The organism is Leptolyngbya sp. PCC 6406 (assembly GCF_000332095.2).
Taxonomy (GTDB): domain Bacteria; phylum Cyanobacteriota; class Cyanobacteriia; order Phormidesmidales; family Phormidesmidaceae; genus PCC-6406.
The window spans coordinates 1-56,110 of sequence record NZ_KI913951.1; the positions used below are offsets into that span (position 1 = coordinate 1).

The 56,110-nt window shown below is 50.7% G+C and carries 59 protein-coding genes and 2 pseudogenes (1 of these 61 cut by a window edge); 29 read left to right on the forward strand and 32 right to left on the reverse strand.

Translation table 11 applies throughout. The features are described from left to right. The first annotated feature begins 480 nt into the window (after positions 1-480). The 3 genes from LEP6406_RS33660 (at position 481) to LEP6406_RS0225465 (ending at position 1,528) form a co-directional block, all read left to right on the forward strand. The gene (locus LEP6406_RS33660; protein ID WP_008308762.1) at positions 481-621 is read left to right on the forward strand and encodes a hypothetical protein; all 141 of its coding nucleotides are present in this window, start codon (positions 481-483) and stop codon (positions 619-621) included. Positions 622-714: 93 nt separating this feature from the next. Further along, complete coding sequence (locus tag LEP6406_RS35775; protein WP_225886725.1) at positions 715-885, forward strand: LPD29 domain-containing protein; 171 nt, start codon at positions 715-717, stop codon at positions 883-885. A 109-nt stretch (positions 886-994) separates the two neighbouring features. Next, positions 995-1,528, forward strand: coding sequence for a hypothetical protein (locus LEP6406_RS0225465; RefSeq protein WP_008308759.1), 534 nt, complete (start codon positions 995-997; stop codon positions 1,526-1,528). Positions 1,529-1,694: 166 nt separating this feature from the next. Here the strand turns inward: LEP6406_RS0225465 and LEP6406_RS29765 are convergent, their stop codons facing one another. From LEP6406_RS29765 to LEP6406_RS0225505, 9 genes are all read right to left on the reverse strand, one after another. Beyond that, positions 1,695-2,261 carry a hypothetical protein gene (locus LEP6406_RS29765; protein WP_155834884.1) on the reverse strand — a complete coding sequence of 189 codons (567 nt, stop codon included), beginning with the start codon at positions 2,259-2,261 and terminating at the stop codon, positions 1,695-1,697. Beyond that, the gene (locus tag LEP6406_RS0225475) at positions 2,258-2,812 is read right to left on the reverse strand and encodes a GNAT family N-acetyltransferase (RefSeq protein ID WP_225886724.1); all 555 of its coding nucleotides are present in this window, start codon (positions 2,810-2,812) and stop codon (positions 2,258-2,260) included. Before LEP6406_RS0225475 ends, LEP6406_RS29765 begins: the two co-directional genes overlap by 4 nt. Positions 2,813-3,302: 490 nt before the next feature. Beyond that, complete coding sequence (locus LEP6406_RS0225480; RefSeq protein WP_008308751.1) at positions 3,303-3,728, reverse strand: VOC family protein; 426 nt, start codon at positions 3,726-3,728, stop codon at positions 3,303-3,305. 14 nt (positions 3,729-3,742) lie between these two features. Further along, positions 3,743-4,129, reverse strand: coding sequence for a VOC family protein (locus LEP6406_RS0225485; RefSeq protein ID WP_008308748.1), 387 nt, complete (start codon positions 4,127-4,129; stop codon positions 3,743-3,745). Between the two features lie 36 nt (positions 4,130-4,165). Next, a complete protein-coding gene (locus LEP6406_RS0225490) occupies positions 4,166-4,627 on the reverse strand; it encodes a VOC family protein (RefSeq protein ID WP_027269448.1) in 462 nt (153 codons plus the stop codon). A gap of 219 nt (positions 4,628-4,846) precedes the next feature. Continuing rightward, positions 4,847-5,764 (reverse strand): macrolide 2'-phosphotransferase, encoded by a 918-nt coding sequence (locus LEP6406_RS0225495; RefSeq protein WP_008308743.1) that lies wholly within the window; start codon positions 5,762-5,764, stop codon positions 4,847-4,849. A gap of 48 nt (positions 5,765-5,812) precedes the next feature. Further along, the gene (locus tag LEP6406_RS0225500; RefSeq protein WP_008308740.1) at positions 5,813-6,397 is read right to left on the reverse strand and encodes an ASCH domain-containing protein; all 585 of its coding nucleotides are present in this window, start codon (positions 6,395-6,397) and stop codon (positions 5,813-5,815) included. An 11-nt stretch (positions 6,398-6,408) separates the two neighbouring features. Then, a complete protein-coding gene (locus LEP6406_RS33240; protein WP_008308739.1) occupies positions 6,409-6,666 on the reverse strand; it encodes a hypothetical protein in 258 nt (85 codons plus the stop codon). 8 nt (positions 6,667-6,674) lie between these two features. Next, complete coding sequence (locus tag LEP6406_RS0225505) at positions 6,675-7,169, reverse strand: MarR family transcriptional regulator (RefSeq protein ID WP_008308738.1); 495 nt, start codon at positions 7,167-7,169, stop codon at positions 6,675-6,677. A 117-nt stretch (positions 7,170-7,286) separates the two neighbouring features. Between LEP6406_RS0225505 and LEP6406_RS0225510 the strand changes: the two genes are divergently transcribed. The 3 genes from LEP6406_RS0225510 to LEP6406_RS0225520 all read left to right on the forward strand — a co-directional run bounded on the left by LEP6406_RS0225510 (position 7,287) and on the right by LEP6406_RS0225520 (position 8,749). Next, positions 7,287-7,841: a hypothetical protein gene (locus tag LEP6406_RS0225510; protein WP_008308736.1), complete on the forward strand. Its 555-nt coding sequence runs from the start codon at positions 7,287-7,289 to the stop codon at positions 7,839-7,841. After that, entirely contained in the window at positions 7,841-8,332 is a 492-nt protein-coding gene (locus LEP6406_RS0225515; protein ID WP_008308735.1) for an anthrone oxygenase family protein, read from the forward strand. Before LEP6406_RS0225510 ends, LEP6406_RS0225515 begins: the two co-directional genes overlap by 1 nt. A gap of 210 nt (positions 8,333-8,542) precedes the next feature. After that, positions 8,543-8,749 (forward strand): hypothetical protein, encoded by a 207-nt coding sequence (locus LEP6406_RS0225520; RefSeq protein ID WP_008308732.1) that lies wholly within the window; start codon positions 8,543-8,545, stop codon positions 8,747-8,749. Between the two features lie 195 nt (positions 8,750-8,944). Here the strand turns inward: LEP6406_RS0225520 and LEP6406_RS0225525 are convergent, their stop codons facing one another. The 3 genes from LEP6406_RS0225525 to LEP6406_RS31740 form a co-directional block, all read right to left on the reverse strand. Next, positions 8,945-9,955, reverse strand: coding sequence for a formylglycine-generating enzyme family protein (locus LEP6406_RS0225525; protein WP_008308730.1), 1,011 nt, complete (start codon positions 9,953-9,955; stop codon positions 8,945-8,947). 101 nt (positions 9,956-10,056) lie between these two features. Then, positions 10,057-10,965, reverse strand: coding sequence for a formylglycine-generating enzyme family protein (locus LEP6406_RS31735; RefSeq protein WP_008308728.1), 909 nt, complete (start codon positions 10,963-10,965; stop codon positions 10,057-10,059). A gap of 110 nt (positions 10,966-11,075) precedes the next feature. Beyond that, positions 11,076-11,309 carry a Uma2 family endonuclease gene (locus LEP6406_RS31740; RefSeq protein WP_409978154.1) on the reverse strand — a complete coding sequence of 78 codons (234 nt, stop codon included), beginning with the start codon at positions 11,307-11,309 and terminating at the stop codon, positions 11,076-11,078. Positions 11,310-11,510: 201 nt separating this feature from the next. On the opposite strand from LEP6406_RS31740, the gene LEP6406_RS0225540 reads away from it, so the two are divergent. Then, positions 11,511-12,866 carry an IS110 family RNA-guided transposase gene (locus tag LEP6406_RS0225540; protein ID WP_008307734.1) on the forward strand — a complete coding sequence of 452 codons (1,356 nt, stop codon included), beginning with the start codon at positions 11,511-11,513 and terminating at the stop codon, positions 12,864-12,866. Here the strand turns inward: LEP6406_RS0225540 and LEP6406_RS29775 are convergent. The 6 genes from LEP6406_RS29775 to LEP6406_RS33465 all read right to left on the reverse strand — a co-directional run bounded on the left by LEP6406_RS29775 (position 12,838) and on the right by LEP6406_RS33465 (position 21,048). After that, positions 12,838-13,257 (reverse strand): Uma2 family endonuclease, encoded by a 420-nt coding sequence (locus LEP6406_RS29775; RefSeq protein WP_008307735.1) that lies wholly within the window; start codon positions 13,255-13,257, stop codon positions 12,838-12,840. The genes LEP6406_RS0225540 and LEP6406_RS29775 overlap by 29 nt on opposite strands. A gap of 249 nt (positions 13,258-13,506) precedes the next feature. Further along, entirely contained in the window at positions 13,507-16,461 is a 2,955-nt protein-coding gene (locus LEP6406_RS35000) for a formylglycine-generating enzyme family protein (protein WP_008307738.1), read from the reverse strand. Beyond that, positions 16,461-17,654: an AAA family ATPase gene (locus tag LEP6406_RS0225555; RefSeq protein WP_008307740.1), complete on the reverse strand. Its 1,194-nt coding sequence runs from the start codon at positions 17,652-17,654 to the stop codon at positions 16,461-16,463. Before LEP6406_RS0225555 ends, LEP6406_RS35000 begins: the two co-directional genes overlap by 1 nt. A gap of 23 nt (positions 17,655-17,677) precedes the next feature. Further along, complete coding sequence (locus LEP6406_RS30740) at positions 17,678-19,465, reverse strand: VMAP-C domain-containing protein (protein WP_008307741.1); 1,788 nt, start codon at positions 19,463-19,465, stop codon at positions 17,678-17,680. Further along, positions 19,452-20,687, reverse strand: coding sequence for an ISL3 family transposase (locus tag LEP6406_RS0225565; protein ID WP_027268755.1), 1,236 nt, complete (start codon positions 20,685-20,687; stop codon positions 19,452-19,454). The genes LEP6406_RS30740 and LEP6406_RS0225565 overlap by 14 nt, the downstream gene beginning before the upstream one ends. Positions 20,688-20,799: 112 nt before the next feature. Next, positions 20,800-21,048, reverse strand: a complete 249-nt coding sequence (locus LEP6406_RS33465; protein WP_008308993.1) for a nucleoside phosphorylase-I family protein — start codon at positions 21,046-21,048, stop codon at positions 20,800-20,802. A gap of 142 nt (positions 21,049-21,190) precedes the next feature. Between LEP6406_RS33465 and LEP6406_RS0225575 the strand changes: the two genes are divergently transcribed. Continuing rightward, positions 21,191-21,745: a hypothetical protein gene (locus tag LEP6406_RS0225575; RefSeq protein ID WP_008308995.1), complete on the forward strand. Its 555-nt coding sequence runs from the start codon at positions 21,191-21,193 to the stop codon at positions 21,743-21,745. 177 nt (positions 21,746-21,922) lie between these two features. Here the strand turns inward: LEP6406_RS0225575 and LEP6406_RS0225580 are convergent, their stop codons facing one another. Together LEP6406_RS0225580 and LEP6406_RS0225585 are read right to left on the reverse strand one after the other, a co-directional pair. Further along, positions 21,923-22,702: a formylglycine-generating enzyme family protein gene (locus LEP6406_RS0225580; protein WP_008308998.1), complete on the reverse strand. Its 780-nt coding sequence runs from the start codon at positions 22,700-22,702 to the stop codon at positions 21,923-21,925. A 153-nt stretch (positions 22,703-22,855) separates the two neighbouring features. Continuing rightward, positions 22,856-23,242, reverse strand: coding sequence for a hypothetical protein (locus tag LEP6406_RS0225585; protein ID WP_008309000.1), 387 nt, complete (start codon positions 23,240-23,242; stop codon positions 22,856-22,858). Between the two features lie 171 nt (positions 23,243-23,413). Between LEP6406_RS0225585 and LEP6406_RS0225590 the strand changes: the two genes are divergently transcribed. The 3 genes from LEP6406_RS0225590 (at position 23,414) to LEP6406_RS33250 (ending at position 26,080) form a co-directional block, all read left to right on the forward strand. Beyond that, the gene (locus LEP6406_RS0225590) at positions 23,414-25,489 is read left to right on the forward strand and encodes a protelomerase family protein (protein WP_008309002.1); all 2,076 of its coding nucleotides are present in this window, start codon (positions 23,414-23,416) and stop codon (positions 25,487-25,489) included. Between the two features lie 10 nt (positions 25,490-25,499). Then, positions 25,500-25,814, forward strand: coding sequence for a HigA family addiction module antitoxin (locus LEP6406_RS0225595; RefSeq protein ID WP_008309004.1), 315 nt, complete (start codon positions 25,500-25,502; stop codon positions 25,812-25,814). 128 nt (positions 25,815-25,942) lie between these two features. Further along, positions 25,943-26,080 (forward strand): hypothetical protein, encoded by a 138-nt coding sequence (locus LEP6406_RS33250; protein WP_008309007.1) that lies wholly within the window; start codon positions 25,943-25,945, stop codon positions 26,078-26,080. 296 nt (positions 26,081-26,376) lie between these two features. Here LEP6406_RS33250 and LEP6406_RS32465 read toward each other — a convergent pair whose 3' ends face one another. Then, entirely contained in the window at positions 26,377-26,535 is a 159-nt protein-coding gene (locus LEP6406_RS32465) for a transposase (protein WP_008309010.1), read from the reverse strand. 252 nt (positions 26,536-26,787) lie between these two features. Between LEP6406_RS32465 and LEP6406_RS0225610 the strand changes: the two genes are divergently transcribed. The 3 genes from LEP6406_RS0225610 (at position 26,788) to LEP6406_RS29800 (ending at position 31,700) form a co-directional block, all read left to right on the forward strand. Continuing rightward, positions 26,788-28,191 carry an ABC transporter substrate-binding protein gene (locus LEP6406_RS0225610; protein ID WP_008309011.1) on the forward strand — a complete coding sequence of 468 codons (1,404 nt, stop codon included), beginning with the start codon at positions 26,788-26,790 and terminating at the stop codon, positions 28,189-28,191. A gap of 137 nt (positions 28,192-28,328) precedes the next feature. After that, complete coding sequence (locus LEP6406_RS29795) at positions 28,329-29,855, forward strand: GUN4 domain-containing protein (protein ID WP_008309012.1); 1,527 nt, start codon at positions 28,329-28,331, stop codon at positions 29,853-29,855. Between the two features lie 18 nt (positions 29,856-29,873). Further along, entirely contained in the window at positions 29,874-31,700 is a 1,827-nt protein-coding gene (locus LEP6406_RS29800; protein ID WP_008309013.1) for a dynamin family protein, read from the forward strand. Positions 31,701-31,728: 28 nt separating this feature from the next. Here LEP6406_RS29800 and LEP6406_RS35780 read toward each other — a convergent pair whose 3' ends face one another. Further along, a complete protein-coding gene (locus tag LEP6406_RS35780) occupies positions 31,729-31,884 on the reverse strand; it encodes a zinc-ribbon domain-containing protein (RefSeq protein ID WP_081748181.1) in 156 nt (51 codons plus the stop codon). Positions 31,885-32,061: 177 nt separating this feature from the next. On the opposite strand from LEP6406_RS35780, the gene LEP6406_RS33255 reads away from it, so the two are divergent. The 6 genes and pseudogenes from LEP6406_RS33255 (at position 32,062) to LEP6406_RS0225645 (ending at position 36,861) form a co-directional block, all read left to right on the forward strand. Continuing rightward, complete coding sequence (locus tag LEP6406_RS33255; protein ID WP_008309014.1) at positions 32,062-32,259, forward strand: hypothetical protein; 198 nt, start codon at positions 32,062-32,064, stop codon at positions 32,257-32,259. Continuing rightward, positions 32,250-32,435 carry a transposase family protein gene (locus tag LEP6406_RS0225630; RefSeq protein WP_162160922.1) on the forward strand — a complete coding sequence of 62 codons (186 nt, stop codon included), beginning with the start codon at positions 32,250-32,252 and terminating at the stop codon, positions 32,433-32,435. Before LEP6406_RS33255 ends, LEP6406_RS0225630 begins: the two co-directional genes overlap by 10 nt. A 126-nt stretch (positions 32,436-32,561) precedes the next feature. Further along, entirely contained in the window at positions 32,562-32,807 is a 246-nt protein-coding gene (locus tag LEP6406_RS33260) for a hypothetical protein (protein ID WP_008309017.1), read from the forward strand. 5 nt (positions 32,808-32,812) lie between these two features. After that, positions 32,813-34,270: an IS66 family transposase gene (tnpC, locus tag LEP6406_RS0225635; protein WP_008315340.1), complete on the forward strand. Its 1,458-nt coding sequence runs from the start codon at positions 32,813-32,815 to the stop codon at positions 34,268-34,270. Positions 34,271-34,346: 76 nt separating this feature from the next. Further along, positions 34,347-36,188, forward strand: a pseudogene (locus LEP6406_RS29805) (dynamin family protein); the annotation flags it as partial. 253 nt (positions 36,189-36,441) lie between these two features. Continuing rightward, positions 36,442-36,861, forward strand: coding sequence for a Pepco domain-containing protein (locus LEP6406_RS0225645; RefSeq protein ID WP_008310665.1), 420 nt, complete (start codon positions 36,442-36,444; stop codon positions 36,859-36,861). A 122-nt stretch (positions 36,862-36,983) separates the two neighbouring features. Here the strand turns inward: LEP6406_RS0225645 and LEP6406_RS0225650 are convergent, their stop codons facing one another. Both LEP6406_RS0225650 and LEP6406_RS0225655 read right to left on the reverse strand, forming a co-directional pair. Then, on the reverse strand, positions 36,984-38,015 hold the full coding sequence (locus LEP6406_RS0225650) for a PDDEXK nuclease domain-containing protein (protein ID WP_008310668.1): 1,032 nt from the start codon (positions 38,013-38,015) through the stop codon (positions 36,984-36,986). A gap of 209 nt (positions 38,016-38,224) precedes the next feature. Next, complete coding sequence (locus LEP6406_RS0225655) at positions 38,225-41,575, reverse strand: DUF3854 domain-containing protein (RefSeq protein WP_008310670.1); 3,351 nt, start codon at positions 41,573-41,575, stop codon at positions 38,225-38,227. Positions 41,576-42,219: 644 nt separating this feature from the next. Between LEP6406_RS0225655 and LEP6406_RS0225660 the strand changes: the two genes are divergently transcribed. Continuing rightward, positions 42,220-42,813 (forward strand): helix-turn-helix domain-containing protein, encoded by a 594-nt coding sequence (locus tag LEP6406_RS0225660; protein ID WP_008310672.1) that lies wholly within the window; start codon positions 42,220-42,222, stop codon positions 42,811-42,813. 187 nt (positions 42,814-43,000) lie between these two features. Further along, positions 43,001-43,177: a hypothetical protein gene (locus LEP6406_RS0225665; protein WP_008310675.1), complete on the forward strand. Its 177-nt coding sequence runs from the start codon at positions 43,001-43,003 to the stop codon at positions 43,175-43,177. 95 nt (positions 43,178-43,272) lie between these two features. Here the strand turns inward: LEP6406_RS0225665 and LEP6406_RS35550 are convergent. From LEP6406_RS35550 to LEP6406_RS0225675, 4 genes and pseudogenes are all read right to left on the reverse strand, one after another. Continuing rightward, positions 43,273-43,392, reverse strand: a pseudogene (locus LEP6406_RS35550) (DUF3368 domain-containing protein); the annotation flags it as partial. A gap of 22 nt (positions 43,393-43,414) precedes the next feature. Then, a complete protein-coding gene (locus LEP6406_RS0225670; protein ID WP_008310677.1) occupies positions 43,415-43,660 on the reverse strand; it encodes a UPF0175 family protein in 246 nt (81 codons plus the stop codon). 107 nt (positions 43,661-43,767) lie between these two features. After that, positions 43,768-43,914: a DUF5615 family PIN-like protein gene (locus tag LEP6406_RS35785; protein ID WP_162160923.1), complete on the reverse strand. Its 147-nt coding sequence runs from the start codon at positions 43,912-43,914 to the stop codon at positions 43,768-43,770. Next, the gene (locus LEP6406_RS0225675; protein ID WP_008310679.1) at positions 43,911-44,144 is read right to left on the reverse strand and encodes a DUF433 domain-containing protein; all 234 of its coding nucleotides are present in this window, start codon (positions 44,142-44,144) and stop codon (positions 43,911-43,913) included. The genes LEP6406_RS35785 and LEP6406_RS0225675 overlap by 4 nt, the downstream gene beginning before the upstream one ends. Before the next feature lie 328 nt (positions 44,145-44,472). Between LEP6406_RS0225675 and LEP6406_RS29810 the strand changes: the two genes are divergently transcribed. Both LEP6406_RS29810 and LEP6406_RS30745 read left to right on the forward strand, forming a co-directional pair. Beyond that, positions 44,473-45,033, forward strand: a complete 561-nt coding sequence (locus LEP6406_RS29810; protein WP_071992362.1) for a hypothetical protein — start codon at positions 44,473-44,475, stop codon at positions 45,031-45,033. A gap of 60 nt (positions 45,034-45,093) precedes the next feature. Next, positions 45,094-46,971, forward strand: coding sequence for a pentapeptide repeat-containing protein (locus tag LEP6406_RS30745; protein WP_008310682.1), 1,878 nt, complete (start codon positions 45,094-45,096; stop codon positions 46,969-46,971). Positions 46,972-47,211: 240 nt separating this feature from the next. On the opposite strand, the gene LEP6406_RS0225690 is transcribed toward LEP6406_RS30745, so the two are convergent. After that, entirely contained in the window at positions 47,212-48,105 is an 894-nt protein-coding gene (locus tag LEP6406_RS0225690) for a hypothetical protein (protein ID WP_155834885.1), read from the reverse strand. 664 nt (positions 48,106-48,769) lie between these two features. Here LEP6406_RS0225690 and LEP6406_RS0225695 point away from each other — a divergent pair. The 3 genes from LEP6406_RS0225695 to LEP6406_RS0225705 are packed head-to-tail and all read left to right on the forward strand — an operon-like array spanning position 48,770 to position 50,997. Next, entirely contained in the window at positions 48,770-49,111 is a 342-nt protein-coding gene (locus tag LEP6406_RS0225695) for a YciI family protein (RefSeq protein WP_008310688.1), read from the forward strand. 11 nt (positions 49,112-49,122) lie between these two features. Next, positions 49,123-49,740 carry a glutathione S-transferase family protein gene (locus LEP6406_RS0225700; RefSeq protein ID WP_008310689.1) on the forward strand — a complete coding sequence of 206 codons (618 nt, stop codon included), beginning with the start codon at positions 49,123-49,125 and terminating at the stop codon, positions 49,738-49,740. A gap of 6 nt (positions 49,741-49,746) precedes the next feature. Then, the gene (locus tag LEP6406_RS0225705; RefSeq protein WP_008310691.1) at positions 49,747-50,997 is read left to right on the forward strand and encodes an RNA polymerase sigma factor; all 1,251 of its coding nucleotides are present in this window, start codon (positions 49,747-49,749) and stop codon (positions 50,995-50,997) included. On the opposite strand, the gene LEP6406_RS0225710 is transcribed toward LEP6406_RS0225705, so the two are convergent. After that, complete coding sequence (locus LEP6406_RS0225710; RefSeq protein WP_155834886.1) at positions 50,994-51,254, reverse strand: hypothetical protein; 261 nt, start codon at positions 51,252-51,254, stop codon at positions 50,994-50,996. The genes LEP6406_RS0225705 and LEP6406_RS0225710 overlap by 4 nt on opposite strands. On the opposite strand from LEP6406_RS0225710, the gene LEP6406_RS0225715 reads away from it, so the two are divergent. Next, a complete protein-coding gene (locus tag LEP6406_RS0225715) occupies positions 51,248-51,484 on the forward strand; it encodes a hypothetical protein (protein WP_027269457.1) in 237 nt (78 codons plus the stop codon). The genes LEP6406_RS0225710 and LEP6406_RS0225715 overlap by 7 nt on opposite strands. A gap of 7 nt (positions 51,485-51,491) precedes the next feature. On the opposite strand, the gene LEP6406_RS0225720 is transcribed toward LEP6406_RS0225715, so the two are convergent. Both LEP6406_RS0225720 and LEP6406_RS0225725 read right to left on the reverse strand, forming a co-directional pair. Next, positions 51,492-53,102, reverse strand: a complete 1,611-nt coding sequence (locus LEP6406_RS0225720; RefSeq protein ID WP_027269458.1) for an IS1634 family transposase — start codon at positions 53,100-53,102, stop codon at positions 51,492-51,494. A gap of 583 nt (positions 53,103-53,685) precedes the next feature. Beyond that, positions 53,686-55,557, reverse strand: a complete 1,872-nt coding sequence (locus LEP6406_RS0225725) for a restriction endonuclease (protein WP_008311683.1) — start codon at positions 55,555-55,557, stop codon at positions 53,686-53,688. A 316-nt stretch (positions 55,558-55,873) separates the two neighbouring features. On the opposite strand from LEP6406_RS0225725, the gene LEP6406_RS0225730 reads away from it, so the two are divergent. Beyond that, positions 55,874-56,110: the 5' portion of a hypothetical protein gene (locus tag LEP6406_RS0225730; protein ID WP_008311685.1), read on the forward strand. The gene runs 21 nt beyond the window's last position; only the first 237 of its 258 coding nucleotides appear in the window; its start codon is at positions 55,874-55,876; the stop codon falls past the right edge of the window.

Sequence of the window (56,110 nt, forward strand, 5' to 3'; positions counted from 1 at the left end):
ATACTATTCTTGTCCTTGCTTGTCTACCCTTCCTTTTCTGTGTACTTTCTTAACTATTTGAATATCTTATCTTTCCTGTTTATTTTTGTTTCTTGTCGTGTAGAAAAGATAGGAATGGGCGGGGATCGCTGTTGTTATTGTTGGGGTGGAAAAGTTTCTGTATGCTGAAAGCCTTGCTATGCATGGGTTTCAGCCTTTTTGATCGATGACTGGATTTTTGCGTTCTTGACTTTTGGCATTCTTCCTTTCCTGGAATGCTGGGGATCATCTCAAAATGATAATGATAGATAGTATATTCTTATTCATTTAACTTTACTGTTGTTTTTGTTCATCCTTGTCTTGACGTTTTGAGTCTTTGTTATTAGGTGTTTTTGTTGTTTTATGGGCATTTCAGCTTTTCTTTTTATCTTGATTATATGGTTTGCTATCTTGACTATTAGATAAGGATTTGTTAGAATGTAGTCAAGAAAGGATGTTGGGATGATTGGGTTTGATCGCATCGAGATTCAACGGCACTTGGAGGCGGGGTTGGATATTCGTGTTCAAGATCTCGTTCGGATGCAGCCGGTAAAGCCGCCAGAAGCGGTCTGGTGCGATGGCAGGCTCATCAGCATTGAATGACCCTTGGCGTCTCTAGGAAGCGTTTGATGGCTCTACATCTCTTCTCTCTCTTCCGATTTGCAGTTGTTTAGGTTTCTCTTTATGGCACGTCGAATGCTCTCGTCTGTGGCTCAGCAGGCTAAGGCTTTAAGACAACAATTGAAGGCTGTTTTCCCGCTTTGCCAGTTCAGGGTGAGGTCGTCTAACTACAGCTTGGGTTCTTCTATTCGGGTGTGCTGGATCGATGGCCCTATGGTCTCTGAGGTGGAGGTGATCGCTAATTAGGTATGTATCTGTCCGACGTGATGAAGGGTCGGGAGAAATCCTCTCTGGGGGGAATCGCTATGTCCACTGTGATAGACGGTTCTCGATCTCGGTCTTTGAGTCGGCGGTGATGACGGTTTGTCGGGATTGGGGGGTGGTGCCTGTGCCTCCAGTGGTCTGTGGGCAATCGGAGTATTCCTCGCCTCATATTCCCCATGAGGCTAATCCTCAATGTGTTGGCGGGGGTGTGAAGGATCTTCAGTGGTTGGTGATGGATGTTCTCGCTGAAACGTCTTTCTATCCGGTTCAGGTGGCTAATGAGGTTAGCGTTGGCGATCGCGGGGGCGTAGCTGCTCTAGAGGAGCATCGCTCTGGTGCTGGTGAGGCGGTGGGGGGTGTTTTGAAGCTGGGGTCGCATTGGAATGCGGCGGCGACTCATCCTACGGTGGCTGACCTGCAATCCGTGGAGGTGGTGGAGAATCACGCCAAGAATGGCTTTGAACTCTTTTTTCCGGGTAAGCCGGATCTGGCTACTCGGCAATTGCTCAGGGCTTGTGGCTTTCGACCTAGCAAGAAAAAGGCAGGGGTGCGCTACGGAAGGTGGTTCTGGTACGCCAAGCGAACAGAAGGGACTTACGAGTTTGTTATGGGACTTACTGGGTAGGAAAGTAAAGAAAGATAAGATAAGTAAGGGTGGTCGTCGGATGAGCGGTGTGTCGAAAGCGCGAAGGCGATTGCAGCCTTTCTAGAGGAGCCCGGTAGGGTACCTCAAAAGGTGCATCGTTCTGGATAGGGTTGCCGCTAATGCTGCTCAACGACATGTATTCAGATCAGACTGAACTGGTTTGAACCGAGTGAAGTCGCTCTAATTGACTGACACCGGCATAAATTTCTTGAGCCGCGATCGCGGCCAGTTGTTGCCAATCGTCGGTCGTGAAAACCTGACGGAACCAACTAATGGTTTGAGCCCGAACTGAGGCTTGCTCTGAGGGGATTTTCTGCTCGATTTCGCTCAAGAGGGCGTGCAGCCAAACCGATTGCTCTTCGGTCGCGCTTTGCAGATGATGTCGCACGATCTGACGGGCCTGAGTGTACGTTTTTTCAAAGCTCAACCCCATCTGCCAGGTGGACATCCACTGATGCAACTCAGCAAACAAAACCGATTGCAGTCGTACCTGCTGGAGCTGGTCTGGGGTTACCGTCGGGGTGCTCATGGCATACTCTCGCAAGAGTAGACCCGCTTCCACATAACCCCCGCACTCTTTTTCAATTTGGGCGGTCTCTTCGAGCCAGGTCGGATCTTGGCAAAGGTCCATGATATTGCCGGTCTCAGCCAATTGTTTTGCTAATCGGTCTTCATCCATTGGGTCATTGCTCCTGAGAGGAGAATTACTCATCCGGCGATCGCTCCGTACTCAAAGTATACTAAGCCCTCTTTTTCGAGGTCAGCGTCGTAGTCCGGCATCTGTAAACGACGATAAAAGCCTTCCGCTCCGGGCAATGCATGCAAGCCTACGCGGCCACCGTACCCCAGGGCGAGACTCCGGCGACGGGCGAACATCAACAACAACCGCCCCACACCGTAGTAAAACGGAGGGCGCTCTAAGGCAAAGCGATTCCAAGGAGCCGAGGACAAGGCTTCCACGTACACGAGAGGAAACCGCTCTGGTAAATGCGAGCGATGCCATTGCGTTTCCATAAATATCAGTCCTTGAGTCAAAAAATCGGCTTCTAAGGCATACGCTTCGTAACGGGCCTCGCGCTGGGATTGACGCAGCTTATAGTCCCACATCCAGGCGGCATCCGGCTGGTCGGTCGCCACCAGCATCGACTTCCAAAGGGTTTGGAAGTCGCGCCAATGGCGTTCTTGCATTGCGCAGATGCAGCCTTCCACGGGCTGACCGTCTCCACTCAGCAAGGTAATCGTTTCGTCCAAAGGTCTCGACACCAGTCATCTTCGCTATTGAGTATAGGTGTTCTACTCAAGGTTGAGAGTGAGAAACCGATTTGGGAGCAGGCGATGTTCCTCCGGAACGGCTTCGCCAACGTGAGTCTGGTTGGGTTTGTCGTGTGATTGAAGGTTTAGAGAACGACAAATAAAACAGGTAGCGGATGGCGGCAGTGGAGACTTACCGCGATCGCTCCAGGAGGCGTTACTGAGGGCTGCTGAGGCGGATTTAAGGGCCGCACGGCAGTACGGGGAAGTGAGCATTGCTCAGACGCACCGGGGGCTTCTCAATCTCAGTTATAAGTGGGAACCAGAGTCTATCTGTTGCAGCGTTTCGATGGCAGTGGGGTGGTGGTGGCTCATGGCCCGAAACGGGTTGTCTTACAGGCTCTCATTCACAGCTATGTTCTGGTGGTTGAGGCATCGGTCTGGACTCCCTAATTCAGGCCCAATGCCTGAGCCCGGAGCAGTAACGGCAGGTCGTGCAGCGCTATGTGGAGGGGTTGAGATACTGAGCCTGAATCAGGGCCATATCCCAGTAGGCAGCTTCGATCTTGTGGCCATCGAGATCGCGCACGAAACAGCCGTAGTAGGGTTCACCATAGTCGGGGCGGGGGCCTGGTGGCCCTTCGTCTTGGGCACCAGCCACTAAGGCCACTTCGTAAAAGGCATGAACCGCTTCTTTGGTAGGGGCGATGAACCCCACATGGGTGCCGTTGCCTACGGTGGCGGGTTGGCCATTGATGGGAGTCTGAATCCAGAACTCCGGCAGTTGCTTGCCGTAGGCGATCGCCCCTGGTTCTCGCATGATGCACTGGTAGCCAAGGGTAGGCAGGATGAGATCGTAAAAGGCTACTGCCCGCTCAAAGTCATTGGTGCCTAGGGAGAGGTGGGAAATAATGCTGGTATTTTCCATAGTTGATTTACCGTTTACTCAACTTTGGTGGCAATCCACCAGGTGGTGCCGCCCGGATCGCTTACACCCCCTCGTTTATCGTCATCATCTTTCTTTGTCGGAGCTTGTACTGAAGTTGCCCCCCACTCAAGGGCTTTTTGGTAAGTGGCATCAACATCCGGCACATAGATGTGGACATGGGCAGGACGAGCAGGCCAGTCTTCAACCTGATCCCCTAGCATGATCACCCCATCGTCCAGACGCACTTCAGCATGGATCACCTGGCCCTGGGGATTGCAGAAGCGGCGCAGTTCGGTGGCCAAAAAGACATCGGTGAGGAACTGAATAGTGCGATCGGCACCGTCCACCACCAAATAAGGGGACATGGTGGGATAGTTGTCAGGTTTATACTCAGAAGCCATGGTGATAATAAATTGCTGAATCAGCAGGAAACTCCATTAAGCCATTAGGGTCTGAAACCGCTGTTCAATCTCGTCCATGGATAGATCTTCCCGGTGAGAAGCAATCATCCACAGATGGCCAAAGGGATCTTGGACTTTGCCACTGCGATCGCCATAGAACTGGTCACTGACGGGCCGTAGCAGCGTTGCCCCTGCGGCGACAGCTTGGGCAACGACGGCATCCACATTCTCTACATACAGGTGGATGATCACAGTGGAGCCCTTGAGGCTTTGGGGGCTAGTATTCTCGCTGGGATATTCATCCGCAAGCATGATTTTGGCAGCACCGATTGTTAACTCAGCATGGGCAATTTTTCCGTCTGCCTCACTCAGGCGCGAAAGCTCTGTAGCGCCGAAGGCTTTTTGGTAAAACTCAATTGCCTCGGCAGCATTGTGTAAGGCCAGCATGGGGATGGCGGCCTCATAGCCAGCAGGGATTGGAGATAGTTGAGTACTCATATTCCTCTCTTATGGCGGCAGGTGGGCGGCGGTTTAGGCTTGCCCATGACGATAATATAGTACAAGTAAACTATTTAATCGGGTGGGCATGGGGAATGATCGAGGGACGCGAAGGGCAATGCCCGCAGAATAGGCGCTTTTTGTCGCTAACGTTTTGTTACTAGCAGTCAATGGCAGAAACAGTACTCCGATTGGAGGACGGTGAAAGCCTTGATGAGTTTAAGATTCCTTGGTATGCGGTTCCGCACTGAGCATCTGTCTGGCCATCACTTTGAAGTCGTCCAGCCCGGATCGCTCGGCAAACTCAGCGACTTCCACCCCAAAGACGCTGTTGTACTCCACAATGTGGTCGGCCATGGCGGGCCAGAGGGTGCCGCCACTCTGCCCGTAGTGGTGCAGCAACGTTTCTAGGGAATTGCGGCCAAAGATTCGGTAGTGGGCGGCAAAGTCTGAGGCCGGATCTGTCACTCGCGCTTCAGTCCAGTCAATCAGTCCCGTGACCTGCCCCTGACCGTCAATCAAGATATGGCCGGGGTGCAGATCGCCATGGATCAGGGCCGTATTTTCGGGCCAGAGAGCTTCGTTATCTAGCCAGCGCTGCCAGCGGTTCCAGAGTTGTGGGTTCACCGAGTAAGCTGCTTTGACCCTGACCATCCGTTCTGACCAGGCGGCTCTGATGGCTGCGATCGCGGGAGTTTCTAACCCGGCCTCAGCGACGATCGGGTGCTGGATGCCGTGGAGGGCAGCTAGGGCATGGCCTAGGGACTGCAAGTAGGCAGTGGGCAGATTTTGGGCATCAATTTCCCAGCGGTAGGCTTGCAACTCTGGGTCTATGGTGCCAGCGGGTTGGCCGGGAAGTAGGGGATAGGCAATCATCTCGTCGGTATGAATCTGCCAATCGGGCACCGGCACTGGCAGGTGGGGCTGCGCCAGGGTGAGGACGGTCTGCTCTCGCTGGGCCGAGGCCAGCACATCGGGCCGTCGAGGAATTCTCAGCAGCCACGAGGCTCCATCATTGGAGCGGACGATGGCAACCTGGAAATCTAGCCCTGACTCGTTGATCTGCAATGAGTCAAGGGCTAAGGCCAACCCATGGCGGCTGGCCAGGGCCAGAATAGCTTCCTGGGATAAAGACATCGGAGTAGTGCTACCGTGGATAATCTTTTGTCTGCGTTAGACACTGTCTCAGGCGTTTAGACGGTTAATTACTTCTTGGCCTCTGGGTGACAGCCGATAACCGCCCTTGGCAATACTTTCGGTCAGACCCAGCGCTTTGAGCTTGCGCACATTGGCTTTGAGGGTTGCTGTCTCTAGCTGGGCAAGAGCTGCCAATTCGGCTGCTCGGGTTTCTGGGTGAGTTTGGATCAGATTCAAAACTGTCATTGTCCAGGATCCATGTTTACTCTGGGCATCCCACTGGGTCAACTTCTGGCGCACCTGTTCCAGATCAGCAGATGAAAGTCCAGTTTGCTCTCGCAACACCACCCGTGGATCAGGACCAGCCCAGTGCAGTTGAATCCGGTAAAGTTGTCCCTGGTCGGTTTGCCCTAGCTCATCTATCAAAGCCTGTTGCGAGGCATACCCGGCCTGCTGGGCATCAACATCGGTCACTTGGTGGAGGGTGATCACATCAACGGCATCAATGGCCAAGATCCCAACGGCGGTTTGCAGTTGGCCACCGGCACGAACAGTAGGGCGTTGCCAGCAGCGAAAGGCTAAGCTGACGCTGCCTTGGGCAATCTGTTCTAAAATCTGCTGCTTGATTAGCATGGTGTGTGAGGCTACTGGACTCGTGCCATCCACTGGGCTAGCCGCAGGCCATACCGTTCGCAACTAAGGCGATCTCCCGGATGTAGCTCTGGGTCACGCTCAAAGTCCATCGGGCTTTGTCCCATCACCCCCAGATACGACCCCATGCGGTTGACCCCGTCGTCTGATTCTCTCGCAGTTTGGCCAAGGCACGGAATACGCTTTACGCCATCGTAAAACTCGCTAGAACAACCATCGGGGGAGATACGGATTTCCAAAAAAACTGTCATCAAGGGTTTCAGGAGGTTTCTGCTGACGGTGGATCTGTGCTCAGCTTTGTGGTTTCCGCTTGCAGCACAGCAATGCTGCGACTGACAAAATCTTGAATGATCGCCAGCTCTTGTTCGCTGTAGCTGGAGAGTAACCCCTCCATTTGCTGCCCCATTGAGGCAAACAGAGGCGCGATTTCCGCCTCCATCTTTTCTAGAACGGGATGAATCACCACTTTGCGGCGATCGCTGGCATCGCGATCGCGCCTGACAAACCCCGCCTTTTCTAAGCGATCCACCAGCCCCGTGATTGCCCCAGTGGTGAGCCCGGTCAGCGCTGCCAGTTGGCCAGCGGTAAGGGCTCCGGCACGGCTGAGCAAATCCAGGGCTTTGTGTTCTGTTGCGCTCAGGCCGACGCGATCGCTGACGGCGGCGTGGAACATCAGGGTGCGGGCGCTGAGTTCGCGACCCAGTTGAAGATTGGCCTGTAACAGAGCATTGCGATCTGAAGCTTCATTTGACAATCCCCCACACTCCTCTTAGCATCTGATTATCTTAGAAGCTAAGAAGTATAGCCTCCAAGATTTACTCAAGTTTAGCGCTAGCGCTGAACACCTCACCGTGCACTCAGGAGAACTCCCATGAATCCACAGATCCACCCGTTGTCGATGACCCGTCGGCAGGGCAGGCCCAGCGCTATTCTCATAGCTCAACTACTGCTGTGGCTATGGGTGATTAATCTCGGCATTGCCCTAGGGGCAGGGCTTTATGAATCAGTGATTGTCTTTCCCCAGTGGCTGGTGATGGGGCCTGACGGGGGCTATCAGTGGCTGGCGGCAGCGGCTCGTGATGCTAATACTGGGCTGCGGTTTTGGGTTTATGTAACGACGGTGCCGCTGACGGTGTTGACGGTGGCGAATGCAGTTGTGGCTTGGCCTCACCGGGGCAAGCTCCGCCGCTGGTGGCTTGGGGCTGTGGGGCTAGCTCTGGTTGAGCGCCTGTTCACCTTTGGCTATTTTGTCCCGACAATGCTGCACCTGATGGGGGATAATCCATCGGCATCAGAGGCGGTGACCACGGCACTACACTGGAGCCATCTCAACCACCTGCGGCATTTGCTGTTGCTAGTGGCCTGGTTAGCCGCCTTGAAAACTTTTGCCCTGCTGTATCAGCAATTCACTGCGAGGAAGCGTTGATGGCGATCGCTGAACCGGCATTTTTTACCCTCAAACTCTGCACTGCCTTGGGGTGTGGGCTGGTTGCTGGAACTTTCTTGGCGTTCTCTACGTTTGTGATGAAAGCCTTGGGTCAGCAGCCACCGGCTCAGGGGATCGCGACTATGCAGTCGATCAATATCACTGTCATCAACCCCTGGTTTATGGGGACGCTGTTTGGAACCGCAGGGGGGTGCTTAGCCTTAGTTGTTGCCTCCTTTCTCCAAGAATTTCAACCCGACACGCCCTATGTTCTCCTTGGCAGTGCCGTCTACCTCCTGGGTACTATCCTGGTCACGATTGCCGCTAATGTCCCCCTCAACAATGCGCTGGCGGCGGTTCCCCCAGATAGTCCTGCGAGCCATGGGCTCTGGGCTAAGTACCTTAGGAATTGGACACGGTGGAACCATTTGCGTATGGTGGCTGCCCTAGTCGCTGCTACTCTGTTGACTCTGGCGATTGGCTCCAGCTAGCGGTTGACCCTACTCCATGGCCATAATTCTCCATACCGCTTTGGGGACGGTTTGCGGGGTAGGTTACTCTGGCGACCTGGGTGAATCGGGGGCTCTCTGTTGCTGGGGCGGAAGTTGCAACGGCAACCTAGTTGCAATAAGACGGGGTTGTTGCAACAAGATCGGCCATGTTATCACAGCTATGACCGGCTCAATGAGGGGGATGTGACCATGGCGACGACGACTTTTGCTTTGACTCCACAGCAACGACGGTTGCGGGGAGTGGTGAAACAGTTGGTGATTGAATTGGCCCATGTGGAGGCTTTCTTGGCTCAGGGGGGTGAGGATAAACGCTTGATCTCCGCTGCCCAAGGCATGGATGGGGCGATCGATGCGCTCAATGATTATCTGGACATTCTTCAGGTGCAAGCGGCTTAGGGGTGACCAGGCTAGCCGGAAGCTAGGGAGCCTTTGTGCGCGATCGCGCCCTAAGACTCCCTAACCGGGCAATGACCTTATCCCCTGCAAAGCGATAGCTGAAACCCTGGCAGGATGCTTTAACTGAAATGGACTGTCCCTGGCTCGCCCTAGTCTTGAGTCCGTTTCAACGGATGTTTGCTGTGAGCCAGGGAATCAATTCCCTAGTTTCCACCCGGTGAACCCTCCCCCCATCACCCCTCCCCCCATCACCCCGAAGGTCAGAGCCTCCCCATCCCCTATGGTCTGCCCCGTGCCTGCTAACATCACCCCTCCCCCCATCACCCCGAAGGTCAGAGCATTGGGGGCCGTAGCTTGCTTCCGCAGAGCGGTACAAACAACCCGAAAACCGTAGCTGCTGTAGCGGTCGCCGGGATTGCTGCTGCCACGACACGCGGACCGGCCATACCTCGGACCGTTGCCCCAGGAGCCGCCGCGTAGAACGCGCTGGGATGAGTTGCTACCTTGAATCCAGGCACTGCCATCAGTGGGGGCACCATCGTAGTTCTGATGCCAGTAGTCAGCGCACCACTCCCAGACGTTGCCATGCATATCACAGAGGCCAAAGGCATTGGCAATGCCGAAGTGATCGACGGTCGTGGTTGCCTCTCGATATTTGCCTTTGGGACCATCACCGTAGGAGCCTGACCCACCCAGCGATTCATCATCAGTGCCTCGGTAGTTGGCGATGTCGGTGGTGAGCGTCTCGCCGAAGTGGAAAGGAGTTGTTGTGCCTGCACGGCAGGCGTATTCCCATTCGGCTTCGGAGGGCAGGCGGTACTGGCGGTTGGTGTGGACCGTTAGCCTGTCGCAAAACTCTACTGCGTCCTCCCAAGACACCTGCTCTACTGGTCGCAGATCGCCTTTGAATTGAGAGGGATCGGGATTAAGTTTGCGGTTTACCTTCTCCATGGCAGCGACGATGCGCCACTGGGCCTGCGTCACTGGATATTTAGCCATGAAGAACTGAGAAATCGTAACTTCATGTTGAGGGCTTTCTCGCTCTGCATGGCGTTCTGGCTCATCTTTGGGAGAGCCCATGAGAAATGTGCCCGCTGGAATCTGCATCATCCGTAGCGGCAAGACGCCCTCAGCTAGCGCTTCGTCGTAGCACTGGTTGCGCCCTGAACGCTCTTTAAGAATGACTTGAAGTGCAGTTGATGGCATTTTCTTTGAAGAAGGAAAAAGGGGAGAAGGGCAGAGGGCAAAAAGCCTGCCCTGAGCGAGTCGTTGGCGGAGCCTTGCCAAAGGTAAAAGGGAGCAAAGGACTAGGTCAGAGCCCTGGGGGCCGTAGCTTGCTTCCGCAGGTTGATTGTCGCTCTGTGCTGGCCCTGAACCCCAGCCAAGGTCAGAGCCCTAGGGGCCGTAGTTTGCTTCCGCAGAGCGGTACAGACAACACGAAAACCGTTGTCGAAGATGCGGAAGCGGGGATTGAGGTCGTCACGACACGCGGAGCGGCACCCCCCCGGATCCCTGTACCAGGAGCCGCCGCGTCGAACGCGCAGGGACGAATCACCGCCTTCGATCCAGGCACTGCCATCAGTGGGAGCATCGTTGTAGTTCCCATGCCAGTGGTCAGCACACCACTCCCAAACGTTACCGTGCATCTCACTGAGGCCAAAGGCGTTAGCGATGCCGAAGAAATCGACGGGCGTGGTCTCGTTTCGGTATTCGCCTTTGGCTCCATCACCATAGGGGTAGTTACCGTCGTAATTAGCCACCTCGGTAGTCAGGGTTTTACCCAAGGAAAAGGGCGTGGTGGTGCCTGCGCGACAAGCGTGTTCCCATTCGGCTTCGGAGGGCAGGCGGTAAGCCCGTTCTGTCAGTTCAGACAGCCGTTGACAGAACGCGATCGCATCATCCCAACTGACGCCAATCACCGGCTTGTTAAGTCCCACGAAGAGATCAGTGTCGTATTGCGTGGCGGGATTGGCCTCCATGACACGCTCATATTGCGCCTGCGTAATGGGATAACGCCCCATAAAAAACATCGGCACTGTCACATCATGCTGAGGGCCTTCGCGCTCCTTTCGTTCAGGTTCATCCTTTGGAGAGCCCATTGTGAAGGTGCCGCCCGGTATCCGTACCATGTGGAGGGGAATGGCTTCGCCCACATCGAGTAGTGGCTCGATAAAGCCTCGGCCTGTGCGGGGGGTGCGGCGAACTGTGAGGGGCATGGGGGAAGAAGGTGGAGGGTGGAGGGTGAGGGGTGAGGGGTGAGGGGTGGAAGGTGAAGGGTGAAGGGTGAAGGGTGAGAAGGAATCAGGGTCAGTGGGTGGGAGAAAACTCAGAGGGATAGCTGGAACCCTGGCAGGATGGTTTCACCGGAGAGGGTGGCGGGTAGGGCGATGATTTCAGGTTCGCGGCTGGGACGATAAATTTCTACTTGTTGAGCTTGGGGATTGATCAGCCAGCCGAGCTGGAGGCCACTGTCGAGGTATTCCTGCATTTTGGCTTGCAGAGGTGGCAGGCGATTCTCCTTCGGAGCACCAGACCCAACCCAAAATGTTGGGTAATGCACGGAAGAAACAGGGGGATGGGTCTATCGTAATCGTAAGCTCTAACAGTTAAGGCCGCAGCGCCACTGGTGCCTCAGTGCCCGTTACGGAGCATGGTCCTGGGATATATGGTGATGACACTGGTGAAGCCCTAGCTATCCCGTTTAGAAGACTCTCTAACAACCGTCCCAGGTTAGAGCCCCTTATCTTCTCCTAGAATTGCCATGACTCAGCCATCTACCAAGAGTTCGGTGCATCAGCTCTGTCCTAACGCCGCCGGAATTGACATTGGTGCAGATACCCACTGGGTCAGTGTGCCGCCTGAGCGAGATCGGCAGCCCGTCCGCCCGTTTGGGTGCTTTACCAATGATCTCCATGGGTTAGCGGACTGGCTGCAACAATGTGGTATCACCAGCGTCGCGATGGAATCGACCGGAGTCTATTGGATACCGGTGTTTCAAATCCTAGAAATCCGAGGGTTTGAGGTCTGCTTGGTCAACGCGCATCATCTGAAAACGGTACCGGGACGAAAGAGTGATGTCTTAGATTGCCAGTGGTTGCGGCAGTTGCATAGTTATGGCCTACTGGCAGCGTCGTTTCGTCCCGACGATGCCATCTGCGTCTTACGAAGCTATATCCGGCAGCGCGAGCGGCTGACCGAGTGTGCCAGCGTTCATATTCAACGGATGCAAAAGGCGTTGACGGAAATGAATCTGCAGCTACCTCGGGTGGTCAGCGACATTACGGGGGTAACTGGCATGAAGATTATTCGCGCCATTGTGGCGGGTCAACGAGACCCGCTCCAGTTAGCGGCGATGCGAGACCCACGCACCAAACGCAGTACGGACGAGATTGCGGCAGCTTTAGAGGGGGACTACCGGGGGGAACACGTGTTTGTGCTGGAGCAAGAATTGCTGTTATATGACACCTACCTTCAGCAAATTGCCCGGTGCGACGACCAGATTCAAGCCTGTCTGGAGACCTTTGAGGATAAGAGTGCTCCGGATGCGCCGTTGCCGCCAAGACCTAAAGGTCGAAAGCCCAGTCGCAATGCGCCCCAGTTTGACCTGCGCTCCCATCTCTATCGCCTCTGTGGCATTGACTTCACCCAGATTGATGGTCTCGAAGTGCTAACCGTGCAAACGATTCTCTCCGAAGTCGGACTTGATCCCAGGCGCTTTCCGTCGGTGAAACACTTCGCCTCTTGGTTAGGGCTCTGTCCCGGTAGCCGAGTCAGTGGGGGTAAAGTCTTGAGCTCCAAAACCCGTAAAGTTGTCAACCGAGCGGCAAAGGCGTTTCGGATAGCGGCACAATCGTTGGCTCATAGTCAGACTGCTATGGGCGCGTTCTATCGACGGATTCGCAATCGCCTTGGGGCACCGAAAGCCGTTACCGCAACTGCGCACAAACTGGCATGCCTCTTCTATCGGTTATGGTCAACTGGCGAGGCTTATGTCGATATTGGAGCTGATGCTTATGAACAGCAGTATCAGCAACGAGTGCTTAAGCACCTTAAACAGCGAGCCCAGCAGATGGGGTTCGAGCTTGTCCCTAAACCCCCGCTCCCGGAAGTTTCTTAGAAGACGTTACACGATCGCTGCGGGAGCGTAGCTCAATCACAAAATCGGGGCAGATCGGCGGAAAGGCTTCGCGGGCTTCAGGGCTGAGTGTTTCCCAGCGATCTTTGGCGATCCAAGCCACATCAGGAGAGCGATCGCCCCCTTGCGGCAGGCTGAAGATCGTGGAGGAACTAAAGACATAGCCCAGTTGGGTCTGCTCGTTCCAGATGCCGACTTTGGTGATCAGGGTTGCTTCTTGGTTGCCACTTTCTCCCCCGACGGGACTCATGAGGATCAATTCTCCTTGGGGCGATCGCTCTAGCTGCACATCGGAATTGCTTTGGCAGAGGTGCTTGAACTGCGATCGGGTCAGGGTGTGGGTGAGGGGTTCCAGGTTAATGATCGTCGTCATAGCACCTTTTTCAGTTTTTTGAATTCAATCAAAGGGGTCAGCTAGGTCTTCGGTTGCCCTACCAAAATAGCTGACCCGGTTTGATTTGGTGAAACGGGGGTATGGGGATAATCCGGCCCGTTGGCGATATTCGAGCGATCGCAACTATGTGGGGGGCGCGGGGCTGTTGGCGGTGACGTTGCTGTAGTTGAGGCGGAGCCTCGGTGGGGGCGTCCAGGCGGAGCCTGAGCAACAGGCAGGAGCAAAGGGCTAAGAAGACCTGGGGGAAGAACAGACCACCCGAAAACCGATGAGGAGGTCAATGAGGTTGGGCGTATTCCTGTCCCGATACGCGGAACGGCAGTACCTAGGATTGAAGCCCCAGGAGCCGCCACGACGAACGCGATAAGACGAATCACCACCTTCTATCCAGGCACTGCCATCCGTCGGAGCACCCTCGTAGTTGTCGTGCCAGTGGTCAGCGCACCATTCCAAAACGTTGCCGTGCATGTCGCAGAGGCCGAAAGCATTAGCGATACCGAAGTGATCAACGGGCGTGGTCTCCTGCCGATATTCGCCCTTGGGGCCATTGGCATAGGTGTATTTGCCGTCGTAATTAGCCACGTTGGTAGTAACCATGTCACCAAAGTGGAAGGGCGTTGTGGTGTCCGCACGGCAGGCATATTCCCATTCCGCTTCGGAGGGGAGGCGGTAGGTGCGATCAGTATGGGCGGAGAGGCGGGCGCAGAACTCCACCGCATCTTCCCAGGACACTCGCTCAACGGGGCGGTTGTCGCCTTTGAAGCGTGATGGGTCAGCACCACGGAGATTGCGATTGACCTGGGGCAAGCTGGCGACGGCGCGCCACTGGGCTTGGGTGATGGGGTAGCGTCCCATAAAGAAGGGAGAAACGCTAGCGTCGTGCTGGGGGCTTTCGCGATCGGCATCCCGCTCTGGCTCATCTTCGGGGGAGCCCATGCGGAAGGTGCCGCCGGGGATGGACACCATTTCCAAGGTGATGTCATCGGGCAGGATTTCAATGTAGCGATCAGCCCGCTCCTGGCGACGCAGAATCAGCCATTCGGCATCCCCGCCTAGCTGGCGACGGGTGATGTCGTCGGGACCGGGAACTGGCGGAGGCGGGTCAGGCAATGGACGGGAACGAAAATCACGCCCAGACGGCGGTGGCCCTGGGACTGGTGGGGGTGGGTCAGGCAATGGACGGGGACGCAAATCAGACGGGGAATCAGCCTGGGAAGTGAGGTCAGCGGCGTCCTGGCGATTGACGACGGTCGCGACGGTAAAGTCAAAAGACTCTAGCTGCGGGTCGTTGGAGATTAGCTCAACGGTGACAACCTTGAAGTCATCAGTCTGAAGAGGAGGGGGAAAGTCGGCGTCTTCTTCAACCAGTTCGGCTTCGGTAAAGTCGAAGTCGGTGATGGCGGGGAAGTCGAGGTATTCGGCGACTTCGTAGGTGAGGGGTTGGAGGTCGAAGTCGGCGAGCCAGTCATCCCCGATCCTTTCAGGATCAATTTCAGGATCCTTCGGTGCCGATGTTCCCTCTAGCTGATCAACCAAGTCCTCAAAACCACCCACCCTCCTGAGGATTTGGGCAGTCATGGTGGCAAATGATCGCAATCCATAGAGATCGGCCTCATCTTTTAGATCAGGCGACAGCAACAGCGCTCGGAAATCGGCCAGAGTAAAGTTTAGGAGTGCTGCCACATACCTGGAGACTGCCTCAATTACGTCAATGGCATCCACTTTCGGCAGGATATCTAGCAGGCGATCGCGCACCTCATGGGGGAAGGTGTACTGCACCTGTTCAGGATTGGTTGTTACAGGTTGGTCAGGGGCTTTTTGCAGCAGCCCTCCCAAAAACACCTCGGCGATGGGTAAGGGAGAAGACCCTGGTAAAAGCTCATCAGAGGCGCGAATTAAGCGCATCACGGGCAACGTGATGACCGGGGCGGCTGAGAGTAAAGCCGCCAAACGTCGGGCATCCGGGGTCGCTTTGACCCGAAAGTTCTCTAGCAGCTCATCAGTCCCGTTCTCCGCTGGCGCGTCTGTTGTTGATGGGGGGTCTGTCGGCTTCCAGCCCGTCGTCGGCAAAATAAAGCCTGGGGTAGAGTAGCGGCGATCGCCTGCCAGCATCTGACTCCACGCGCCCAGCGACTTCCCTTCACTGGTCACAACAGGAATACAAATCGGTGCCGATGCCAGCGATGACGGAGCCGCGCCAGTTTCTGAATAAGCCGACTGACGGCCACGCCGCGCTGATGACCGCAAGGAAAGAAATATCGGGTTGAGCTGAGGATTGGTAGCGCCGGGAAGGTGGTTGCGAACGGCAACATATTCGCCAATTCCTAAAGCGGTGCGTTTCCACATCCAGTCGGGCAACACTTGCCACACCGCCGTCGGCGTAGACCTTCCCCACAGCGCCAAGGCAGGCTGTAGTGAACCATCCCACCAATAATCGGCGGTGCAATCACTGAAGACTAAAATTAAACGACGGGCATCGGGGGGCAGCAAGGCTCTGGGCGATCGCGTCACTGCTTCTGCCTCTGGCGCGGCACAAATACCCACCTCACCATTGATCGCAGTGAGTCGCCACACCCGGAAGTCACGAAAGGAGCCGTAGCACCGCAGAAACCGCTGAATATCTTGAATCAGCCGTTGCCAAAGGCCCATCGCCGGACTACCATCAATCACAAGCGCAACATCAAACCAGGGTTCCTGGTCAGCGTTTAAAACAGGCGACCAGATATCCGTTTCGGCAATGCGCTCAACCGTCTCTACTTCATTGACCGTGCCCAAAATCTGGGACTCAATCTGCTTGAGTAGCGGCTTCATCGCCCTTACCAAGGGCAAAGTATCGTCCAGAATACCAGGGTCTGGAATTGAAATCGGTGCAGCCCTCTGAGGCAATGTTCCTGCGGGCAGTTCTGGGGCAATCCCAAAAAAACGGTCGTCATTTTCCTCGGATTCAGGGTCAGTTCCATCATCCTGATCGATGGGGATTGGGTCTATGCCCGCACCTTGATCATTAGCATCCTGATTAGTTTCCGCATTACCACCAGTCCCATCCTGATCACTAGCGTCCGAGTCAGTGCTTGCTGCCACTTCCGGCAAGGGCTGATGCAAAGCCAGCCAAAGAATCTCAGCAATCTCCGTCGGATCAAGCTGATATTCTGTCAGCGCGGCCACGAACTGCTCGGTACTCATTAACGGCTGGCCTCGTTGGTCAAACGTCGCAGCAAGATCTGCTTGAGCTTGTTCAGCTCCTCATTTTTCTCATCACCCAAATCCGAATCCATGAGTTGAGACTGCCGCACCATGTAAATCAGATTCAGAAGCTGATCCGTTGCAAGAGACGACGGTTTAGTTTTCAAGTCCTCGGCAAACTTCTCGATCAAGATGGCCACTTTAGGCCCAACTTCCGACCAGGGTTGTTCCGTAGGCTGGCGATCGCTCCGGTCAAAGTGAGAGCCAACGATATTCGTCAGGATCGTACTGTCTGTGGGATCGGGCATCTTGATCCGCAAGCAACGTCGCAAAAAGGCAGGCGGAAAATCGCGCTCACCGTTGCTGGTCATGATGACTAAGGGAAATTCGTAACAGGTGACCTTACCCTTCTCAATCTCTGCATCGAGATCGTCATCTTCAGTCCGCACGGAAACGGGTGCATCGCTCTTTTGTCGTGCCAGTTCGGAAATCTCGTAACGACCTTCTTCAAACAAATTCAGCAAATCGTTGGGCAGGTTCAGATCGCTTTTATCGATTTCGTCAATCAGCAAGACCCGTGGCAAATGGGACGGTAAAAATGCCGTGCCCACAGGGCCAAGCTGAATGTAGTCTCCTAAACTGCGGCCTTTTTTTAATTCATCGATTTGGGCGCGGTCGGGATCTTGATTCTCCGCCTTTGCCAGCAGAATTTGCAGCTCTAACTCTGACTTATCGAACTGGGTGTCTTGCAGACGCGCGATCGCGTCATAGCGGTATAGGGCATCGGTGAGTTTTGAGCGCGTCGTGATCGGCCACAACAATACTGGTCCTAGCTTCAGTTCATAGGCGATCGCATAGGCAAGGGAGGTCTTGCCAGAACCTGGATTCCCGGTAATGAGCAGCGGACGACGCAGCGCTAGGGCAGAATTCACCGCAGTAATAATTTCCGACTGCTCACCCTCAACCTGACGAATCCGAAAACTTGCTCCCCTTTCTACAGAACGGGCATCAAGACGCTTTTCCTTCCGTAGTGCTTCCCAGCGATCCTCACTCGCCTGCTGCCATTTCTGCTCAAAATCCGTCTGAGACATGAATTGTCGCCAAGCTGGACGGGCCGAGATCGGCTCTAATTCCTGCTGCCGTGGAGTCCCATCTGGGTTGGGTTGAGCCGTAAAAAATTTCCAGTCAGACATAGGAATACGTATAAAGTCAGAGGTTAGGCAGCGGGCTGCCGCAAACGGCCTGATGCATCAACCGCTAGAGTGGGCAAGCGGGGAATGCGGGTATGACAGTCAAATAATAGCCCGAGTTCTCGCAAGTCTTGACGCTGATTGAGAATCGCCTGCGCCAGCAAGGCCGAATCCTTTAAGTTATCCGGCGTTAATAACCTATCCACACGGGTAAAAAACTCTATAGCATCTGGAGGTTGTTGATAGGCCCAAACCCAAACAGGAACCTTTTGCTCAATTACTTCAAAGAGCAACTTGGCTAAATCTAATTTATCCTCCGGTAAAGCAGTCCAGAACTTAAAAATGAGTTTCTGGCACAGTGCCCCGTTCATCAGATCATCACTGAAAGATTGCGTACAGAAAACATGACTAGTACAAATCTCTTTTAGAGACTGTAGTTGCTGAAGTCTAGCCTTCAAATCTTCAATCCATTCCTCAGACCATTCCGGATCTTGCAAACGGTCTAAAGAACGCACTACTGTATTACGAGAAAGTTCCCAAAGCCTTTTAAAATTAGTAACTGGTCCTCGACTCCTTGATTGGATCTGCCAATTATGCACTGGCTCTCCCCAATGCTGCCAAGACAGGAAAATCTCTACTATCTTCACCTTCCCTGCACGGGGAACCACCTTAGATAGAAACTTACCTACCTCGTCTATAGAACATTGAGTATCAGGTTCAAAATAATCGGTTCTCGGAGTCTCACCAGGCAAGTGAAGTTCCACCATCAACCTGACATTATCAGCCTCCTTACCGTCTTCAACTACTCCCGAAGCAGCGACTGGTTCCAAAGTGACCAACAGATATCCTCGCGGCGATGAACTGGGCTCAACGCCTAGTTCTGATGCAGTTTCGGGAGGCTTATGCACCTCATACCAGGTCTGTAGCGCCGAGGTCACGATGAAATCGGCTTCCTCTTCTGAAACCTGATTAGCCTTGTCGATGAGACGCTTCACCCAAGCCAACGCCAGATCTTGATCATCTTGCCTCACCAGAAATGTCCTCAAAGCTTCTAGCGTTGCGATCAGCCCAAGCAAATCCCGTTTATCGGCAATTAGAACATCCTCTAAAGCCACTTTTAGAAAGGCTAATTCAGGCTCCTGAAAACAGGCGAAAAGCCCATCCCAGAACCTAGTTTCAATTTGCGGGGCGATTTTTTTAGCACCTAGGATACTGGGATTGGGATCAAACTTAGCCAGAATTTGGAAAGCAAAGGCGCTGGCGTGCGCCGAAGCTTGTCGGTGACGGTCAGGCTCAGGCCCATACTTAGCGGCATCATTTTTGCCATCAATGAGATCCGAGATCCCCCGAATCACGATAGAAGAGACCTTTGGGCTCGCATAGACAGCTCTAGAGAAACCATATCCTTCCATCTCAACTGCAATCGCATCGCTGAAGTCTGTTTCCAGAAGCTTAAAAGTAGATGATTGTGTAGAGGCAACCACCTTTTCTCCAGCCGCGATCGGTTGCACCCAAACTTCTGGAACTGGCTCAGGTTGTTCTGTTAGTCGCTCCAGCCAATCAGGTTTACGGGCTTCTGCCCGAGCCCGCGACACTAGCGCATAAGAACTTTGGGCTTCATTTCGCCGAGTCTTAAATTCTTGGGCATCAACCTTACCAGACTCGTATCCACACACTTTAGTCGCTGCCACGACATGACCAATATCGACGTCCTTGATGCCACCTGCAATGCCTACAAACAAAACTACTTGAGGCTGAAAATGGTCGATAGCGTAACTAGTTTCGGCTCTTCCGGTCTGGCTATGGTGTTTCAAAAGGAAATACCCACGGCAACAAAGCTCTTAACTTGAAATTGTCAAAATTGCCAAAGCCATAACCTAATCTCTTGATCAACTTAAGCTTGTTATTTATTCCCTCCACAACCCCATTAGTTATTCTCAGTTCAAAGTATGATGTCACCTCATCAAACCATCGTTTAATCGTGCCACAACTCTGATTGAAAAATGTCGATGAATCCGCCATCCAGTCCAGTAACTTTAACGTCCCTTCTGCCCAATTCTCGAAGGATTCAAAGATTTCTCTGAACTCTTCTTTCAATCGATGCATCGTTGCTAATTTAGGGGATACTTCGCTCACTTCTATGAGCTTCTTCTTCTGTTTCTCATTCAAATTCCCTTCGTTCTTTAGTAACGCATACTTACTGCCATTAAGACCCTCTATGACGCGCTCCCTCTCAGCCTTTTTTGCGATCTTCTTGGCCGCTCTCTTCTCCGCTTTCCGTTCGTTATCTAACTCCTCATTGACGAGTTTGGTGACATGGAATCTATCCGCGACAATGGTCGCATTCGGCATCATCTCTTTTACCAAACTTTGGTAGGGCTTCCACAGGTCTATGCTCACCCCTTCAATCCCCTCAAGCACCTCTGGTCCCCATTGGCTAAGGACTTGGCGCAATCCCTCTTGTGTTCGTGAGGGTAGAAGGGTGATCGGCTGGTGCGTCTCTAGGTTCACTAGCACCCCATAATAGTTACCCTGACCTTTGACGACCGCTATCTCGTCTATCCCGAGATATCTAATCGGTTCTGGGCTCTCGGGTAAATACGCCTTTCCGGCATCCTTTATCATCGTCTCAATCTGCTCGTCACTCAGCCCTGTCCGAGCCGCCACACTGTGAATGCTACTCCCTAACACTTGGCCGACAATCTGCTTCGCTAGCCGCTGCGTATACAACCGCCTTTTCTTAACAAAGGCCAGTTCTTCGCTAAACACTTGTCCACATTCCTGGCACCAAAACTGGCGGCGATTGACTCGCAACACTACGGGCTGTTGATTCCACGGCAAATCCTCAATGTTATACCGATGATTCTCATGCAAATGACGACTTCGCTTCCCACACCGGGGACACTCTGCATCTCGGCGGGTGGGGCTAATTACAAAAAATAGCCCCACCCCATCTATCATTGTCATATCCTCTACTTTTGTCTCAGGAAGACCCAGTAGCTCTGTCAATTGCCTCGCGTCAGATTCTGTGATCATGGCGCTCACCCATATATGGCGACTTTCTCTCACCCTTTAATTCTAGCCAATCCCTTGTATATCAAACACTTCACGCCTTTCTAGCGTTTATTTCTCTCTCCATTTCCCCTGCTCAGTAGCCCTTTGTCCATAGCCAGACCGGAAGAGCCCTAGTTTCTATCGCAGCATCAACATTCCCAGCACCAATCTCCACGATCCCGACTTCCCATGTCCGACCATTAGCGGTAAACTCACCACGCTCATACACTGTTTGACGGACTGGATGAATCACCTCTTCACAATTACTCAAAAAGGCACGAACAGCCTCATACTCGACTCGCAATGCAGTGAGAATTACCGCCTTTAGGGTTTCCTGAGCCATAGATTCAGTCGATCAATTTTTGACATGGGTTCACAGTCGCTACATTTTACTCTGCCCCAATTCAGGACATTTTCATGATGTTTGATGCGAATATGCAGTAGACAGGCAAAATAGAGCTGTGGTTTCGCCACCATTAAGGATAATGGATCCAAAAGAGCAGACATTACAAATTTTGTTGGAAGAATATCGGGTCTTGAAGGCCGAGCAGGCCAGCCGAATTGGCTTTCGGGATAATCTACTGTACGTCACGCTTGGCCTGTTTGGGGCGATCTCCTCCTTTGCCCTCTCCAACAGTAGCGGCCACCACGCTTTTCTGGTCATTCCCTGGGTGTGCATTGTCATGGGTTGGACCTATGTAGTGAACGACGAGAAGATTTCCGCGATCGGTGCTCATATCCGCTACACCCTGGAGGGAAGGATCTCCGCTCTTGTCGGCGGCTCGGCAGATAACCAACATCTATTCAGTTGGGAAGCTTCTCACCGCAGCGATCCTCGTCGCAAAAGCCGCAAGTATCTTCAACTCTTCGTTGATGAGGTAGCCTTCGTTTTTTCTGGTTTAACCGCGTTAGTTGTCTTTTGGCTCTTCTCAACTCAAGTCTCGACATTTGCAATTTTGCTGTCTGCGATCGAAGCCAGTTTGCTCATTGGCTTAGGCATCAAAATCGCCATCTATGCCGACCTTACTGAGGGGCACTGAGTCAAGTATTAAGAAGCTAAAACCTCCTTCAAAATTTGATCGCCTGACGGCGATGAGGAAACGGCAACCTGGTACCCCCGTAAAAAATCGCCAGAGGGCTCTAGCGAAGCGGCACGAAGTGCTAGGAAAAAGGGAGAAAGAGCTATTTAGTCCACCTTGCGGGAAGCCGCAAAGCGTCTACGGGGCAACACAGACAACTCGAAAACTGAGAAAGGAGTCGCGGTCATCGGGACCGTAGTTGCCGCGATAGGCAGAACGGCAAAGCCTCGGAAGGCCGACCCAGGAACCGCCGCGTAGAACGCGCCTAGATGAGTTATCATCTTCAATCCAGATACTGCCATCGGTAGGGGCATCGTTGTAATTACCGTGCCATTGATCAGCACACCACTCCCAGACATTACCGTGCATGTCGTGGAGTCCCCAACGGTTAGGGGGATAATTCCCTACAGATGTCGTTTGATTCACCTGTCTGCCATAGTTCGCCAATTCCGCTGTGAGCTGTGGCCCAAAGTGATAAGCCGTCGTCGTCTCAGCTCGGCAGGCATATTCCCATTGGGCTTCGCTGGGCAGGTGATAATGCTTCCCCGTGCGCTTGGAGAGGCGCTGGCAAAACTCCGTAGCCTGCTCGCAACTCACCTGCTCCACGGGCAGGTCATCCCCTTTGAATTTAGATGGGTCAGGATCTAGATCTACCGCCTCCCGCTCGTATCCTGCCACCACTCGCCACTGAGCCTGGGTCACGGGATAGCGTCCCATCAAAAACGCCGACACTTTGACTAAATGTCGGGGACGTTCATTATCTTCGCCATCTAGCTCATCCGCTGGTGCCCCCATCGTGAACTCGCCAGCGGGAATCAGCATCAGCGTCAGCGTGACACTATCCCCCAGGTCTTGGGTATGGCTCTGGTTGGTGCAGGGGTAGCGATGCAGGGTGAGATTTTCGGCAGCGGTAGCCACAGCATTCCCTTTGAACGACTCATGACTTCGAGGGTAGCCCACTCAGACCTGATGCTCAACTTTGGCATGGTGAGCGATCGCATCAACCTAGATCAAGTGCGGTGGTTGGTAGCCAGACACTCATCCCTCTCTCAGTCGGGTATCAACGTAAGGTCACCAAGGCAACCAACGCCGAGTATTTTTAGAAACTTGTCTGACTGATGTAACAATCCGATCATTGACATCATCTTGGCTTTCACCGCCAATTGTGCCGACCTGTCGTTCCAATTCGTTGGCCGCCAAACTCTCATTCACCATGTAGGCTTCCTGCGCCGCTTGGGGCAGCGTCTCCCGACACCCCTTCTTAGCCCCGGTTTCGCGATATAGATCGTTGACAGTACAGTCAAACAATTCCCGCGTCTCTTCAACGACCGAGCGCTGAAAAACGTCCCCAGCGCCACCGTTATCCCAGATCGACTGGGTGAATCGCTTATTGACGATAGCCCCATCAACTCGCTTACGCTGCGGGGCTAGTGCTTGGGAGTCGCCGATCAAGTCCAATTGGGAGGCAGTCTCTTCCTGGTTGCTGGCTTCGCTCTTCCACTAGTTCAAAAACCCCATCCGCTTCCTCTCTTTCTGGGGGGGCAAATAAGGGTTCAAATATCTTCAATTCTATCTTGACTAAAGAAAAGAAAGTTATATAATCAAGAAACGCAAGACAGGAAAGATAAGATGCCAACATCTCAAATACTGGCAGAACACTGGCTCCAGTCTGCTGAAAACTGCGGCTCTACCCAATGGCTGAAGCAGTTCATTCGCTGCTATGTGGCGGAACTCCAGGGGGGACAACTCGGTGCTGAAGGGTTTGCCGAAGCGTTGGAGCAGGAATTCGCCAGCCGGATGCTCACGACCCCGGCCCAACAGAAGAACTATCGCTCTAACGTGGTTCAGGCGATCAAGGTCTTTGACCCTGACCACCCCGCGATCGCATTAGTCTCCCTCTCGACAGAGCAATACCGCATCCTCAACGACCAGCAGCGGGAACGCCTTGCCGATCGCGAAACTCGATTCATCACCAGTGCCGAGGCTGAGGCCATCGTAGACCGGGGAACACAGCTCATTCATCGGGCGGAATGGTCAGAGGTGGGGGCTGGACTCGCTGTCCTTATCGGGCGGCGCATCAGTGAAATTGTGCTCTCAACTTTTTCGCTGAAATCACCCTGGAGCTTGCAGTTTAGCCAGATGGCGAAGAAGCAGGGGACTCAGAACATCGCCATTGAGATTCCCACCCTGGCACCGGCCCAGACGGTGCTGGCTGCCATCGAGCGCCTACAGCAGGGACTCGGAACTGAGGCATTGAGGCTCCAGGGGTTGGCAGAGCGACAGGCAAAGCAGAAGGTGAATCAGCTCTACAGTGGGGCGATCGCTGATAAGTGCAACGAGCATTTCAGTGACCTGGTACCGGCCAGAACCGATAAGGAAAATCTCTACACCCACATCTTTAGGGCAGTTTATGCCACGATTGCCGCCCACTGGTACTGTCCGCCCTCAGTACCGGAACATCAGTTTAAGGCGGAGATTCAGGGCCATTTCACGATCACTCAGGAAGGCAAAAAGCTGCCGAACTATGCGGCCCGATCCAATTACGACGACTATGCCATTGGCGATGGTCAAGGTAATCGCGATGGGCGATTAGGCATCAAGTTAGGCCAGGTCTCGAATCTGGACATCATTGAGGCATTCCGCCATCCAAAAGACTCCCCCGATCAGCCTGCGGTGGTTGAGGAGCAGATAGAGACTGAAATCGCCCCAGAGATCACCTCAGAGGTCACCTCAGCACTGGCCCCAGAGCACCCGGATGAGACGAACCCGAATGAATCGCCCACAGCACTGAACCCCCAGGAAGCACCCCCCATGACTGAAGCCGATGCCACGAAGCCGACGACCAAGCGCCCCAGTGTCTATGCGGACGATTTGGAGCGCATCACCGACCTGATGGCCCACCAAGGGATTACGGGCACCACGGCGGATGTGATCCATGCCCTGGTGGCGGAGGTTGAAACCCAGAGAGCCCAGGCGGAACGACAGGACGTGCAAACGGCGGGGGAGTTTGCCCAGGCCATTAACTGGTTTACCCAGGAAATTGAAACGCTGCGGCGGCAGTATCACACCCTGGAGCAGGAGCACCGGACATTAGCGTCGCAGCCAGCGGACGGGGAGGAGGTCACGGCCTTGAAGACCCGTAATGCCCAGCTAGAGGCCCGCAATACGGAACTAGCGGCTGATCTGGAGGAAACGCGATCGCAACTCAATGCCATCCAAAATTTACTGGGGGGGATTCGCAGCGACACCCGTTCCCAGCCGGAAAAGCCGTCCGCACCTGCCCCAGAACAGTCCGCCCCCAAACCGACACCTGCGCCCCCAGACCAGCCGGTGACCCGTCACTCCCCCCCACCCAAAACCGAGGGGGTTTCCCGCCACTCCGATCGCGCCGACTCGACAGACAAGATTGCCGATGTCATTGATGCCATTATCAAGTGGAATACGGCCCAGGAGCGCCCAGAGCAGCGCTTACGCATCTCGTTTCCTTCAATCCGCAGTCTGGCAGTCTTGGTGGGGGCCAGTTACCTCCCCGCCATCAAGGAGGTGATCGCTGAGAAGCAGGCCGAGATTGATGAAATCCACGAGCGCTATATGATTGGCAGTCGGCATAATCGCAGTGTGCCGGACAAAGATGCGGTGCTTCAGGCGATCGCCTGCGATTACCTTGGGATTCCCAACTGGCAAGAGGCAACTTACGTTAATTAACGGAATTATCATGGCTGAGGTCTTACAAACATTTACCCCAGATTGGATATCACCCCCTGGTGACACCATTGCTGACTTAATTGAGGAATGGGAATGGAGCCAAGTTGATCTGGCAAAGCGACTAGGCTTTACGCCCAAGCATGTGAGCCTACTGATCAACGGCAAGGCTTCGATCACCGAGGAAACAGCGCTCAAGCTTGAAAGTGTCTTGGGGGGGAGTGCAAGCTTCTGGCTTAGGCGGGAAGCGCAGTACCGCGCCAAAATCGCAGAGCAAGAAGCGGAAACGAACTGGCAACAGCCGATCCCTGGGCGAGTGAATTCTTGATTCCCTCTGAATATGAAGCTGAATTGCCTAGCCTCAAATCAAAGCAATCGGTTAGTGAGTTCGCTGATAGGTTGGGAATCCATCCAGCAATTGCGGTCGGGCGATTACAGCATGATGAGGTAACTCCGATGAAGTGGATGAATGACTTCAAAGTACGGTGCGATGGGGTCTTTGTTCCGTTGAACCAGCAGCCTATCGATGATTTTGACCAAGCTGTAACTCATGTGCTGGATAAAAACCATGAGCTGTATGAGCACCTGTCCTGATGCGGTATTTGACGGTCAAGAAAGTGCTGATTTTGCACAACCGCGTAATTCAACAAACAGGAGGGGGTTCTGGAGCAACCTGCATTCCGCGAATTGACAAATAATCTTGAATGTGTATTGTGTCCCGGCTGTCCGAAAGTATTGAGGAATAGCGATCTCAGTTTTCAGAACCTGTCGTCCGAATGTTTACGAAATGTAAAGTCGCAACTTAGCTCGGCGAATCACTGGTTTCTGAAATCCTCTGTCAGAGAGGCTTTCAGCTATCGACCAAGATGATTCACAAAAATAAATAATCGTCAACCTGCGGAACGTAGGCTCAACAGGGAGAGAATGGCATTGACCACCTCGTAGAGGTTGACGGTGCGGAGTCGTCCAGTGGTTTTAGGGGCTGGCAACAGCGTTGAGAGCAGTTTCCACTGGTCAACAGTGAGATTGCTAGCGTAATCTAAAGTCATAGCTTCCTAGGGGATGAAGAGGTTTTATTGTCTGCGCCTAATACTTAGGGAGCTTTTTCCGTATACGAGTATCTGTTGATACTTTCCAAATATCCTCTAAGTATGGTATCAAAAACCAAGAAGCTCTGGAAACATTGCCTGGAACGTTTTCTGGCAACTTCGTCAGGCTTTTAGCATATTGAATCCTGTAGAGCCAAACTTTTCCCCATTAAATTCTTTTTTTCACCTACAACAAAGCCTAGAGAAACAAATATGGCTAAACGAAACGAGTTACCTCTCCTTGTTGCATCCTTACTCATAACGGCTATACTCCTGGGTGGTGGAGTATTACTATTCAAAGACAATATTTTTCGTTCAGCAGGGAACGGAGATGAGAACAACACAATAACCAATCTTAATCTTGACGGAGCAGATGGAAGCTCTGGCACTTCCGTACTAGGAGGAGGAGTGCCTATCAACAAACAGAATGGACTGAAAGCACTTGCAGATGGGGATTATCTAACTGCCAAAAGAGAATTTGAGGCAGCCCTACGGGAAGAACCTAACGACCCAGAAGCGCTCATTTACTTAAATAATTCCAAGATTGGGAATTCGGCATCTCATACAATCGCTCTTATTGTGCCAGGAGCAGAAGATGCAACAAAACTTGGGACAACACAGGAACTTATGCGAGGTGCTGCCCAAGCTCAAACAGAAATCAACACTTCCGGAGGCATTAATGAAACTTCCTTAAAACTGCTCATCATTGATGACAATGATAATCCTGAAACCGCAGCAGTAATTGCAGCTAATCTGGTCACTGAAGAAAATGTACTAGGAGTCATTGGCCATTTTTCAAGTGGGACAACTTTAGCAACAACAGGGATCTATGAGACAGGACAGTTAACACTAGTGTCTCCTACAAGTACGTCAGTAGATATTTCCCAAGCCGGAAACTACATATTTCGAACAGTTTCGAGTGATCGCCTCGCAGCCTCCGTACTAGCCGAACATGCATTAGAGACTCTAAATAGTACAAAAGTAGCGATTTTTTACAACGAAAATAGTAATTACAGTAAGTCACTCAAATCAGAGTTCGAGACTGAATTTATACTTGGTTATGGTGAAATAGTTGAGGTCTTTGATATCAGTGATTCTAGCTTCAGAGCTACGACCTCAATACAAATTGCCCAAGAAGAAGCTGACGTTTTGATGTTAGCCCTGTCACTGGATCCCCTCGATCCGTTAATACAGATACTCGCTTCTAATAAGGGAATACTTCCTATGTTGGGAAGTGACTCTTTGTATAAATACCGGGTTTTGAGCTTAGGCAACGACAATGCAGCAGGACTGACCGTAGCAGTGCCGTGGCATATTCTTAACTATGAAGAAAGTCCTTTTGTCAAGGAATCACGACAATTATGGGGTGAGGTAGATGTAAACTGGCGCACAGTAACCACTTACGATGCGGTAATTACGCTTGCAACAGGCATTGAAGTAGATTCTACTCGTGATGGTGTAGCTACAGCACTGTCAGATCCAAACTTTCAAGCTGAAGGAGCAACAAGTGTAGTGCGTTTTTTGCCAAATGGAGATCGAAATCAACCTTTTCAACTGGTAAAAGTAGTTCCAGGAAATCGATCTGGAACTGGCTATGATTTTGTGCCAGTAGACTAGGAAAAAATCGATCAAAATATTGATATCAATAAATTTGTCAAAGCCAAATTTTTAAGATGTTTCTGAATAAATCCATCGCAAAGACTAAGGCAACAACACATATCGTCCAAAGAGTCGTTATCATTTATCCTTGACTTATGTCCAAAAACTGGGCAATCATTATTGGCATCAATGGTTACGTGCACCTAAAACAGCTAAATTATGCTGTTAAAGATGCTGATATAATTTGCAGTCTTTTTGACAAAGAATTTAAGTTTCATAAAGTCTATCACTTTACTGACACAAGCCCCTCTATCGAAGCAGACTATGGCAAATCTTTCGATTCAAACCCAACCTTTACTAACCTAAAATTGTTTTTCGATAAACGTTTTAATCAACCATTTATTGATGCTAGCGACAACCTCTGGTTTTTCTTTGCTGGGCATGGCGCTCGAAGGAACGAGCAAGACTACTTAATTCCCATAGATGGATATTCGGGTAATTTGCAGGATACAGCCATTCCAGTACGATACGTCAGTGATTGCTTACGTCGAAGTGGTGCTGGTAATATCATTCTGCTTATAGATGCCTGCCGTAGTTCTGAGGGAAGCCGCGACAGTCTAAGCATTGGACAAGAGAAACAACACGGAGTCATTACAATATTTGCCTGTAGTCCAGAGGAGAATTCCTATGAGATTGAGGAGTTAAAGCAAGGAGCCTTCACCTATGCTCTACTTCAATGCCTACAACTAACAGGGCAAGAGAATTGCGCTACGGTCGAGCGCCTAGACAGACAACTACGCTTAACAGTTCCTGAAATCGTTATACGTTACAAGCAAAGATCCCAAACACCTTACACCGCCATAGAACCACTATACAAAAAAGATTTGATTTTACTGCCCCACTTAGCAACATCTACTGATCTTACTAAATTGTCACAGCTTGCTTGGAAAGCAGAAGCATTACATAAATTGGAAGAAGCTAAACAGCTTTGGACTCGGGTTTTATCTGCTTCATCTATTGAGCCAAATGTCAGATCAGATGCTATAGAAGGAATTAGCAGAATCTCTAGGAATAAGAGTCAACCTAGAGCAGACTCAACAAAAAGTGAATTCAAGATCGAGACTGATAGAGAACAGAGTGCTCCACACTCTGTTCAGGGTATCAACAGTGTAAATCCGCTTGAAACTTCAGCTCCCTCATCAAAAAGAAGACATAGTACATCAAAATCTTTGCTAATTCAAACTTTGGAGTCTGATCGTGGAATTGATTATGAAAATTTAAGCAATTTATTACAGGAGCAGAGCTGGCAAACAGCTAATCAAGAGACTGAATACTTAATGCTAAAAATTGCTCGAAGAGTATGTGAAGGTTGGCTTACTCACAAAGCAATTAAACAGTTCTCACAAACTGATCTAGAGAATATTGATAGGCTCTGGCGATACTACAGTAATGACCGTTTTGGGTTTACTATACAACGACAGATCTTCATCAGCGTCTGCAAGCAGGAACAAGAGTTCATAGCAAAGGTTGCATGGAAAGGGGCATCTCTTCATGGTGGTTTAATCTTTTCAAGTGAAGCAACAAATGAATTGCAATACACAATAGATGCACCAGAAGGACATCTTCCCTTTATTTTCTGTGGAGAACATGCTTGGATATTTGAGCGATTAAGTAATAGCTAAAACTTCAAAGTATAAAACATGGATGCCAACCTCTCTTCTAACTCATCATTGTTAGAATATCGAAAAGTCATCTTCATGCTTTCAGCTTGGCTTAGAAAGCTAATTGAAATTGCGGATAAGCTAAATCTACACAATATTTCACTGACCTCAAAGGAAGTACTAAGTAAAGTGGAAAGCAACAATTTCTCAATTGCAGTAGTAGGGGAGTTTAAGCGCGGGAAGAGTTCTCTTATTAATGCTCTCCTAGGCCAAAACATTCTCCCGACAAATATTCTCCCAACAACAGCCACTTTGAACCGAATTAAATACGGTATTGAACCACGAATTCAAATAAAATTTAAAGACGGAAAAACAGAGGATATTGAATCGGATAAACTATCTCAATATGTAACCAAGCTCACACCCGAGTCAACAAGAATTGCCGCCAGTGTTAAAGAAGCTACCATCTACTATCCCATTTCTTACTGTCGAAATGATGTAGATATTATAGATACGCCAGGACTAGAAGATGAAGCTGCTATGACAGCAGTTACTCTCTCAACCTTACCTAAAGTTGATGCGGCAATTTTTGTCACCATGGCTCTTGCACCATTATCTAAGTCAGAAGAAGTATTTTTGTCAGAAAAATTATTGAGGCAAAGCATAAGTCGTATTTTATTTGTCGTCACTGGAATTGACCGCTGCCAGAGTATCGAGGATGCAGATAAAGCCATTCAACGAACAAAGGACAAGATAAAGCAAATCATTGGACTAGAAGTACAGAAAGAGTTTGACCCTGCCTATAGTCATTACAAAAAACAACTAAATCTAGTAAAGCAATTCGAAGTAATCGGTGTATCCGCATACCAAGCCTTGCAGGCAAAGAAAAATGGTGACTCCAGCCTTCTAGATCAAAGTCGATTTTCTGAACTTGAAGCAGCTCTAGAAAGACTGATAGAGGAAAAAGGAAAGCTTTTACTAAATTTTTCTATAGATAAGGTTATAACTTTGAGCGAAAGCATATTACATGCAATTTCAACACAGAAGTTATCGCTTGAGAAAAAGCGAACTATCTTGACCAATAATTACAATCTAGTCGACTCTTCGCTTAATAATGAAGAAAGCGCCAAGGCAGCAGAGTACTTCGCGCAATATAAGGATCTTATAAACGATATTCAACGTCAGATGGCTATTCTTCTAGAACAGTTAGAAAATAACCTTAAGGAAGCTGTAACCGAAGTACTTGATAAGATTTCATCAGCACTTTTTATAGGTGAGCATTCTCAAATTATCGAAAGACTAAAACGCCTAGATAACAAAATCATCGAAGTTTTAGAAAACCGCAGTCGCAGATGGGCAGGAAAAATACAAGTCACCATTAGGCGTAATGTTTTAGAGACCCCAGAAATATGTCGTCCAGAGCCAGAACAGACATTACAATGGATGAATTCAGTTGGAAAATACGCAGTTGACCTTGGAAGCTCTCTCAAACAGCAATTATCACAGTCTTGCTTAGCCTCTAAGCTATACGGGATAACAGAAAGGGGGGCGACTGAGAAAAGCTTCTTAGAGCATTTTAGACATACGTATATAAGTCATCTTGAGACAATTATTATTCAGCATATTGAAAGCAGCAAAAGCTCTCGACAAGGACTAGAGGCTCAGATATCCCAGGTCTTTAGTACATCAGCTCCAGGATTGATGCCACCCAAAGAAAAGGAACAATGGCTGGTTGAAAAGCGGTTAAGCATTGCTCGTGAAGAAACCCGAATTGAACTTGCTCTACAAGAGCTTCAAGAGATACAAAAAGAAACGCAAGAAATCCAAGAAAATGCATACATTATCAAAGAACAGATCACTGACTAACTATCTATCTAATCCTAATGAGACAAGCTCAAAACAAAGAATGACCACAGCTGGTACAAAAACGATCTCGCTCTAAAACTCTATACCCACATGACGGACAAAAGAGGAATGAAATATTTTGTTGTTTACTATATATAACTTCACGTTTTGGACAATCTTCTTCAGGAACAGACTCTTTTGTCATTGTAGTAACAGTTAGTACACCTAAAGTCAGGATAATCGCATCTAAAATGTATAAATTGTACTTGACAAAAGCGCAGTCATCCAGGTTCGCATAAAATCTGTGGCCCAGTAGTGCCAGAGAAGCTGAAGTCGTTACCCTAAGGGTATTCCAGCAGTTCAGTCTCAGTTAGTTAGCATCATGGCAAAAGAATTTGGCCCGCCGATTCTTTCTGCTCAGCAGCAGGAAGAAGAAGCTAAGCTCCTCAACAAAAACGTCCTTCAGCATTTTCAGACCTTGAAGGATCCTCGTGTGAAGGAAAGCCCCCATCCCTTGCTCTCTATTGTCACAATTGCCTCTTGGCGGTGCTGGCGGGTACCGATGGATATGTGGCCCTAGGGACCTATGGCAAAGCCAAGCAAGACTGGTTAGAAACGTTCCTCCAGTTGCCCCACGGAGTTCCCTCCCACGATACCTTTGGCCAGGTCATGAGTGCTCTGGAGCCAGAAGAGCTAGAGCGGGGTTTCTTGGCTTGGATTAGCCAACTGAACAATCATGAAGCCATGATATATTAATCAAGATAATAATCAAAGCAAAAAGCCATCCAAAGATTTAAGACCATACATTAAACAGAAAAATCATAAAATAATCCGACTTCTAAAGCAACTCTTCTTGTTACTCTCAACTCCAGGAGAAATACCATGACTACTGGTTTTACACCTTCATCAAATCAAATTCCAGGCACCTTTGCAAATTACAATAAGACCAAACTGGCTTTAATAAATGATTTAGAAAAGTTAAGAAGTTTTAGTAAAAAAATAGAGCTAAAAAATTCCGTATCTCTAATTGAAAAAATCTTAGATAGAGTACACGATGAAACATTCTCTGTAATTAGTCACCGCAACAAGAGGGGGCTATTGCGAATGAGGGGAAAATCGGTAAAGTAAGAGTCATGACGATTCAGCCGCCCTCAGACCTGAACCTGCCGGAGATCGCCCCCGAAGAGCAAGGGGCGAGGTATTGGTATGAGCGCTACTGCGAGCAATGCTCAGAGACTGAGCGCCTCAAGCAACGGGTGAAAGAGCTAGAGGAACAGTTCGAGACGTTGGGCGAGAAGCTCAAGAAAGTGACCGGGCGCACCAGTGAAACGAGCTCTCAGCCGCCCTCTGCTGATGGCCCAAAGAAACCGAACCGGGATAAACGCAAGCCCCAACGCAAACGAGGCCCCAAATACAACCACCCCGGTACGACGCGCAATGGCTTTGGTTGGATTGATCACACCATATTGCTCGACGTGGAGAAATGCCCTGTCTGCGGCGGTGCCGTCGAGCGCCAACCCCAGGGGACAAAACGCCAGCAAGTAGCTGAACTGGTGCCAGACCTCGTCGAGATTTGGGATTACGAGCGCCCGTTGTATCGGTGTCCGGCCTGCGGGTGGCAAGGCCACCAGGAGTTGCCTCTGGGGTGCCGGGAGGGGTTTAGCTATGGCGGACGGTTGAGTAGTGTGGTGGGCTGGTTGGGGTATGGGGGCAACCTATCCTGGTCAAAACAGCGTTATGTCGTCGAGAGCATCTTCGGTGTTCCGATGTCTCAGGGGAGTTTAGCAAAGCTGCATCAGTGGTTTTGTGAGGCTCTGCAACCTGCCTATGAGCAATGGTGGAGCTGGATTCAACAACCGGGGGTGCGCTGTGTCGATGAGACCAGCTATCGCTTGAACGGGGTGAACCATTGGATTTGGATCGCCACCGCCCCGGAGTGCTGCGCCCTGTTCTTTGCCCCGACCCGCAGTTCAGCCGAAGTCAAGACACTTTTGGGCGAGGACTTCGCAGGCATTCTCAGCAGCGATTGCTGGTCGGCCTATGGGCCGCAATCTGCGGTCGCCAAACAGAAATGCTGGGCTCACCTGGAGCGGGAGCTAAAGGCGTTAACCACATCTCGGTTCTCAGAAAACCGGGAATTCGCCCACCGGATCTTCCCCATTATCTACACCGCTCGCCAAGCCCACCGGGACTATCATCAGGGGCAGCTCAGTCGGGCTGAACTCCAGGCTCTGCGGCCCATCATTGAGGCGGAGTTAGCCTATGTCCTAGAGCATCCTCTCCACGGACGCTGGGCTGCGGATGCCCAAGGGTTGGCGAATCGGTTTCGGCGGCATTGGGCAGACTGGTTCACATTTCTTTCCCAGCCTGAGGTCAAACCGGACAACAATGATGCAGAACGGGGTCTACGGCCCGTGGTGATTCATCGCAAAGTCAGTGGCGGTGCCCGCAGTGATTGGGGCGCTCAGTTAGTGGCGATGATGTTCAGTTTTCTTGAATCCATGCGTCGTCAGGGTAAAAACGCCGTAGACCACCTCTTTGAGCTCATCGCCTCATCGGGGTGCTCCCCTCCTGCTCTCTTACCGGGATAATCCTGGGTCTCTGGAGGCTTTCTCATTAAGCCTCTCCTATTGCGGTGACTAATTACCATTCTCTGTTGCTGTTGTAGGCGAATTTAATAGAGGCAAGAGCACTTTCATAAACGCATTGCTTGGGAAAGAAGTTTTGCCCTCAGATATCATGCCTTGCTCTGCGACTTTGAATCGCGTTACTTATGGAATGAAACCAAAAGTTGAAATTTCCTTCCTAGACGGTCGTAAAAGAGAAATTGATATCGATGCGCTGTCTGATTATGTTACTAAGCTGACACCAGAATCAAAAGAAAAAGCAGTTAATATTAGAGAAGCTGTGGTGTACTATCCAGTCCCATACTGCCAGAATGGCGTAGACATCATTGATACTCCAGGGCTAAATGATGAAGAAAGCATGACCACTGTTACTCAATCAGTACTGCCAAAGGTGGACGCGGCCATCATGGTCATGTTCGCACAGGCAGCTTTTGCTGAAACAGAGCGCAGGTTTTTGGAGGAAAAGTTGTTGGATACTGATATGGGGCGAATTATCTTCGTTCTAACAGGTATTGATCGCTGCAAGAGTGACGAGGAAATTGACCAAGTTATCCAATACTCTAAAAATCGAATTGAGCATATGATTCTCAGCCAAGCACGAGAACGATATGGCGCAGATTCTCCTGAATATGAAGTATATCGGAAGAAAATTGGTAAGCCTAGAATATATGGTCTTTCAGCCTATGAGGCACTAGAGGCTAAGCTGTCTGGCAATAATCCTAAACTTCTAGCCAAGAGTCGTTTCCCTGAATTTGAGGCTGCTTTAGAGAAATTTCTAACAGAAGAACGTGGTGCGACTTTCCTTCAAGTTCCTCTTAACCGTCTTATTGCATCTGCAACTGAAATCATCAAAACTCTAAACATGCGCGAAAGCGCTCTAACTATGGATCAGAACGAGTTTCGATCCACATATGAAAGATCGATAACTGAAATTCAAAAACTACGAGACCTTAATGCCAAAGAAATCCAAAAAATTGACGAGGCTTTAGCTAAAGTAAAAGCCAAGATAGATCCTTTAATTACTCAACTAGAGCCTACGCTTAAGCAAGCGGCAATTGAAATAGTAGATGGCACTGAAATCAAACCTGCTGAACTAAGAAACCAGAAATCAGTTGCTAAAAAATTAGGCACTCAAGTTTCTCAAGTAGTAGAAAAGACTGCCAAAAAAATTGCTGAGGAAATTCAAGAAGAAATCAATCAGGGGTTGCTGGAAGAAGTTAACCGTTTGCAGGACTTGGCAAATTCAGTGGACGCGGTCCTACACCGGATCGAAATGGAGTTTTCTACAGTTCAGGCAGATACACACTCTAAAGCTCGTGCTGATAACGAAACTGTAAGAGCAGCCATGAGCGCAGTCCCCATTCTTGGAGGAGCCTGGGTAGGTTATCGAGAAGCAGGTATCAAAGGAGCAGCTGTTGGTGCCCTTGGAACTTATGGAACGGCTTTTGTTGCCTTATTGCTAGGATTTCCAGTTTCAGCGCCAGCTATTGCCATTCTAGGTGTTCTCTCTGCTTTTTCAGGAGGATGGTTAACCAAGGTTATATTTCGCTCAGAGCAGGTTAGTAACTTCAAGGAAAACTACAAAGAAGAAGTTTGTATTGCTATTCAAAATCAACTCCGAGACGCTCGCGTAAATCAAAAAGTTGATGCGCAGGTGGTCAATATATTTAGGATGCTGAAAGAGAAAGTACGTCTAGATGTAAATTCTCTACTAGATGATACACAACGTACCCTTACAGACTTAGATAAAGAGTTGCAGCGGAATGAGTTAATGACAGAGCATAAACGGCAAGAATTTGAGAGCATAAGACGTGAAACAAATCGAATATTAGGAAACGCTCAACGGATGTCTGAGCAGTTGCTTCAGGAAGTCAACATGTAAACTTTTACTTTCGATAAGTAGGTCGGGCTAATTAAACCGAGGCACATAAACGCATACTTGATCGCCTGAAATAGTTCGCACGCAAGGGCTTAGGGCTGTTTGATTTTCTTGATGCACCTCGAATTTTATACGTCGACCTACTTAACACTCTTATGGCAATACTGTTTGATTTTGGAATGAAAGTGTCTCATTCGTCATAGATTTCAGGCTCCATTCTTTTCAGTAATCACGTCAGATCCGTATAGCTTATCCCATGATCTTTGTCCCTGATAACTCTCAGCCTAAAATGATTGAAGAAAACATACTTTGGGTCGTTGCGGAAACTGAAGTGGCGAAAGAAACACTTGAAGTTGATGGTCGCCGCTCTGGAGAAGATGTAACTGGTGGATTCGACTCTACTAAAGAAGCATTTGAAGCCTTTCAAACAATTATTAAGCGTAAGCGTATTTCTCTTGATGCAAAGGCACTAAAAACTCAGATGGAAAACATGGTATCTATTGTTAATAGTATCTTCGATCAAGCAACTTCTCAAACTAGCTTGCAACTTAATGAAGTTGAGCTTTCAGTCGAAATCAATGCTGAAGGACAATTAAGCCTTATCGGTAACGGCGGCAAACTGGGAAACAAGGGAGGCATCACATTAAAGTTCATCCGGCCTAATGATAATCATTAGTACCTCGAAAAACCTAGATTTTTCTGGGAGTGACAACGTAATTAAAATGATTGCAGCCTAACCAGAAATGCCACATCAGATGCTGGAGCAAGGTCGGCTAATGAAATTTCTTTGCTGATTTATCAACCCCCCTCTTTAGACTCTCCTTCTAACTGCCGTACCGCATTTTCCAGCTCCGATTCCAGTTGTTCAGCACTGGGTAAGGCATCGGGGGGCACCTCCGGCCAGCGATGTTCCGCTACGGCGATGGGATTGCGCAGATTGCTCAAGGCGTACTCCGCGATCGCCTTCTGGCGGGTCTGACACAGAATGATACCGATCGTCGGCTGGTCATGCTCCTTGCGGTTCTGGTCATCAATGGCAGCGATGTAGAAGTTCATCATGCCCGAATACTCGGGCTTGAAGTCCCCCATCTCCAACTCAATGACGACAAAGCAGCGCAGCTCCAGGTGGTAGAACAGCAGGTCAATCTGGAAGTCCTGGTCGCCAACGGTAATCGCGTAGTTATGACCGATGAAGGCAAACCCCACCCCGAGTTCGAGCAGGAAGTCACGCATGTGCTTCACTAACGCCCGCTTCAGATCCTGCTCCTCAACGTCCTTAGACAGGGTTAAAAAGTCAAAGGTGTAGGGATCGCGAACAATCTGCTTGGCCAGATCCGACTGCGGTGCAGGCAGGGTCTTGGCAAAGTTATTGACGGCCCCACCTTCCCGTTGATACAGACGGGTTTTGATTTGTGCTACCAGCACATTCCGACTCCAGCCATTGGCAAGGGTTTCTCGCGCATACCAGAGGCGCTCTTGGGGGTCTTTTAGCTTCTCTAGCAGCGCAATGTTGTGGTACCAGGTAATTTGGCCAAGCACCGCTTGGCCAATTCCCTCTGGCCAAGCTTCAGCAAAGGCCCGCATGTACTTCAGATTGGAGCGCGAAAAGCCCTTCATATCGGGAAACTCTCGCTTCAAATCTTGGGCCAAGCGATCTAAGACCTTAGTCCCCCACGCCTCCGCTTGCTGCCGCGCCAAAATCTCACACCCAATCTGCCAATACAGCAGCAGCAGCTCACGATTGACCGCCAGCGCCGCTTTGACCTGCGCTGAACGAATTCGGGTCTTGAGATCATCAAGAAAGGCACTGTAACTGCCTTCATCGGGCATCAAGCTAGATTTTGACAACCTGGATTTTGACAACAATGCCTCCCTGGCATCACAACTACAGGATGAGAGTTATCGGGTGCGCCATCACCTTGCGTGACGCACCAAAGGCTACCACCCCTGCCCAAGGAATGGGCACCATTCCCCAGATCCCACCCCAGAACTCAACCTCAATCGTGCGTTATACACCCTTCACCCCCCACCTTGCGGCACTACCCACACGCCCTCCTCAAGACAGCCAAAGGTTGAAAAATAGAGCTATTACCGGGAGTACCGGCACGGCTCAATTGGGCCACGGCCCCCTCGATCGCGTCAATCACCCAGGCTCCGATGGTTTGCTCGATTTGCACCCAGTCCCCAATTTGCCACCCGTGTTCCTGCTGGGTGGCCCCTTGGTCTGGGGGGTTGCTGGCCCCCGTGTCCACGATCTCTTGATTAAGGACTTGATCTTGATTAGAGATCGTGGACACCGAGTCCGACAGCTTTTGCCGAATGGCCTGCAACAGCTTGAGACGAATCGGATTGTCCAGGTCAGTGGCGGCATACAGGCGTGCCCGCGTTTGAGCACGGCGGCCAGGGCGACCGATCGCGGCCACATTGAGTCCTAAGCGCTTCACGAGTTTATTGGCGATTTCACAGGGGGTCTGGTCGGGGTTGATATTGAGGTTCAACCAGTAGCGCACTTCATCCATAAACCGGAGGGCGGTCTGCTTGATGGCGATCGCCCGGTTATCGGTATTGGTCCATGGTTTTCCGTCCAGCAGGTTCAGCACCCCCAGTTTGGCCATCATGGCGGCTTTCACATAGTTGCGCGGCAGCCGGTGTGGGGCGCGGATGGAGCTGGCGAGAATCGACTCTACGACATCGCGATCGCACGCTTTGATCGCCTCCAGGTTCTCCGCTCGGCCTTGGAGCAGCACCCCCCGCCGCAGAGAGCCATAGTCTTTGCAGAGCACTTCGTAGCAGTCCTCAGCATCGTCAAAGTCGATGCCGGGAAACTCGTCGCGGCACAGGACTTTATAGGCAATCAACCGGGCCTCACGGCTACTCTCCAGGCTGTCGAGGGTGCGATGAGCCCAGTCCAGGGTGTGGGCCGCTTCCGGTTCTGCTGCCGCAATCTCCACGGCTTCTTCTAGCCAGATCTGTTCCTGGGTGAGCTGCCAGAGTTCGGCTGTGGCCTTATCCGCCTGTAAGGTGTCAGTGGTAACGGTGTGGCCAGCTCCTTCAAGTCGATCAATTAACGCTTCCTGGGCGATCGCTTTCTGGCTACCACTGACGGTGCGAGCGGTGGTCAGGTAGTCCACGATGGCGGATTCGACACCCATCAGGTCGTGATCACCGGTGCCCAGGTCAAAGAGGCGGGCCAGCGTGGTCAGGTTTTGGGTCAGGCGTTGTTTGATGGCACGGGGATTACCCAGGGCTTCATCGGCAGTGCCGGTGATAAAGGGCGGGATGAAGATCCGGCGTGGCACCGTAGGGCGATAGCGGCCTAGCATCTGGAGATGGGTATCGGTGCTGAGGGCCGGGAAGTAGGCCCACACTTCATCAAAGTAGGCGTCTTCAACCGCCATGCCACCTTCGATGCTGATCCCGGATTTGGCACTGGGGGAGAGAATTAGCACGTCAGGCCGATGGACCTGAAGCCAGTGATCTGGGTCTTTGAAAAAGAGATTAAAGGCTCCGCCTTCGTTGGTTTCCGAATCAATCCGGGTCGAGGAAAGGCCCCGGCTTTGTAAGATCCGGTCCAGCCGCTTCGCTTCCCGCTGGGAGCTGGTAACAAAGAGGAGGCGCTTACCCTGCTCAAGGTGGTGCAGCAGGCGTTGGCGAAACCCGGAGGCTTTGCCAGAAAAGACCTGACAGTCCCAGGGCAGACCCTGTTTCCGATGGCGGAAACAGCGCACCGCCAGGGTGCCGCTGAGGGTCTGCCAGTAGCGCACAGCGCGATCGGGAATGCCGTCTTCAGAGAGCACGATCGCTCCACCGGATGCGATCGCATGTTTGGCAGCACTAGCAATGCGTTCCAGGATGGTGCCATAGCGGCTCTTGAGGGTATCCCCCTGGCAGATGTGCTCGGTGACTTGATTACCCTCATCCACAATCAAGACCACGGGTTTGGTCCAGAACCACTCGGGCAGCTTGCCGATGGAGTCTGGGCACAGGACAATGCCGGGGCGCTGGCGGGCCGCTTCCCAGAATTCCCGCTGGTTTTGACCCGTCGCCCCCTGGTCATGGATATGGAGAATGTCCCAGTCTTTGGCGGTTTGCTGGCCCAGGGAATTCAACGGTGAGAGCACCAGGACGTGTTTGTCTTCTTGCAGAGCCGTCTGCACCCAGTCGCGTCCAATGCGGTAGGTCTTCCCCGTATTCATGGTGGCGTCTACCACATGAATGACGCTGGGGGTGAGTTTTGGCAGGGGGGGCAGGTAGTTCCCCTCCGTGGTGCGCTCAATGGGAAAGGTGAGGGCATTGTGCCGATGAATCGCATTTAGGGCAGCGGCAATTCGCCCATCACGCTTGTACTGCTTCAGCGTCAGGGCAGTGTTGAGAATCTCCTCCAGGCGCTCGGTGCCCGTCAGGTGGAGGGGATTGTCGGGCAGCAGGGAGTCATTTTGGGTACCCCGGCGCTGGCGCGATGGGCAAAGCCCGGTCGGAGACCATCGCGGAGCAGCGCTGAATCCTCGGCTCGCTTCGGCGGGGGGCTCCGGTGGATTGGCCTCAAAGGTCTGGCAAATTCCCGCTGCTTTGGCGGCATCGGTGTAGCGATAGAGCACGTCATCGATGCCTTTGCCCTCCTGGGGATGCCAGATGGGGCAGCGCACCTCACAACCTTTCTCCGCCAAAATCGTGCCGAGCTGCTTCACCTGGCGGTGAACGTTGGCAATGGTCTTGGGTTTACTGTCCTGGTCGAACACGATAAAGATCTGTCTGCCCTTGGTGGCAAAGCGTTCAATGACGGTGTGCAGTTCCAGACTGCCTTTGACATGCCACTGGGTAATGCCCCGCACTGCGATCGCGGGGAGGCCGTGGGCGATCAGTGAGAGCGCCTTCTTTAAGCCTTCCGTGATGGCAACGGGGAGGTTGTAGAGTGCCACCACCTCCCAGAAGCTTTGCCCTGGTAAAGGTTCAATGCCGTAACGCCCATAGACAACCGCCGCTGTCTCATCATCCACTAGGGGCAAAATGGGCTCAGCGATGGCCCCTGGTGGCGTTTCATATTTAATGTGTTTCCCCAGTTTGTGGGGATCGGGCCGGGGATTGATCGCTTTGGCATAGGGAACGCCTGCGAGCGTACACCAGATGCCATCCCTGAGGGGTTCGTAAACCGTCAGCAGCCGCTGCACCCCGACGGTGATATAGCTGGTGACCTTCTGGGACTGGGCAATTTTATCCTCCAAGATCTCTTGGATCGCCGCATCCCCGGAGAGCACTTGGACATTGGTCGTCGTCAATCGGTCTGGGATGGCAGATCGCCGGAAGTCCGCCAGCATCCATTCTTCTAAAGACTGCCATGCCCCGTATCCGCCGCGATCTCCAGTATCGCGGGGTGTGAGAGTTGATTCCATGGTGTTCTATTCCTTTGGTGTTGCGCAGGAATAGACCGTTTCAGAGCATCACAAACTATCACCTCCGGAAAAGTGTTGCCATTCCCCAAAGGCGTGATAATATAGACACAGTGATCTTGTGAGTCATTCAAGGTTCCTTTTCCCTTGGTCTTGAATGTCCCTCGCCGGTCTATTCCTTTCCTTTCCGAACAATTTGTTGCCGCTTTGGCGAAAGTTTTGAACTCTGGTTGTTCCCGCAGCCAGAGTTTTTAACTTTGTCGCCTTATCAATACCTCCCTTGCTAGAGATCGCATAATCGCCTTAGATCAACGCGAGATGGGCTGTGGGCAATAGCGTTCAGCCCCTTGCCACCCTGCTCAAGCAGGGGTGCAGCGGCAGCGATCGCCATTGCTCGACCCGATCTTACTGCAAGTTTCCGATACAGGTTAGAAAAAAGAAGAAATCTGTTATCGCGATCTCTCGTTTGTCGATTTTTGGCAAAATGGCCTGTGGGGTTGTGAAGCCTTTCTACCCACCTGTAATGCATCTCTGCGGGCGGGGGACTATAACATAGGGGCGACGTTGCTGTAGTCGAGAACCAAAGGATTCCCCTATAAATACCTCCTCATCGTCCACATTCGAGCGCTTTACGAGGCTGTTATCCCATGGTTGCCAACCATTCCTTGATGATCGATCCTGCTGAACCTCTCCAATCTAGGGATCTCTCTTCTGTAAACGGGGGATGCCTATCCCGTCGTGTTCGTATCAAGGATGCTGTCTTTGCCGCGATCGATGAAGCTGAAGGCTATAGGGCAACTCAATTGGCGGAAGCCGCTGGGGTGACGGATGCCACCCTTTCTTCCATGCGACATCAGGGGCGGGATATCCGCATGTCTACCTTGCAGCGCTTGCTGGATGCGATGCCGACGGATGTCTATCTGCGCTTCTATCAAAATCTGGGGGCGGGTTTGGCTCACGAGGCCCTCACCGATCAAGAAGCCTCCCCAGACAAAATTATTTCAGCCCTGCTTCAGCTCTGTGATGACCAGAGCTTGATCGGCCTGGTGCGAGAACTCGGAGCCCTGTCTAAGCAGCGCCATCAGCAAGGGAGCAAGGTGCTCTCGATCATGGCCCTGCTCATGGCGCTGATGCAGTATTGCGAACTGGATGATATGCCTGAACTCATCGGTAAAGTGGGCAAATATACCTCGACCGCCATCAATCGTGCTGCGGAAAATCTATCGGAAGAGCGGCGGTGATTGCTGGGATGAGAAAAGGGGGTGACCTAGCTGAGGATAGATGTGTTTGCTCTGTTGTGTCAGTACTCTTATGGGTAACGTGGATAGCTCTGTAGTTCCAGTAGCATGACTCGGTCTAGGAGTGGTCGTCTTTTGCAAACCAAGCGGAATATAGCTGCTTATGCAATTCGACCCATCAAGGTCTTCTGTGGACTCTGCCGAAGTTGCAGCAGTTGATGACTTGCTGTACCGGTTTGATGATCTCGCAGAAGCAGATCAGGGTGCATTCATTGAGGCGTTGATTAGAAAAGAAAAGATTCAACGCATCATGGATCTTGTCGCCAAGTGTGCGCAAGCCAGGATCGAGGGAATTCGTGATCCGTGATGAATGCGCTATTTTTCAAGGAAAAGCTCAAAAGCCCCTAGACTGGCCAGTCAGGGGCTTTTGAGTAGGTTATCTGTCATCACGTGTGCTATCCCCTAATCAGATATGGACTCGTTGGCAGTGGTCAAAACCTCTAGATAAAGCTGACGACTGACGCGAAATCTGGCCACTGTTACGAGGTCATCCAGTAGCGGGCGCACGGCTGGAACTAGGCCGCGCCGTTTGGCTGCTGTATGATCACAACCAACCCTTCTGGTTCAGGTGCTGCACATCTTCTCGAAATTCAGCTACGTCGTAATGGACGCAGATTTCTCGCTCATCTAGTAAGTGCTGGAATCGCATTTGAGTCATGCCTAGGATCTCGCTGGCTTTACCCAGGCTGAGCTTTTCTTTCTGAAACAACAAAAGGATGATTTCTAGCAAGAGGTCTGGCTCTGATAAGCCACTGGCTCGAAGGATATCGTCCGAAATGACTAGGCTCATCGTTCTTAATCTCTGAGGTTTCTAGCGCGTTGAAGTCTTTTTGGGTGCGGGGCTGGGGTTGAGATGGTGGCCATAGTGGGTACACAGGAAGCGCACGCATTCGGGGGCTAGGTCGATCTCGATTTCATTGTAGGCTCCGGTGTCTGGGGTGGCTTACTATCAGGCAAATCACGGGTATGCAGGGTGTCGTACCCAGCGTTCTGAAGAAGCTGAGCTAACCGCCGGGGCAGTTGGGTATCAACCAAAAATTTCATGAGGCCAGCTTAAAGACGCTTTTGACTTGGCTGAGTCGGGTGGCAAACACTAAGGCCGAGACGATGTCCGCCTCTTCTAAGTCGTCATAGTCTTCCAGAATTTCGGCCTGGGTCATGCCGGAACTGAGCAGCTCTAGCAACAGCTCGACGGGGTAGCGCAGCCCACGAATACAGGGTTTACCGTGGCAGATGTCGGGGTTGATGGTGATGCGATCTAGGAAGGAATTCATGGCAGGCTCTCCAGAATTAAATCCATCGTTCCCAAGCTGAGCGCGGCTCATCGTTCCTATGCTCCAGCGTGGGAACATCTCCCCAGACGCTCCCGCGTCCCGCGTCCCCATCCCAGGGCTCAGGAGCGCCGGGTGTAGCGTTCCCAAGCTGAGCGTGGGAAAGATGGAATGGCCCGACTGAGCTAGCCAGCTAGGGGCTAGTTAAAGTTCCCAGGGTATGAGATGTATCGATATTACAGCCTCCATGACTCGCCCCGTTTCGCTCCAAAAACCGCCCAATGAAACAGTAACCGCTACCTTTTGTTCCCTAACAACGTTAGGTGTCCCCATGAATGACGAGATTTTGGCTCAGCAACTGGCAAAAACGGGCAACTTGTTGGACTTGCTCAACGATGAAGCCTGGGTGCGAGAAACTGAGGCCATTGAAGCGGAGTGCGGCGGGCAGGTTGAAGCCGGTCTGGGCCTAAAAGCTTACGTTGAACAGTTAGCCACTGTGCCCTCAGCCGCCTTTCGTCAGCAGCGCCGCCAAGTGCAACTGCTATCGATTTTGTTGCCAGAGCTGAAAGCATGGCTACAATCCTGGGAATTGGGTCGGATCTTCGAGGCCGTCTACATCGAAGCGCAACGACAACTGTTTGAGCATCTTCAGCGGCCCACACCCGAACAAGTCATCTGGCTGGATTCTCTACTGGCAGAAGATTCCCGACAGATATCTCCTGAGCAGAAAACTGTGAGATCGCAAGCGATCGTGATGCTGGTGCAAATGTTCACTGAGGATGATTGGCAAGCGCTAGCCCAAACAGCGGCTGAAGAGACAGCGAGAGGTATTTTGCAAGTTCGGCACCGGCAACTCCACCAACAAGCTCGACAAACCCAGCGACCTGGCTAAATACCTAGCTAAATACCTGGCTAAGCGCTGGCTATAGATTCCCTATCCACGAGTCAACCAATGAAGTGGCAAATACTATTGCTAGGACTAGAACCCATCACGGCGGAAGAGCTATTAAGGCAATATGACAAGGGCAAAAGAAAATTTAGAAGTATTTATCTTGCAAATCAATCCCTACGGGGTAAGGAACTGTCTGGCATTAATTTTCTCCATTCAACTATTCAGGGCTGCGACTTTCAAGATACTAATCTAGAGAATTCCACCTTTACAAAAAGCAATATTGGAATCAGCCCTAGGCAACATCTATTGATGACCGTTTATACCCATATAGAAATTGATGATATACCCTTCTCTGATGCAGATTTTCTTCTGTCTCTGCCTTTTCCTATTGTATGGACGATGGGGTTACTGCTTATTTTTATTGCGATCTCTATTCCAATTGCAGAGGGAGCAGTGTCTATATTGGGGGGCTTCTTGTCTGGTGTAATAGGTATTTTGATAATATCAACACTGCTCATAATGGATATCAGGAGAACCATACTTGAGTATAAAAAGAGAAGAAGAAAATCAACGTGCAATAATTTTATAAGGTCAAACTTAAATAATGCTTGCTTTGAAGAATCTCATATAGAAAATTGTGACTTTAGTTACACAAAGTCAAGTTCTATCTCTATAAATAGGTGCTCTGTTAGACATAGTAAATTCCTTGATTTTAGCTTTAAGGAAATTTCCTTGAGACATAGTCTCCTGTCCTTTGTAGAATTCCCAATCTCAATCTCGGAAAAGGCTCTCCGATTGCTAACTACTTTAGATGGCAGAAATGAGGATTACCAAGGTTATAATCTGAGTGGCTTTAACCTTGCTGACGCAAAATTGCAAGGCGCTGACTTGAGTAATGCAAAATTAGTCTCTGCTAATTTAGAAAAGGCTAGTTTGCATTCTTCAAAGTTAAATAACTGTGATATGAGAAATGCTAACCTGAATTTTGCACAACTCGAAGGTGCTGATTTATTCGCTGCTGACTTATCTGCGGCTAGCTTAGTTGGTGCCAACCTTGAGCGGGCAAACCTGGCTGCATCTAGAGTAATTGGAGTTAATTTTTCAGACGCAAATCTCTCTGGGGCTTGTATATCAGATTGGCAAATGTCGAATGCAAACTTCAAAAATATAAAATGCAATCATATATATTTGGAATTCTCCTATCGAGACCAGCAGTATATGACGAGAGTTCCTGCTAATGAAAATGACTATTTAAAAGACAAAGAATTTGAAGATAATATTTCTCAAGTTTATAGTATGATGGCGCAGGTTTTGCAGTATGGTTCTGAATATGCTAGTGAAATTAAAAGAGAATTGCAGTTGATTGAGGATCTATCTCCAAACAAGCAGGGATTTCAAGTAAGCCTAGACAGATTAAAGATTCTAGTCGATTCATTCGACAAAAAAATCAGTAATTTGCCTGGAAATCCCATTGTGATCCAACAACTCTTGAATAACATAGGAGGAAATTTCAGTATGCCTGGTAACTTCGTCAAGAATAGCGGTGATAATAGTCACGACAACATCATTCAAGCAGATACTATTTCAGGCAATGCCAGGGTTAATCAAAGCACATCTGCATCTTGGTCGCCCCAAGAGGAGAATACAAAGGGAGATATTCTTAAGTCCCTTGATCAAATACTAGGGCTGATTGCTACTTCTGATCTAGCAGAGGCAGAGAAAAAGGAAGCTGCATCCTATATTGAGGCGGCCAAGCAGGAAACTCAAAAAGAAACTCCGAAACAGGAACGGATCGCAGGCAATCTAAAATGGTTTAAAGAGACATTAGAGTCTCTCGATACTGCAACAGATTCTGCAAAAAACTTGATGGGGAAACTCAAGGGTCCCTGGTCAGTTTTAGTAAAAGCGGCTGGTCTAACAATTCCCTTTCTTCCCTAGACACTAGGCAAATATTCACTGAGGATGACTGGCAAGCGCTAGCCCAAACAGCGGCTGAAGAGACTGCAAAAGGCATTTTCCATATTCGGCAACGAGAGGTGATTCAAGCTGCTGTGGTAAGGTAGTCGCCCGCTATCTGTTCGAGGTCGGCTTTGCCTAACTGGGTCATGAGTGTGGTAAACATTGATGGCCGCTAGTATGACCCAGTTACAGCCTCTATGGGGCTTAAAAAATAGGAATTTATTGGCCTGATGGCATGGGCGGGTGATTGGCAAAGTAGGGCAGTTGTGGCGAGATCGGGGGTAGGGTTTTGAGCATTAAGGTGATCCAGGGTAGGCCGATCCCAATATAGAGGCTGCCCAGCAGCCAAAAGCCCCGAATGTCGCTGAGGTTGTATTGCGTTAGGTGGGTACTGGCAATGGTGAGCAAGCCGCCGAATAGCAATAAGAGGCCGTAGCTGAAGAGGCTGCCCACAGCCAGGTATAGGTAAACCGCTAGTAGCGATCGCAGTTTGAAATAAATCCAAATTGCCAGACCGAAATTCAGCACAGCTCCTAGAAGAAATTCGGGTTGTTGCAGGTTGAGTACGATGGCTAGGCCCATCATGCCAACGATGGCGGTGCGTAAATTCCATTTAGTCGCCCATCGATGCAGCAATAGACCCAAAACCAAAAATCCTGAAAGGGCTGCTCCCCACAGGTTGGTGATCAGGTAGGTGAGGTGAAACAAGAGCGGAGATTGGGCTTGCTGGAGTTGAGTGACCACCACGTTGGCTTGGGTGTTGACGTTGGTTTCTGTCCAGGTGGGAGCCAGTTCCGCTAGGCCGCTATAGCTCAGGCGACAGAGCCCCATGTAGACAAAATGAGTTGCGATCGCAAGTAAAATCAGTTGACCGATTTGCTTACCATTAGGGGGTGGGCCGATCAGCGATCGCAGATCTAACCCCTGTTTACGGCAGGCCAGCCAAACGCAGTACAGTCCCCCAGTAATTGTAGCCGTCAGGTATATCTGGCTCAGGGTCGGAGCGATGGCCTGCAACTGATCGACGTTCAGCAAGTCTATGTCAAAAGGACGCCCCAGCCCAAGGCTAAAAATGGGCCATAACACCAACATCACGATTAAGATTCCCAGCATTAGCCGGAGAAATATATACCGCGTTTTTAGCCGTAAAAAAGGATTGGGGACAGTAGAGGGCGACATAACTACAATCTAAATTCCGGGCTATGGTTCATTAAAATCTAACCGACCGATCAAAAACTTATAGCGTTTTGCGCGATCGGTGTTCATCCGAGCTTGATTAACCAGTAGAAACGGCATCTAGCAGTTTGTGTGAGACGGGGCAGGTCTCTAAAGCTGCTGAAGAAAACAGCCAAGCCATAGGGTGGACAGTGTCCACCATTATCCTCCGTCCCCAATCAAGCACCCCCCCCCAAAAAAACTAAACCATTCTGCATTAGTCCTGTTCTGCTGCATCGCCAGATCTGTGGTCTTGCCGCTCAGTCTTGACCCGCGACGACGAAGGGCTTGATCGCCTCGACGGCACATGATGCTGATCTCCATCAGCGAAAACACCTGCCGCATCGAGAAAACGGCTGGCAATGAGCTGCTGACTGAGGAGTCCAGTGGAGCAGCAAGTCCCCGCTCATGGCACTCTCTGGATTGTTCAGTCCGGTTACGAGCGTAAAACCTAGCTCAAAATAAATTCTTGGTTTTTGTCGAAATGGCGCTCGCTCGCTCGTCATATCAGTAGAGGCATAAAGACCCTTATGCTTTTACGTCATCTAAAACGAGTACATCCATGAGATATGCCATTCTGGTTTACGAGACCGAGCAAGACTTCTCAGATCGGGAAAACCACATGCCTGCCTATAGCGCCTATTCTCAAGCCTTAGCGGAGGCAGGCGTGGCAGCAGGTGGTGCAGCTCTCCATCCCGGTCATACGGCTACAACGCTCCGTTTGCGCAATGGGCAGCGGAACGTTCAAGATGGCCCCTATGCGGATACCAAAGAACAATTGGGAGGCTTTTTCATCATTGATGTTGCCGATCTGGATACAGCCCTAGACTGGGCATCTCGCTGTCCTGCCGCTAGCAATTGTGCTGTGGAAGTCCGGCCTTTGTTACCCATGAACCAGGCATAGGAGATAGTGGCATGAAACTTTACTACTTTCCCGCTTCCCCTAATAGCCGTAAAGCCCATGCGGTGGCAATTCATCTTGACCTTCCCTTAGATCTAAGACTAATAGATCTGCAAAAAGGAGAACAACGAACTCCAGAGTTCATGCAGTTGAACCCCACCGGACGAACCCCTGTGCTGCAAGATGGCGAGTTTGTGCTGTGGGAGTCTACGGCGATTATGCAGTATTTAGCCAGCCAGGGTCCTAATTCCCTTTGGCCAGAAAGCGTCCAAAGTCGAGCAGATATTATGCGCTGGCAGAGTTGGCAACAAGCTCACTGGCAACGGGCCTGTCAGCCTTTGCAATTTGAGCGGGTGGTTAAACAAGTTTTGCAACTGGGAGATCCTGACCCTCAGGTTGTGGAACAGGCCACTCAACAGTTTCATCAAGAGGCCGCTGTCCTGAATCAACATCTGGCCGAGCGTACGTACCTGGTTGATGAAACCCTGACGTTAGCTGACTTTTCGGTGGCTAGTGACTTGACCTATGCTGGCCCTGGACAGTTTCCCCTTGAGCGCTATTCCCATATTCAAGCTTGGTATGCTCGGATAGAGCCCTTACCGGCTTGGCAAAAGACCACCCCAAGAGGTTAACCGCCCATGGATGCACGTCGAGCGGCAGAAATGGCCGTCCGCAGTTCCTATGGACGGTTGGTTGCTTATTTGGCCTCTCGAACCAGGGATCTGGCGGCTGCCGAAGATGCCCTCGGCGATGCGTTCCTCTCAGCGCTGAAAACCTGGCCAGAGACTGGTGTTCCCAAAAACCCTGAGTCCTGGTTAGTGGTGGCAGCCCGAAATCGGTTGATCGATGGGGCACGACGCAATCGTGTTCAAGAAAATGTCCTGGAAACGCTTAAACTGAGTAGCCTGCGAACTGACGGGTCAGCGCTGGCGCGATCGCAACCCGAATCGCCCGATAATCCAGAGTTCTTTCCTGACGATCGCCTTAAATTACTCTTTATTTGTGCCCACCCAGCCATTGACGCAACGATTCACACCCCATTGATGCTGCAAACGGTGCTAGGGCTGAATGCGGCACAGATTGCCTCAGCGTTTCTGGTTGCCCCCGCTACCATGAGCCAGCGCCTGGTGAGAGCCAAGGCCAAAATTCGAGATGCGGGCATTGCTTTTGAATTACCTCAAGTAGATGAATTGCCAGGTCGTTTAGCGGCTGTGCTAGAAGCCATTTACGCCGCTTACACCCATGCTTGGGAAATGGTAGATGGAGGTGATCCCCGGCATCGCGGATTGGCTGAAGATGGGATCTGGCTGGCTCGTTTATGTGTTCAGCTAGTGCCGCAAGCCCCTGAAGCCCGTGGGTTACTGGCGCTCATGCTTTACTGTGAAGCCCGCCGCGATGCTCGTCGCAGTGCAGAGGGTGCCTACATCCCGTTAGCCCAGCAAGATACTCGGCTTTGGGCGCGGCCCATGCTTGATGAAGCCGAACGGGAACTCACCCACGCTGCGACCTTGAAGCAATTGGGACGATTTCAACTGGAAGCAGCGATTCAATCACTCCACGCCCAACGCGCCGTCACGCAGCAGGTCGATTGGGAAACACTGGCGTTGTTATATGCAGGCTTGATTCAGCTTTCGCCCACCCTTGGTGCGAGGGTCAGTTATGCAGCTGCGATCGCGGAAGCCAAAGGATTAGAGCAGGGCTTGGTCTATCTCAAGACCTTGCCCAGCGAAGTCGTGAGAAACTACCAACCCTATTGGGCATTGAAGGCTCATCTATTGCAGCAGCTAGAGCATAAATCTGAAGCTCAGCAGGCTTATTCACGAGCAATTGGATTAACGGAAGATGTTAAAGTTCGCGAATTTCTTCTCCATCAGTTGCATGAGTTTTAGCTTCTCTGCGGTGCATTGCTTCGCGTTTCGCAAGCGACATAAAAGGCGAAGCCGCGCCTTAGCGCTATGCACTTTACTAACTGGCAGACTTTAGCAAATTGACGATTCATGCTGCCCTTTACCGCTAAAGGCGGCTGCACTATGCCCAGCAGCACACTCATGATGTCCTGCACGCGGTCAATGTAGTAATCTTTCTGGTCAACAAAGGCGGTATTGCCCTGAAGACTCAAAAATTTCCATTGGTTGCCCGTTGTCACGGCCCCATAGACAGGGTCAAGGACCTGCCCCTCCCGTTCGTCTGTTTGAGCATCTTCAGCCGCCTACGTCAGAGCAGGCAATCTGGCTGGAGGCTCTACTGGCAGAAGATGGCGAACAGGTAGCCCCTGAGGAGAAAACCGTTCGCCAGCAAGCGATCGCCATGCTGGCGAAAATGCTCACTGAGGATGATTGGCAAGCCTTCGCTACAATCCTACATTCCGCAGGTTGACAAACAATTAAGATAATGCATAGTAGTAGCGCTCAATTGGTGGTCCGAGAAGTTGAATAATGAGTCGTCGCTGGTCATTCAGGTTGCTGATTTGCCACTGGCCCTGTATCCACACCCAGTGAATGCCCTGAAAAGCTTGCATAATCCAGCGAAAAGTGGGCTTAGCCGTAGGCCGCTTGCGTTGGTTGAGGACTGTCTGCTGCTGGACGGCGAGAGCCTGCCTCAGTTTGCGTTCGGCCAGGGTGTACACCAGCAGCGTCAAAGCCATCACTAGCGCCAACGCCTCGACTCGTTGTGGCTTTTTGACAAAGACACTGCTGGCAAAGAATAACGGGTCTTTGAGAAAGCGGAAGCCGCGTTCCACCTTTTGCTGATTCTTATATTCACTCAAGACCTTGTCGGCGGGCCAAAGGGCTGTATCGAGTTGATTGGTCGCCAGGATAAAGCGGCTTTGTTGACGTTTGACTTGCTCAAGGGCATTCTCACTCCTCTCCAGTTGGGCCTCGATGCAATACCCTGCTCCCGAGGAGGAGGCATGGGTTGGGCTGGTTCGTTTACGACCCCGTTTGGGAACGGGTGGGGCGACTCGAACCTGAGCCAAGTGGTGCAAGGTTAAGGTGTCTTGAAAGGCCATCACCGCTTCAATAGCCTCAGCCTTAGAAGCAAAGGTTTGCTGGCTGAGGGCTTTGAGCTGCCGATGGAGTATCTTTTCCTGTTTCGCCAGGGTCGCTTCGGCTCGTTGCCCATCTCCTTGGCGGGATTGGCATTCCACCAAAATCCAGCGTTGGGCCACCCCACCATAGTCTTGGGGCATCTCCCACAGGCGATAGTCGGCTTGCTCACACTCCAGTTCATTTAAGTGAGCTGTCTCCCCTTGAATCAGCGCCTTAGCCGCACTTAAGGTTTGAGGAACACGGCTAATCCAGCCCAGGTTCCCAACGGCCTTGAGATTCGGCGCGCTGTAGAAGGCAGCATCCATGACAAAGACGCCCTCGCTTGTCCAGTTCTGCTGAAATGACGTCATGACTGTGGCAAACTGCTGACTATCACTGGCGTTGCCGCTAGCGACTTGCAGCCACAGGGGGACTCCCCCATCAGCACTACAGGCCAAAGTCATCAGAAATTGCTTTAAGTCAGGGCGGTGGTCTCGGGAATAGCCTCGGGTGAGAGTAATGGAAATCGGCTCTGAAGCCTCTGAGGAGGCTTCAGAGGGATACTCTCCTGACACTGAGATCGAGGTGCTGTCCAGGTGCCGTTGCTGGATATCAATCCCAAAGCGCTCTACCGCTTGCAGCGCTACCTTGAGAAAAAATGGAGTGATGCCCACTGCGTAGAGAGCATCTAAACCCCGTCCGAGACGGTCATCGTTGAGGTGTTTCGCCTCTACACCTGCTCCCAGTAAGTGGCTCACCGCTTTGCTTTCAAAAAACTCGCTGAAGAGGTACAGCGGGGCACTCAGGAAGCCCATGGCGTTCAAAATCATCGCCTTCACTACTTGCCCGGTGCTGACGTGCTCCAAGCTGTGGGGGGCGATCTCTTTATCGGTTAAATCCTCTAAGCCCAGTTCGTCGATGATGCCAGCCACCAAACCTAGATGGTCAATATTCTCGATACGCACGCTTTCTATCCTGTCCTAAGGGCCGCTTGCCTAGCTTGCACACAACATGACTTCTATTCTCTGTCAACCTGCGGAATGTAGGTACAATAGCAGCCGAAGAGACTGCGAAAGGTATTTTGCATGTTCGGCAGCAAGAGGTGGTTCAGGTTGCTGTGGTGTAGAGGGTACGCATAATATTAGTCTGTTGGAATTTCCGCCAAGGCGATCGCCCTGCGCGATCTGCACGTCCGTTACCGCGACTACGACCTGGACAATCCGCCCCTGTTGCACCAGAAGGAGCAGGACTATCTGGGTTATACCAAGTTCGCCAAGCTCAGCCAGTAAGAGCGCAAATGGGGGTTGCTGTCTGATCCGAAAGCCCTCTTTGACCGTAGAGACTGGGAGCAGTGCTTAGCTGAGTGTGGTGCAAATTGCGGGGCCATCGAGTAGTCTGGTGTAAAGATGCTAACCTGTACCGAGTGAAGTTGGTGCGTTCCCTGATTCAGGCTAAGTAGACAGAGCGCAAGGGCGACTAGCTGTTAGTACAGTTTAATATCAACTACTAAGAGAACAGTTGTAAGATCCTTGAAAGAGGCTTAGTAGTTTAACCAGAACTTCCATCTACTAAATTCTCCTCAGTGTTCTCCTGAAACCAACGACGATAGCTCTCTACAGAACTTGTACATTTGAGGCGTATATCAACTTTTTCTACACCTGAATCTCTGGCTTCAATAAAAGCTGCTCTGATTGATTCTGAGTCGTCCATTAGAGAAACATTTTCAAGCGTTATATCAGTTTCTCCCATATCTATTTTTTGGTCTAGAAAAGAGTATTCTATTTCAGTGGTCATAGTGAGTTTAAAATTTCCATCTTTTTCAAAAATGTTTAAAATTTCTAAAGCCTGTTCAGGTGTGTAGGACAAAGAAACTGTGCCACCAGTGCGTTTAATTTTCCCTTTTCTTATAGAATTCAGTATTGAATCTGCTTGTTCCTCAATTTCGGCAGAAATATTTTCTGGATATAAAAGCTTGAGATTGAAAGCTTGATTAATTTTGTCCAATTTTTCAAGAAATCTAATTGCATTTTCAAACTCTTCCTTGTTAAAATTACTACTTGCATCGTTGGCTTCTATGGGTTTGATTAGAACAGCTTCATCTTCCAGCGAAATTACCCTTACTTTTCCATGTCTATAGAGAGATAGCATTAGCTCTATAGATGATTTGGCTTGTTTTACTGGAATAGAATACAGACTAAGCCCTTTATAAGTGAGCAGAGTGTTGTCTCTTTCAAAAGAAGAGACAAATAGCAATTCTCCTTGCAACTGTCCACCGCTTATACAAAATTCTATTTCTTTTGTGCCGATTCTCAAAATACGAAAGTAAGCAAAGGGAACTCTAGAAACGACTTTATTATCTTGCAAAACCTCAAGCATGCAAGGAATTTGATACTCAGGAACATTAGGGATTAACTTAAGCGTTGTTATCCTAAAAGGGGATGAACCTATTTCAGGTAAGTTGATATTCCATCTCCAATTGTATTCATCCGGTTCTAGCTCAACCTGTCTACCTTCTTCTACTAATAATCTAAACTTTTCTAAACCTTGATTGCCCGCTTCGGTTTCTGGAAAAATCAAGTTCCCAAACTGAGCTGATCCAGCAGACGGTTCGGCAGATACACTAATTGTAGTAATTTGAGAAGTTTGATTAACAGAGAAGAGTAGTCCTTGATTTTCTGTTTCTGCCTTGCGTAGAGCATTTTGGAGAGCAACCGTAGCATTTGATGCGTCCGGCTGCAAAAATATTGTCTGAGACTTTTGAATTTCTTCAAGCTTTGCAAGTATTGGTTCAAGTGCAGTTGTATCAATAACCTTCTTATATCCAAAAAACTCTTCTATCAAGCCTTGATACTTTTTGGCTCTTTGAGTTAGTTCAACAGCCATTTGTTTAGAGAACTTTGGTCGCCAACTCAAAGCGAACTCAAGAATCCCTTCACTAGGCTGCTCATTCAAATAGCCTCTCAAAACATCCTCAGCTATTTCCAGCCATTTAGAAGGGTAGTCTATGAGATCCTGAGCGGGTGCAGTTAAATCTGGAACGATATAAAAGGCAACAGAATTTGGGTTCTCAGGAATTGTTTGCCTGTAACAATTTACGTGTAGCTTTGCGATTTCAGTGCGAATCTCACCAATGCCTACATTGTTTTGATAGCGCTTGCACTGAATTAGCTCTATAGAACCATCACTTTTATGCCAGACGATATCTCGACCTGCATCACCTGTCTTTCCGTAGTAATAAATATCATCATGTGGGTTTTCATAGCGTAATAATAAAAAGCAGAAGATTTCAAACTCATCAGGGTGAAGCAGATGAAAAGGAAGAATATGCTGGTTTTCTAACCAAGGAGGATTTGAGCGTACTTCCCCTAGCTCTATCCTGGCGTTATCTTCCCTACTAATTTTTGCTCTTGTCTGTGTCATAATCTATGAATTTAGTTTATGAAGTAATTGCTTAACTCGACAGAGTGAATTGATTTAACAGGCTTCTCATATCTTAGGTCGCTCTATCCAGCAACCAACGAGAAACTTTAAACCATTCTGCATTGGCCCTACTCTGCTGTACCGCCAGATCTGTGGTCTTGCCGCTCAGCCCTGGGCCAGTTCCTAATACATGTTAGGAGCTGGGCGGAGAAGAGCCACTCAACTGCTTCTAACCTCATCGCCAAATCAAACCGATAATAGGGAATGGGCAAGATTGCCATGCCCCGCCTAACTGTCGACTTCCCAGCTAGCCACTATGAACAGTCTTCAACTCCGTCAAACCATCAATCACTATCTCGATCAGCTCTCTGGCGATCGCCTGCGCCTGGTTGCCGACTTTCTTGACTTTCTGGTTCATACGGAGCATCAAGAGCAAGCTCCAGCGTCAGAGAGTCCTGCCTTTCGGCCCCCCACCGGAGGCTCCCTACTCAGCCATACCGAAACCTGGGCAGGCGAAGACTTTGAAGACTGCCTGGAGAGGGTCTATGAAACC

Coding starts and splice junctions, on each gene's coding strand:
- LEP6406_RS32465 (WP_008309010.1), bottom strand. CDS start 26,535: ATGACTTTAGATTACGCTAGCAATCTCACTGTTGACCAGTGGAAACTG.
- LEP6406_RS0225595 (WP_008309004.1), top strand. CDS start 25,500: ATGGCTGAGGTCTTACAAACATTTACCCCAGATTGGATATCACCCCCT.
- LEP6406_RS0225700 (WP_008310689.1), top strand. CDS start 49,123: ATGAAACTTTACTACTTTCCCGCTTCCCCTAATAGCCGTAAAGCCCAT.
- LEP6406_RS0225660 (WP_008310672.1), top strand. CDS start 42,220: ATGGTTGCCAACCATTCCTTGATGATCGATCCTGCTGAACCTCTCCAA.
- LEP6406_RS0225465 (WP_008308759.1), top strand. CDS start 995: ATGACGGTTTGTCGGGATTGGGGGGTGGTGCCTGTGCCTCCAGTGGTC.
- LEP6406_RS0225645 (WP_008310665.1), top strand. CDS start 36,442: ATGATCTTTGTCCCTGATAACTCTCAGCCTAAAATGATTGAAGAAAAC.
- LEP6406_RS0225565 (WP_027268755.1), bottom strand. CDS start 20,687: ATGATCACAGAATCTGACGCGAGGCAATTGACAGAGCTACTGGGTCTT.
- LEP6406_RS0225490 (WP_027269448.1), bottom strand. CDS start 4,627: ATGAGTACTCAACTATCTCCAATCCCTGCTGGCTATGAGGCCGCCATC.
- LEP6406_RS0225495 (WP_008308743.1), bottom strand. CDS start 5,764: ATGTCTTTATCCCAGGAAGCTATTCTGGCCCTGGCCAGCCGCCATGGG.
- LEP6406_RS0225510 (WP_008308736.1), top strand. CDS start 7,287: ATGAATCCACAGATCCACCCGTTGTCGATGACCCGTCGGCAGGGCAGG.
- LEP6406_RS0225520 (WP_008308732.1), top strand. CDS start 8,543: ATGGCGACGACGACTTTTGCTTTGACTCCACAGCAACGACGGTTGCGG.
- LEP6406_RS0225500 (WP_008308740.1), bottom strand. CDS start 6,397: ATGCTAATCAAGCAGCAGATTTTAGAACAGATTGCCCAAGGCAGCGTC.
- LEP6406_RS35785 (WP_162160923.1), bottom strand. CDS start 43,914: ATGAAATTTTTGGTTGATACCCAACTGCCCCGGCGGTTAGCTCAGCTT.
- LEP6406_RS0225705 (WP_008310691.1), top strand. CDS start 49,747: ATGGATGCACGTCGAGCGGCAGAAATGGCCGTCCGCAGTTCCTATGGA.
- LEP6406_RS29775 (WP_008307735.1), bottom strand. CDS start 13,257: ATGACGACGATCATTAACCTGGAACCCCTCACCCACACCCTGACCCGA.
- LEP6406_RS0225670 (WP_008310677.1), bottom strand. CDS start 43,660: ATGAGCCTAGTCATTTCGGACGATATCCTTCGAGCCAGTGGCTTATCA.
- LEP6406_RS0225590 (WP_008309002.1), top strand. CDS start 23,414: ATGCCAACATCTCAAATACTGGCAGAACACTGGCTCCAGTCTGCTGAA.
- LEP6406_RS0225540 (WP_008307734.1), top strand. CDS start 11,511: ATGACTCAGCCATCTACCAAGAGTTCGGTGCATCAGCTCTGTCCTAAC.
- LEP6406_RS0225690 (WP_155834885.1), bottom strand. CDS start 48,105: ATGCTGGGAATCTTAATCGTGATGTTGGTGTTATGGCCCATTTTTAGC.
- LEP6406_RS0225695 (WP_008310688.1), top strand. CDS start 48,770: ATGAGATATGCCATTCTGGTTTACGAGACCGAGCAAGACTTCTCAGAT.
- LEP6406_RS29810 (WP_071992362.1), top strand. CDS start 44,473: ATGAATGACGAGATTTTGGCTCAGCAACTGGCAAAAACGGGCAACTTG.
- LEP6406_RS33465 (WP_008308993.1), bottom strand. CDS start 21,048: ATGGCTCAGGAAACCCTAAAGGCGGTAATTCTCACTGCATTGCGAGTC.
- LEP6406_RS0225675 (WP_008310679.1), bottom strand. CDS start 44,144: ATGAATTCCTTCCTAGATCGCATCACCATCAACCCCGACATCTGCCAC.
- LEP6406_RS33260 (WP_008309017.1), top strand. CDS start 32,562: ATGACTACTGGTTTTACACCTTCATCAAATCAAATTCCAGGCACCTTT.
- LEP6406_RS31735 (WP_008308728.1), bottom strand. CDS start 10,965: ATGCCCCTCACAGTTCGCCGCACCCCCCGCACAGGCCGAGGCTTTATC.
- LEP6406_RS30745 (WP_008310682.1), top strand. CDS start 45,094: ATGAAGTGGCAAATACTATTGCTAGGACTAGAACCCATCACGGCGGAA.
- LEP6406_RS0225575 (WP_008308995.1), top strand. CDS start 21,191: ATGGATCCAAAAGAGCAGACATTACAAATTTTGTTGGAAGAATATCGG.
- LEP6406_RS0225485 (WP_008308748.1), bottom strand. CDS start 4,129: ATGGCTTCTGAGTATAAACCTGACAACTATCCCACCATGTCCCCTTAT.
- LEP6406_RS0225725 (WP_008311683.1), bottom strand. CDS start 55,557: ATGACACAGACAAGAGCAAAAATTAGTAGGGAAGATAACGCCAGGATA.
- LEP6406_RS0225650 (WP_008310668.1), bottom strand. CDS start 38,015: ATGCCCGATGAAGGCAGTTACAGTGCCTTTCTTGATGATCTCAAGACC.
- LEP6406_RS0225610 (WP_008309011.1), top strand. CDS start 26,788: ATGGCTAAACGAAACGAGTTACCTCTCCTTGTTGCATCCTTACTCATA.
- LEP6406_RS0225655 (WP_008310670.1), bottom strand. CDS start 41,575: ATGGAATCAACTCTCACACCCCGCGATACTGGAGATCGCGGCGGATAC.
- LEP6406_RS33255 (WP_008309014.1), top strand. CDS start 32,062: ATGGCAAAAGAATTTGGCCCGCCGATTCTTTCTGCTCAGCAGCAGGAA.
- LEP6406_RS29800 (WP_008309013.1), top strand. CDS start 29,874: ATGGATGCCAACCTCTCTTCTAACTCATCATTGTTAGAATATCGAAAA.
- LEP6406_RS33250 (WP_008309007.1), top strand. CDS start 25,943: ATGAAGTGGATGAATGACTTCAAAGTACGGTGCGATGGGGTCTTTGTT.
- LEP6406_RS35780 (WP_081748181.1), bottom strand. CDS start 31,884: ATGACAAAAGAGTCTGTTCCTGAAGAAGATTGTCCAAAACGTGAAGTT.
- LEP6406_RS0225480 (WP_008308751.1), bottom strand. CDS start 3,728: ATGGAAAATACCAGCATTATTTCCCACCTCTCCCTAGGCACCAATGAC.
- LEP6406_RS0225555 (WP_008307740.1), bottom strand. CDS start 17,654: ATGTCTGACTGGAAATTTTTTACGGCTCAACCCAACCCAGATGGGACT.
- LEP6406_RS0225525 (WP_008308730.1), bottom strand. CDS start 9,955: ATGCCATCAACTGCACTTCAAGTCATTCTTAAAGAGCGTTCAGGGCGC.
- LEP6406_RS33240 (WP_008308739.1), bottom strand. CDS start 6,666: ATGACAGTTTTTTTGGAAATCCGTATCTCCCCCGATGGTTGTTCTAGC.
- LEP6406_RS29765 (WP_155834884.1), bottom strand. CDS start 2,261: ATGAGTAATTCTCCTCTCAGGAGCAATGACCCAATGGATGAAGACCGA.
- tnpC (WP_008315340.1), top strand. CDS start 32,813: ATGACGATTCAGCCGCCCTCAGACCTGAACCTGCCGGAGATCGCCCCC.
- LEP6406_RS35000 (WP_008307738.1), bottom strand. CDS start 16,461: ATGAGTACCGAGCAGTTCGTGGCCGCGCTGACAGAATATCAGCTTGAT.
- LEP6406_RS29795 (WP_008309012.1), top strand. CDS start 28,329: ATGTCCAAAAACTGGGCAATCATTATTGGCATCAATGGTTACGTGCAC.
- LEP6406_RS33660 (WP_008308762.1), top strand. CDS start 481: ATGATTGGGTTTGATCGCATCGAGATTCAACGGCACTTGGAGGCGGGG.
- LEP6406_RS0225515 (WP_008308735.1), top strand. CDS start 7,841: ATGGCGATCGCTGAACCGGCATTTTTTACCCTCAAACTCTGCACTGCC.
- LEP6406_RS35775 (WP_225886725.1), top strand. CDS start 715: ATGCTCTCGTCTGTGGCTCAGCAGGCTAAGGCTTTAAGACAACAATTG.